Genomic DNA, 57,671 nt, shown 5'->3' on the forward strand with positions numbered 1-57,671 from the left:
CGCCATCCTGCTGGACCTGCACGGCGCCATGGTCGCCGAAGGCGTGGAAGATGCAGAAGGCGACCTCTTGCGCCGTCTGCGCGAAATCGATCCGAAAACGCCTGTCGCCGTCACGCTGGACATGCACGCCAACATCTACGACGACATCGTCAACAACGCCACCGTCATCAGCGGCTTTCACACGTATCCGCATGTGGACATCCGCGAAGCCGGCGTGCGTGCGGCGAACGTTATCGTCCGCACGCTCAAGGGCGAGATCAAGCCCGTGATGAGCTGGGCCAACAAGCCGATGCTGCCGCACATCATGTGCCAAGGCACGCATGCCGCGCCCAATAAGCCTTTGCAGGAACGCTGCAAGGAACTGGAAGCGAATGGCGTGCTGGCGGCGTCCGTCTTCGTGGGTTTTCCGCATGCGGACATTCGCGAAGCGGGCTTGAGCGCCGTCGTCTGTACGGACGGCAAGCTGGAAGACGCGCAGAAGTACCGCGACGAACTGCTGGAACGCGCCTGGGCCGGCCGCGCCGATTGGGTGTTTCACCCGGAGCCGCTCGCGCCCACCATCGCGCGCGCCAAGCAGATCGAGCAAGGCCCGGTTGTGTTGCTGGACCACTTCGACAACACCGGTTCCGGCGGCACCATGGACACCACCGCGGTGCTTGCCGAAGTGCTGCGCCAGGAACTGGACAACGTGGTGTTCTACGCCATCTGCGACCCGGAAGCCGCATTGCAAGCCGCGGCTGCGGGCGTGGGCAAGACCATTACCTTGAAGCTGGGCGGCAAGCTGCCCATGCCCGCCATCAAGGAACCCAGCGAACCGCTGGAAGTGACCGGCCGCGTCAAGCTGGTGTTTGACGGCGTGTATCTCAACCGCGGCCCGATGTACCGGGGCGTGCGTAACGACACGGGGCTTACCGTTGTCATCGACACGGGCCGCGTGGAAATCGTGGTGGTGTCGCGCCACCAGGAACCGTTCGATATCAATTGCCTGCTGTCGGCCGGCATCGACCCGCTGCAAAAGCGCTACGTGGTATTGAAGAGCCGGGTGCATTGGCGCGCGGGCTTCTCGGCGATGGCCACCGAGGTCATCGAATGCACGGGCGTGGGCGTCACCACCTCCGACTACAGCCAGCTGGATTTCAAGCACGTGCGCCGGCCCATCTACCCGCTGGACCCGCTCTGATCTTCGGCTGAAAAGCCGGATTGTCGACAAAAAGGCCGGCGCCCTGCGCCGGCCTTTCATTTTGAAATCTTCGGTAACTGCGCGCACGCTTCCCGGTAGGCGTGCCTCGGTATACTCCGGCGCGGGCCCTTACAGCCCGATGAATAACGTGTATACCGGCAGCCGCCCCTGGCGATCAGGACGCGACGGCGCAATGCGCCAGTCTGCCGGATATGACTCGATAATCAACGAAAAAAGCACAACGATGAAAAAGAGCGTAGCGATCACCCTCGGCGTGGTCATTGTGGGAGCGGGAAGCTGGATAGGCGCCACGTGGTACACCGGCAAACGGATCGAGGAAAGCTCGCAGCGCCATCTGGCCGAAGCGAACGAAAAACTGGCGAAGCTGACGCCGTTGTTCGGTTTGCGCATTGACCAGTTGAAGTACGAACGCAGCCTCTTCTCGACCCAGGCTCGCTACGGCCTGTCGCTGGTGAAGAACGACAAGAGCCTGGACGCCATGCCGGCCGGCATGATTGAGTTCGACGCCGTCATTGAACACGGCCCGTTCCCCAAGACCGCCTTGTCGCGCGGCGCCGTTGCGCCCAAGCTGGCGTACGTGCACGCCGAAATCGCCAAGACCGACAACCTGAAGGAAGTGTTCGCACTGACCAAAGACATCTCGCCGCTGATCAGCGACGCGATGGTCAGCTACAGCGGCACTACCTCGTCCACCTCCAAGATTGCGCCGGTGTCGACGACGGTGCAAAACAACACGATCGACTTCAGCGGCATGGTGATCACGGGCACGTTTGACCGCTCGCTGGAAGCCGTCACCGCGCACGGCGTGATGGACAAGCTGGCCATCGACGGCACGAAGAGCAACGACCCGGTCGTCATGGCCATCACCGGCATGACGATGGACGTCAACAGCCGCATGGGCAAGTTCGGCGTGTCGATGGGCGATTCCGACATCAAGATCAAGCGCATCGACGTCACGAAGAAGTCGGATGACATGAAGGTGTCGCTGGATAACTTCGGCTACGGCGTGAAGCTGTCCGAAGACGACAAGTCGATCAACGTGCAAGCCGCCTACCAAACGGGTGACATCACGGTAAACGACGTGCCGCTGGGTAACGGCCAGGCCGTGATCAAGCTGGCCAAGCTGGACGGCCAGGCCGTCAAGACCCTGTCCGACACGTACAACCAGCTGATGCGCCAGTACATGGCGCACACCGAAGACGAAGGTCTGAAGGACGAGCAGGTTGAAGCGATGCTGGACAGCGCCGGCAAGCTGCTGGCGGGCAACCCGTCGTTCAGCATCGATCCCTTGAGCTGGAAGACCGCCAAGGGCGAAAGCAAGCTGAACTTCACGCTGGACCTGGCCAACCCGCCTGACGTCAAGAACCTGACGCCGCAGGAAATTGCGGTCAAGGCCATCAAGCGCATCGACGCCACGCTGATCATTTCCAAGCCGATGGTGCAGGACCTGGTCACGCAGTACGCCATCAAGAAGGAAGGCATTGCCGCCGATCAGGCCGCCAAGGACGCCGACGAAACCGTGCGCCAGATGTCGGGCATGGCCGAAATGTTCAACGTGGGCAAGAACGACGGCGACAACATCGTCGGCAAGTTCACGTTCGCGGACGGCATGGGCAACCTGAACGGCAAGGAAATTCCGGCGGACGAGTTGTTCAGCGGCCTGCTGGGCGCAGCCGGCATGGGCTCGATGGACCACGACGACGAAGACGAATCCATGCCCGGCATGGGCCAGGACGAGCCGGCCGACGGCGCCACGCCTGCCCTGCCCGGCGTGATGCAGGACTTCAACCTGGACACCGTCAGCAGCCTGCTGGACGACATGGGCTACACGGTCAACAAGACCGACGGCGACCAAGGCCCCGTGCTGGTGCTGGACGCGGGCACCACCGGCGCCAGCGATCTGCGCCTGGAATTCCTGTGCAACGACTTCACCGAGAAGTGCCTGGACCTGGTGATGACCGCCACGTACAAGACCAAGAAGCCGGTGACGCTGAAGGCCATCAACAGCTGGAATCAGGAATACCGCTGGACGCGCGCCTACCTGGACGACAAGAACCAGGCCGTGCTGCAGATGGACATGAACGCGGAAGGCGGGATCGGCAAGGACAACCTGCAAATCCTGTTGAACACCTTCATCAGCATCGCTGAAGACTTCAACGACGTCGCCAAGGGCGCATCGGCCAAGTAAGCCTGCCGCGCCAGGGTCACCACCTGGCGCATCGCTCGGCCCCAAAGAAAAACCCCCATCAATTGCTGATGGGGGTTTTTTATTGCCTGAAAGCTAAAGCTAAAGCTGAAGCTGAAGCGCGTGCGCTTATGCGTAGGCTTCGATCGGCAGGCAGGCGCAGACCAGGTTGCGGTCGCCGTAGGCGTTGTCCACACGGCCCACCGGCGGCCAGTACTTGGCCTCGCGCAGCGACGCCACCGGGTAGGCGGCCTGCTGGCGCGGGTAGTCGTGCAGCCATTCTTCGGCCAGCAGCATCTGGGCGGTGTGCGGCGCGTTCTTCAGGACGTTGTCTTCGCGATCGCGTTCGCCACGTTCGACCTGGGCGATTTCCTCGCGGATCGAAATCATCGCGTCGATGAAGCGGTCCAGTTCGGCGACGCCTTCGGATTCCGTCGGCTCGACCATCAAGGTGCCCGCCACCGGGAAGCTCATCGTCGGCGCGTGGAAACCGTAGTCCATCAGACGCTTGGCGATGTCTTCGGCGCTGATGCCGCTGGTTTCCTTCAGCGGACGCACGTCCAGGATGCACTCGTGCGCCACACGGCCGTTACGGCCCGCGTACAGCACCGGGTAGTGGTCACGCAGGCGGGTCGCGATGTAGTTGGCGTTCAGGATGGCGACTTCGGTGGCGCGGCGCAGGCCGTCGGCGCCCATCAGCGCGATGTACACGTACGGAATCGGCAGGATGCCGGCCGAACCGAACGGCGCGGCCGATACCGGGCCAACCTTCGCGTCGCCGGGCAGCTTGCCTTGCTCATTCACCACGCCCGGCAGGTACGGCGCCAGGTGGGCGCGCACCGCCACGGGACCCACGCCGGGGCCGCCGCCGCCGTGCGGGATGCAGAAGGTCTTGTGCAGGTTCAGGTGCGACACGTCCGAGCCGAACTTGCCGGGCTGGGCCACGCCGACCATCGCGTTCATGTTGGCGCCGTCCAGGTAGACTTGGCCGCCCGCCTGGTGAACCAGATCGCAGATCTCGGTGACGGCTTCTTCGAACACGCCGTGCGTGGACGGGTACGTGATCATCAGCGCGGCCAGCTTGTCGCCAACCTGTTCGATCTTGGCGCGCAGGTCAGCCAGATCCACGTTGCCGTTGGAATCCGACGCCACCACCACGACGTCCATGCCGGCCAGTTGCGCCGACGCGGGGTTGGTGCCGTGGGCCGACGACGGGATCAGGCAGACGTTGCGCTGATGCTGGCCGTTGGCTTGGTGATAGCCGCGAATTGCCAGCAGGCCGGCGTATTCGCCTTGCGCGCCCGAGTTGGGTTGCAGGCTGATGTTGTCGTAGCCAGTGATTTCGCACAGCGCGGCGGACAGGCGGTCGATCAGCTCGTTGTAGCCCTGGCTTTGCGACGCGGGCGCAAACGGGTGGATCAACGCGAACTCGGGCCACGTGATCGGGATCATCTCGGCCGTGGCGTTCAGCTTCATCGTGCACGAACCCAGCGGGATCATCGTGCGGTCCAGCGCCAGGTCCTTGTCGGCCAGCTTGCGCAGGTAGCGCAGCATGTCGGTTTCGGATTGCACGCTGGAGAACACCGGGTGCTTCAGGATGGCGCTTTCGCGGGCAACCGATGCGGGGATACCGCTGGCGGCGGCGGCGTCCAGGGCGTCAATGTCGAGTTCGACATCATCACGCTCCAGGCCGGCGGCGAACACGTTGACCAGCGCTTGCAGGTCGGCGACGGTCACGGTTTCGTCCAGCGACACGGCCAGGCGCGCGCCGTCAACACGGCGCAGGTTGATGTGTTCGCACTCGGCGGCGGTCAGGATGGCCGGGGTGGCGGGGCCGGTTTCCAGCAGCAGCGTGTCGAAGAACGTGTTGTTCACGACCTTCACGCCCAGCTTCACCAGTTCGGCGCGCAGGATGGCGGTGCTGCGCTGCACGCGCTCGGCAATGCGGCGGATGCCGGCCGGGCCGTGCCACACGGCGTACATGCCCGCCATCACGGCCAGCAGCACTTGCGCCGTGCAGATGTTGGACGTGGCCTTCTCGCGGCGGATGTGCTGTTCGCGCGTTTGCAGCGCCAGACGCATCGCCGGGTTGCCTTGCGCGTCTTTCGACACGCCGACCAGACGGCCGGCCATGTTGCGCTTGAAGGCGTCCTTGCAGGCCATGAAGCCCGCGTGCGGGCCGCCAAAACCGAACGGCACGCCAAAGCGCTGGGCCGAACCGATGGCGATGTCGGCGCCCCACTCGCCCGGGGCGGCCAACAGGGCCAGCGCCAGCAGGTCGGTGGCGCACGCGACGACCGCGCCTTGCGCGTGGGCGGCTTCCGCCAGCTTGCGGTAGTCGGACACGGAACCGGTGCTGTGCGGGTATTGCAGCAGCACGCCAAAGCACTCGGGCAGGCCTTCGGCTTCGTCGCCGACGGTGATCTCGATGTCCAGGCCTTCGGCGCGCGTACGCACGACTTCGATGGTCTGCGGATGCACATGGCGCGAGATGAAGAACACCGGGCTTTGCGACTTGGCGCCACGGCGGGCCAGCGTCATGGCTTCGGCGGCGGCAGTGCTTTCGTCCAGCAGCGAGGCGTTGGAGATGTCCAGCCCGGTCAGGTCGGCGACCATGGTCTGGTAGTTCAGCAGGGCTTCAAGACGGCCCTGCGAGATTTCCGGCTGATACGGCGTGTAGGCCGTGTACCAGGCGGGATTCTCAAGAATGTTGCGCAGCACGACGTTGGGCGTCTGCGTGCCGTAGTAACCCTGGCCGATGTAATTGCGGAAGACCTTGTTGCGGCCCGCGATCTGCTTCAGCTCGGCCAGCACGTCGGTTTCGCTGCGCGAGGGCGGCAGCGCCAGCGGGGCCTGGCTGCGGATCTTCGGGGGCACGACTTCTTCGATCAGGGCGTCCAGGCTGGAGCTGCCAATGACCTTGAGCATGGCGGCCTGGTCGGCGTCAGAAGGGCCGATGTGGCGGGGAATGAAGTCGGTATGGGTGTCTAGGGCGCGCGACATGGGGGAATCTCGGGGTGGTGATGCAGGTTGCGAGGCTGGCGCGCCATACGGGCGGCGGGCCAGCCTCGAAACGGCTTAGCCGTTGGCGACAGCTTCGTAGCCGGCAGCGTCCAACAGCTTGTCGGCATCCGCGGCGTTGACCGGCTTGATCTTGAAGATCCAGGCGGTGAAGGCCGATTCGTTGATCAGGTTGGGGTTGTTTTCCAGCTCTTCGTTGAAGGCGACGATTTCGCCAGCGACGGGTGCGTAGATGTCGGATGCGGCCTTGACGGACTCGACCACGCCGGCGGTTTCGCCCGCGTTCAACTTGGCGCCAACCTTCACGTCGCCAACGAAGACCAGATCGCCCAATTGATCCTGGGCGGTGTCGGTGATGCCGACGACGAACACGTCGCCTTCAGCTTTGACCCATTCGTGGGACGAGGTGTACTTGCGATCGGTGGGCAGACTCATGGGAACTCCTGAGGGAATGCGGGTAGATGAATGGTGTTGCGCGCCTCGCGCGGGCGGCGCGTGCCCGGAACGGGCAGGCGGCTCGCGCGAAGCTTCGAGTTTACGAGTGTTCGACGGCTTTGCCGTTACGGACGAAAGGCAGCTTGCAGACCAGGGCGGGCACCCATTTGCCACGGATGTCGACCTCGACGGTATCGCCCGGACGCACGCCTTGCGGCAGGCGGGCAAAGCCGATCGACACGCCCAGCGTGGGCGACATGGTGCCGCTGGTGAGTTCGCCCGTGCCGGCCGGCGTGCGCACGGCCATGTGGGCGCGCATCACGCCGCGCTCTTGCAGCTTCAGGCCGATGAAGGTGGCGGGGGTGGCGAATTGTTCAAGGGCGTCGCGGCCGATGAAACGGCGCTCGGCGTTCTTCAGCGACACGGTCCAGGTCAGGCCGGCTTGATCGGGCTGGGTCAGCTCGTCCATGTCTTGGCCGTACAGGTTCATGCCGGCTTCCAGGCGCAGCGTATCGCGCGCGCCCAGGCCCGCCGGACGCACGCCTTGCGCAACCAGGTCGCGCCACAGCTGCACGACTTCGGCTGCGGGCAAAACGATTTCAAAGCCGTCTTCGCCGGTGTAGCCGGTGCGGGCCACGAGCGTGTCGCCGTCGACGCGGGCTGCGACGAACGGCGTCAGCGCTTCGGTGGCGGCTTGCCATGCCGGGCGCGCGGCCCAGACCTTGGCGCGGGCGTTGGGGCCTTGCACGGCCACCATGGCCAGATCGCGGCGCGCGGCGATGGTGACGTCAAATTGACCGGCCTGCTTCACACGCTGCATCCAGGCGATGTCTTTGTCGGCCGTGCCGGCGTTGACCACCACGCGCCATTCGTCGGCGGCGAAGAAATAGATGATCAGGTCGTCGATGACGCCGCCTTGCGGGTTCAGCATGCAGCTGTACAAGGCCTTGCCGGGCACGGTCAGCTTGGACACGTCATTGGCGACCAGGCGTTGCAGGAAGGCGAAGGCGTCGGGGCCGGTTACGTCAACGTTCAGCATGTGCGACACATCGAACATGCCGGCGTCCTGGCGCACCGCGTGGTGCTCCTCGAGCTGCGAGCCGTAGGCCAAGGGCATATCCCAGCCGCCGAAATCGACCATTCGGGCGCCGGAGGCGATATGTTCTTCGGCCAGCGGGGTGCGTTTGAGGGTTGCGGACATGCGCGGAAACTCCGGGACGGCAATCTTTGCCAGGGTTACGGAATGCCGGTCGTGACAAGCGGACTGCGCCCGCACGGCTACGGCTGAATCTTCCGCCCCTCTGTCCTTTTGCCTGAGAGTTGCCCCGCGTGGCGGGTTTGCACCTTCGGCGCCTGGGCTGCGCGATATGTCCCTTGTTCGAGGGTCGGCGCCAGGTCTCTCCAGAGTACTGTTTTGCCGCATCCACACGGTGAAAAACCGGGACGGGGCAAGCATGTGCGGTATCGGTTACCTGAGCGATTCTGGGCGAATTGCGCCTTCGGCGGCGGCTGATTCGTGGAAACAGCCGCTCTCTCCCGCAAACATGCATGACAGCGGCGAAAGCATACAACGAAAGCCTTGCGCCGAAAACCGAAAAATCAAGCGGGCTACCCCAGCGCGGTATCCAGCAGCATCATCAAAACAAAGCCCAACATCAGCCCGCAAGTGGCGTAGACCTCGTGCCCCTTGCGATGGGATTCGGGAATGATTTCGTGGCTGATGACAAACAACATGGCCCCCGCGGCAAAGCCCAGGCCCCATGGCAGCATGGTCGCCGAAAACCCCACGATGGCCGCCCCCAGCACGGCGCCCAGCGGTTCAACCAGCCCCGACAACATGCCCAGCGCCACGGCGAACGCGCGTTTGTAGCCGGCCGCCAGCAGCGCCACCGCCACCACCAGCCCTTCGGGAATGTCCTGAATGGCGATACCCGTGGCCAATGCGGTGCCGCGCACGGGGTCGCTGCCCGCATACCCCACGCCAATCGCCAAGCCTTCGGGCAGGTTGTGCAAGGTGATCGCAAACACGAACAGCCAGGTGCGGCGCAGCCGGTGCGCCTCGATGCCTTCCCGGCCCTTGATGAAGTGTTCGTGCGGCAGGGTGCGGTCCATGATCAGCAGCACGCCCGCGCCCAGCAAGATGGCGGCGCCCACCGTAAGCCCCGCGCCCCACGGCCCCATACCTTGCGTTTCGGCGGCGGCAATACCGGGGGCCACCAGCGAAAACGCGCTGGCCGCCAGCATCACGCCCGCCCCGAAGCCGAACATGCTGTCCTGGACTTTCTGCGGAATGGTGCGGGCGAAAAGAATGGGCAAGGTGCCCAGCGCGGTCGCGCCAGCGGCGACCAGCCCCCCTAACAGCGCGTCAGCCACGTGCGGCGCATGCTCGTCCAGATACACCCAGAGCTGATGCAGCGCCAGGCAGGACACCATGACGGCAAGCGTCCACACGCTGATGCTCGTGGCCGCAGGCCGCACGCGATGACGGCTGAAAGTGTTCATAGGGCCGCTACCCTCCTTCAGAGAGATAGGCTTAGCCCTTCGCGGCCGCGTAGCGGCGAGCCACTTCGGGCCAGTTCACGACATTGTAGAAAGCGCCGATGTATTCAGGACGGCGGTTCTGGTATTTCAGATAGTAGGCGTGTTCCCAGACATCCAGGCCCAAAATCGGCGTATTGCCGTGCATCAGCGGGCTGTCCTGGTTGGCGCTGCTTTCCACCACCAGCTTGCCGGCGGGCGTTACCGAGAGCCAGGCCCAGCCGCTGCCAAAGCGGGTCAGCGCCGCCTTGGTGAAGGCGTCGCGAAAGGCAGCCAGGCCGCCCAGTTCCGATTCAATGGCCGCGGCCAGCGCGCCGTCGGGCTCGCCGCCGCCTTCGGGCGACATCACCGACCAGAACAGGCTGTGGTTCGCATGGCCGCCGCCGTGGTTGCGGACCGCGCCGCGTATGGCATCGGGCAATTGGTCCAGGCGGGCCACCAGGGCTTCGACGGGTTCGTCAGTGCTGAGGCCGGCGCCATCCAGCGCGGCGTTCAGGCTGGTCACATAGGTTTGATGATGCTTGCTGTAGTGGATCTCCATCGTCATCGCGTCGATGTGAGGTTCCAGGGCGTCATAAGCGTACGGCAGGGTCGGAAGGGTATAGGCCATGCATGTCTCCGTGGGACTCGCCCTCCCGATGGAGAGGCACCAGTCGATATCGAAAACATAAATGATATGTATTTTTATTTGATATCACAATGGGATTGTTTCAATTCGAGCCAACGGAATGCGCGATGCGCCCGGGCGCCGGGTCCATCCCGCCCGCCCCTCGCCCCCTGCTTACACCGCTTTCCCGCAGGCCACGCCCGAGGCCCAGGCCCACTGGAAGTTGTAGCCGCCCAGCCAGCCGGTCACRTCGACCGCTTCGCCGATGAAATACAGGCCGGGGGTGGTCTTGGCCTGCATGGATTTCTGGTCCAGCCCGCGCGTATCCACGCCGCCGCGCATCACTTCGGCCTTCTTGTAGCCAGCGGTGCCGCTGGGCACGAGCGACCATTGATGGATGTCTTGCGCCAGTGCGCGCAGCGTTTTGTCGGGCGCATCCGCCAGACGTAATGCCGCCAGGCCGGGCTTGCCGCCCTGCTCTGCCAGATGCAGCCAGCGGTCGGCCAGCCGTTTGGGCCACAGGCCCGCCAGCACGGTATGCACCTGCTGGCGGTTTCCGGATTTTGACGCCAGCAGCTCTTCGGCCAGATCGCGGCCGGGCGCCAGGTCGATCACGATGGGTTCGCCGGGTTTCCAGTAGCTGGAAATCTGCAAGATCGCCGGGCCTGACAAGCCCCGATGCGTGAACAGCAGGTCTTCCAGGAATTCACCGCGCGTCTTGCCCTGCCCCGTGTGCAGGCCCACCTCCAGCGCCACGCCCGATAGTTCGGACATGGGCTGCCATTGCACGGGGTCAAACGTCAGGGGCACCAGCGCCGGCCGGGGTTCGACCACCTTCAGGCCGAACTGGCGCGCAATCTTCAGGCCGAAGTCGGTGGCGCCCAACTGCGGAATCGCCATGCCGCCTGTCGCCACCACCAGCTTGGCCGCGCGGATCACGCCCTGGCCGGTGCGCAGTTCAAAGCCCTGCTCGCCGTGGCCGATCTCGGCCACTGAGCAGCCCATGCGCCATTGCACATTGCCCGCGTCGCACTCGGCGCGCAGCATGTCGATGATGGATTCGCTGGAATCGTTGCAGAACAGCTGGCCGCGATGCTTCTCGTGCCAGGCGATATGGTGGCGCTTCATCAACGCCAGAAAGTCCTGCGGCGTGTAGGCCGACAGGGCCGAGCGGCAGAAATGCGGATTGTCGGACAGGAAGTTGGCGGGTCCGGCCCCGATGTTGGTGAAGTTGCAGCGGCCACCGCCGGAAATGCGGATCTTCTCCGCCAGGCGCTCGGCGTGGTCGACCAGCACCACGCGCAAGCCGCGCTGACCGGCGACCGCTGCACACATCATGCCAGCGGCGCCGGCGCCGAGTACGGCTACATCAAACATCGAAACTCCAGACCCGCCGGGCCTTATTCTTCAATCAGGCAATCAACGTAGTAGCGCTTCTCGCCATCGGGACCCGGTTCGTCGGCCAGGCCGTGAATGTAGGTTTCGAAGCCCGGGAAGCGCTCGTTGAATTCGCGCGCGAATTGCAGGTACTGCACGATGGTGCGGTTAAAGCGTTCGCCCGGAATCAGCAGCGGAATGCCCGGGGGGTACGGCGTCAACAGCACGCCCGTCACGCGGCCTTCAAGCTTGTCGATGTCCACGCGTTCGACTTCGCGGTGCGCCATGCGGGCAAAGGCGTCCGACGGCTTCAGCGCCGGCACCATGTCGCTCAGGTACATCTCGGTGGTCAGGCGGGCGACGTCGCGCGCACGGTAGGCTTCGTGGATTTCCTGGCACAGATCGCGCAGGCCCATGCGCTCGTAGCGGCGATGCACGCGGCAGAAGTCCGGCAGGATGCGCCACAGCGGCTGGTTGCGGTCGTAGTCGTCCTTGAACTGCTGCAAGGCGGTCAACAGCGTGTTCCAGCGGCCCTTGGTGATGCCGATGGTGAACAGGATGAAGAACGAATACAGGCCGGTCTTTTCCACCACCACGCCGTGCTCGGTCAGGTACTTGGACACCAGCGCCGCCGGAATGCCGGTTTCGCCGAAGCTACCCGACATGTCCAGCCCCGGGGTGATGACCGTGGCCTTGATCGGGTCCAGCATGTTGAAGCCTTCGGCCATTTCGCCGAAGCCGTGCCAGTGGTCGTTGGCTTCCAGAATCCACTCGTCGCGGTTGCCGATGCCTTCGGACACCAGACGGTTCGGGCCCCAGACCTTGAACCACCAGTCGTTCTTGCCGAATTCCGATTCCACCTTGCGCATGGCGCGGCGGAAGTCCAGCGCTTCGCGGATGCTTTCCTCGACCAGCGCGGTGCCTCCGGGCGGCTCCATCATGGCGGCGGCCACGTCGCACGACGCGATGATCGCGTACTGCGGCGAGGTCGACGTGTGCATCAGGTACGCCTCGTTGAAGACGTTGCGGTCCAGTTTGCGGGTCTCGGATTCCTGCACGATGATCTGCGAGGCCTGCGAAATACCGGCCAGCAGTTTGTGCGTGGAGTGCGTGGCGAACACCATCGCGTCCTGGCTGCGCGGGCGGTCCTGACCAATCGCGTGCATGTCCGTGTAGAACTCGTGGAACGACGCGTGCGGCAGCCACGCTTCGTCAAAGTGCAGCGTGTCGATGTAGCTGCCGAGCTGTTCCTTGATCATTTCCACGTTGTAGATGACGCCGTCGTACGTGCTTTGCGTCAGCGTCAGGATGCGCGGATTCTTGTTCACCGCTTCGCGTGCGAAGGGGTTGGCTTCGATCTTCTTGCGGATGTTGTCCGGGTGGAATTCTTCCAGCGGGATCGGGCCGATGATGCCCAGGTGGTTGCGCGTGGGGCGCAGGAACACCGGGATCGCGCCCGTCATCGTAATGGCGTGCAGGATCGACTTGTGGCAGTTGCGGTCCACCACCACGACGTCGCCGGCCGCAACGTTGGCGTGCCACACCACCTTGTTCGACGTCGACGTGCCGTTGGTCACGAAGAAGCAGTGGTCGGCATGGAAGATGCGCGCGGCGTTCAGTTCGGACTCGGCGATGGGGCCGGTGTGGTCCAGCAACTGGCCTAGTTCGTCCACGGCGTTGCAGACGTCGGCGCGCAGCATGTTCTCGCCGAAGAATTGGTGGAACATGCGGCCCACCGGGCTCTTCAGGAACGCCACGCCGCCCGAGTGCCCGGGGCAGTGCCAGGAATACGAACCGTCTTGCGCGTACTTGACCAGCTCCCGGAAGAACGGCGGCGGCAGCGAATCCACGTAGCTGCGGGCTTCGCGGATGATGTGGCGCGCCACGAATTCGGGGGTGTCCTCGAACATGTGGATGAAGCCGTGCAGTTCGCGCAGGATGTCGTTCGGAATGTGTTCCGACGTGCGCGTCTCACCGTACAGATAGATGGGGATATCGGCGTTGCGAAAGCGCAGCTCGCCGATGAACATGCGCAGGTTCTTGATTGCGCTGGCCACGTCCTCGGGCGAATCCACGTCGAACTCTTCATCGTCGATCGACAGGATGAAGGCGCTGGCGCGGCTTTGCTGTTGCGCGAACGAACTCAGGTCGCCATAGCTGGTCACCCCGATCACCTCGACGCCCTCGGCCTCGATTGCAGCTGACAAGGCACGAATACCCAAACCGGACGCGTTCTCCGAACGGTAGTCCTCGTCGATGATGAAAATGGGGAAGCGGAATTTCATGCAGGCGCTCCTGGGGGCAAGGCGGGATCGGACGCGGTTCGCAGCCCGAATGTACTTCTAGTAAAAATCCGCCTGATGACAGACGGCGCGAGCACCCGCCGGGAAGCGGGAATGGCGGAATTGTAGGGCTGTTTTTCTTACAGTCCTACGGGAAATCCCCAGAAGGCATGCACAGCCGTTGTCATCGCGCCAAAAGCGGGCGCTTTCAGCACAGAGACAACGGCGCCGGGGGGAGCAAACCTAGCGAATGGTGCGGGCTTCGCCGGTCTGCAAGGCGGTGGTGAACTGCTCGAAGTAGGCGGGGATGGACTCGGTGGCCCCGTCCCGGATGCGCCGCTCGATCTTGGCGATGGCGCCAAAACAGACTTCGGAGCCGGGGTCGCCACATACCAGCACAACCGGGTCTTCGTCGTCGCACACCTCGTACAAGCCGCCATGCGCGCGGCGTCCGACCTCGTACAGGTAGGCGGCGGCGCCAACGGTTTGCATGGGGGTCAGAGGCAAGGTCCCAAGGTGGGCGGCCTCTAGCGCGTCGTCCAGCGCATGGACACTGGACAGGGAGTAGTCCAGCACGGCGCCGGTTGTCCCGGCGGCATCGACAAAGTCTTGCGCAGCGTCTGCCACTCTGGCGACGAAGGCTTCCTGCACTTCGTCGAGATTGGCGTCCTGGTTTATCTTGAGGAAACCGAACATCGTTGGCTCCTTTGTGAAAACCGCAAGCGGCAATAGGCCCATTATAGGCAAGCGCCCCCCGCCTATACTGCCCAAACCGCCCAACCGTTCCGTATTCCCAACACTCTCAGACCATGCCCATACCGCTTGTCAGACGTCTGACCGCCCCGGATGCCGCGCCCCTGCGTCAATTGCGCCTGGACGCGCTGGTGGAAACACCCGAATCGTTCGGATCAAGTTACGAAGAGGAACACACGCTGACACTGGAGGACATCCGGGGGTGGATCACGCCGCTGGATGATGGCGCGATGTTTGGCGTGTTCGTCGATGACGCCCTGGCTGGCATGGTCGGCGTGGGCCGTCAGCGCAAGCTGAAGATGCGCCACAAGGCGCACGTCTGGAGCATGTATGTGGCGCCCACCCATCGCGGACGCGGGCTGGGCCGGCTGCTGATGCATGCGGCCATCGCCCATGCTCAGACCATGCGCGGCATCCGCCAGGTGCAGCTAAGCGTCACCGCCAACAACACTGCGGCGACGGCGCTGTACGCCAGCCTGGGCTTTGTCGAATATGGCCGCGAACGCGAAGCGCTGTGCGTGAATGACGCGCTCTACGACGAAACACTGATGGCGCTGGCGCTGGCCGGCAAGTAGGCGGCGCCGCGTTGATGGCGGCTGGGGAAACTCAGGCCGCTGAAGACCGGCTGCGAAGACTCAGGCCGCTGCCGCCCGGCTGCGAAGACTCACGCCGTTGCCGCCCGGCTGCGGCGCGCGCCATACGCGCACACCTGGTTGCGGCCGCCGTCCTTGGCTTTGTAAAGCGCCTGGTCGGCCGCCTTGATTACCGCGTCCGGCGCGCGCAAGGCGTCACCGCGTTCGGCCACGCCAATGCTGACCGTGACCCGCAACGGCCGCGAATTGCGTCCGCCGCGTCCGCCCCGGCGGCGCAGGCCGACCTGGTCCGCCTTGGGCCGCGCGGGTTTGTCGCGCAAGCGCATCTGATAGGCCTCGATGGCGCGCCGCACCGTTTCCAGATGCGGCATGCTTTCGGCGGCGGTCTTGCCCGGGAACACCAGCGTGAACTCTTCGCCGCCATAACGGTACGCCTGCCCGCCGCCCGGCACACGGCGCAGTTGCGACGCCACCATGCGCAACACCTGATCGCCCACGTCGTGTCCGTGCGTGTCGTTGAACGCCTTGAAGTGATCCACGTCGGCCATCGCCAACGTGTAGACGCGGCCCATGCGTTGCAGGCGTTCGTTCAGCGCGCGCCGGCCCGGCAGGCCGGTCAGCTCGTCGCGGAACGCCATGTGGAAACCTTCGTGCGCCAGCGAGATGCACAGCGCCGTCAGCGCTGCGGCCGACATCAACGCCAGTTCAATGGGATGTTCCGCCCCACGCGGCAAGGCCCAGGCCATGCAGACAAAGCCCAGCCATTGGCCCGCCTGCTGCGGGCGCCCATAGCGCAACAGCAACAAGGTCAATGTGAGGCCCGTCACCAGCAACGCCGCAAGCGCTTCGACGGGCACGCCCAGGCGCGCAAGCTTGCCCTGCAACGCCATGGTGCCAAACACATCGGTCAGGCCATCCTTGCCAATAAGCGCAATCGCCGCCACGCCCACCGCCATCAGCGCGATGCGCAGCACCATGTCGAGCCACATACTGGACCGCTCGGACCAGAGCGCATTGATTGTGTACGCCAACGACCACCAGGCCAGCGCGGGCCCCAAGGCCCACGGCGCTTGCCGCGCGAGCGTTGGCCAGATGGCGGTGGCGGCCAGCACGCATAGCATCAGCGCCATCGTCTGCGAGCGTTGGTACATCAGGCAGATCGCCGCGCCGATCAGCGCCATCACCCACGGCACGAACGGCACGATCAGCGTCAACGCGGGCGGCCATTCACGCCACAGCATGAGGCCGACCGCGGCGGCCACTGGCAGCGCGGGATAAAACAACAGGGGCAGCCAGGGAATATGGGGGTAACGCACGGGTCGGGGCCTTGCTCAGCTTGCAGAGATGACGTCGCCAAATCGGCAAACACATATATTCTTTTTACGGTTGCGCGTAGCGGTTTCTTTAGCCGCCTTGTTTATCCGCTTTGTTTAGCCGCTTTGTTTAGCCCACTTATTTGGCCGCAAGCCGCACACCCCCTGGCGTGGCGCCCGTGATATGTTTTTGTCCCGCCCAAAGGAATGATTCCGAAGGAAAGACCCCATGCAGCTCCTGATCAATATCGATGTGCCCGATCTTGAACACGCCGTCGACTTTTACGCCCGCGCATTCGGCTTGACGCTGCATCGGCGGCTGGGTCCGAAGGCTGCGGAAATGCTTGGGGCAAGCGCTCCCATCTACCTGCTGGAAAAAGCCGCAGGCACGCCAGCCGCCAGCGCAACGGGCCAGACGCGCGACTACGCGCGCCACTGGACGCCCGTGCATCTGGACGTGGTGGTGGAAGACGTGGACCTTGCGGTCAGCCAGGCCGTGGCGGCGGGCGCCCGCTTGGAAGACCCGGCGTCCACACACGCCTGGGGCCGCATCGCGCACCTGAGCGACCCCTACGGCCACGGCATCTGCATCCTGCAATTCCTGGGCCAGGGCTATGACGAGCTGGCGGATAACGGCTTGCGGTTCCAAGCGGTATCCGATGCCGATTTCGATGCGCTGGCGGACTTGCGCATCGATGCCATGCGCGACAGCCTGCAACGGCTGGGCCGCTTTGATCCTGAACGCGCCCGCTCGCGGCTACGCAGCACCTTCCGGCCCGAACACACCTGGTGGATCGAACACAGCGGACAACGGGTGGGGTTTTATGCCCTGCGGCCAGACGGCGAGGGCTTGCGGCTGGACCATCTGTACATCACGCCCGCGGCGCAAAGCGCAGGCCTGGGCAGCCAGGTCATGCAAAGGATTCTGCAAGACGCCGACAGCCAGGGGCTGCCGGTGTCCGTCGGCGCGTTGCGGGACAGCGATTCGAACCGCTTCTACCGCCGGCACGGATTCATCCAGACCGGCGAAAGCGAATGGGACATCGACTACCTGCGCCCCGCCCCCGCGCCACAACGCTAAGGAATCAGGTACGCGGCAGCGTGACGCCGCGCTGGCCCTGATACTTGCCGCCACGATCGGCGTAAGACGTCTCGCACACTTCATCGCTTTCCAGGAACAGCATCTGCGCGCAGCCTTCGCCAGCGTAAATCTTGGCGGGCAGCGGCGTGGTGTTCGAGAATTCCAGCGTGACGTGGCCTTCCCATTCGGGTTCCAGCGGCGTCACGTTGACGATGATGCCGCAGCGCGCGTAGGTGCTTTTGCCCAGGCAGATCGTCAGGACGCTGCGCGGAATGCGGAAGTATTCAACCGTACGGGCCAGCGCAAACGAGTTCGGCGGGATGATGCAAACATCACCCTTGAAGTCCACGAACGAGCCTTCGTCGAAATTCTTGGGGTCGACGATGGTGGAATTGATGTTCGTGAAAATCTTGAATTCGTCGGCGCAGCGCACGTCGTAGCCGTAGCTGCTGGTGCCGTAGCTGACGATCCGCCCGCCATTGGCCGTGCGGACCTGCCCTGGTTCAAAGGGTTCGATCATGCCGGCTTCGGACTGGCGGCGGATCCAGCGGTCGCTTTTGATGCTCATGGTGGGAATGGTGCTAAAGGGGATGGAATGGGGCCCATTTTACTCAGTTCCCCCAGAAGGTCCGGTAGACCAGCGCAATCCCGTTGACCGAACCGCCCTTCAGGTCGATCGACAACCCGCGCGCCAGCCGGTAACTGGCGCGGCCCACGGTGTCGCTGCCCGCCAGCGCCTGCTCGACGCTTAGCGTGATGCCGTTGGCGAACGACTTGCTGGCCACCAGGAATTGCGTCGCCAGCTGGCTGTCACTGTCCCGGTTTACGTCGCCCGCCACGGTGCGGTCAGGCAGGATGCTGCCCGAACTGCCCAAGGCGCCCGTGCGCACGCTGACGTCGTCCAGCCCGAACTGCTTGTAGAACGGCTGGCCGCCGCCCAGCAGCGCGGTGCCCACGGACACCAGCAGGGCGGCATCGCTGCCGCTTTCATCCGGCCCCCGTCCCAGCAGCAGCCACGACAGCTTTTCCACGTCGCTGACATCCGGATAGGACACCAGATCAATGCGCGGGCGCTGCGCCGTGCCAACCACCTTGACGCCGGCTTCAACCTGCTCACCGGTGCGCAGGGCCTCGATATCCAGAATCGGATTGTCCAGCCGGCCCTGGAAAGTCAGCGTGCCGCGGCTTAAGCGCAGCTTCTGGCCATAGGCCTCGATGCCGCCGCCACGGGTCCGCAACTGGCCCACGCCCGTCAGGCGGCCATCATTCAGCAGGATCTGGATGGAGCCAAGCAGCCCCGCATCCAGGCCCATGCCGGTGATGTAGAAGCGCGGCCCCATGTCGAACTTCAGGTTCATGCTGGTTTGCAGGGGCGTGGAGACGGCGGTGGGGTCCTGGCCGGCATGCACGACCTTCACGTCATCGTCCAGCGACGGCACGCCTTGCAGGATTTCCAGGCTGAACCAGCCTGCGTCGGCCTTCAGGTCCCCCACGATTTCGATGCGCGGCATGGCGGCCTTCAGGTCGATCGTGCCGGACACCATGGCGTAGCGGTCCGAGCGCTGCAACGCCGGGAAGCGGTACAGCGTCAGCTTGATATCGCCGCCGCCATCGATGAAGTTCCACTGGCCCTTGGCTTCGGCGTACCCGCCCTTGGCCTCGGGGTTGGTGGTGATCCATTCCTTGGTGCGCCATTCGGCCGGCATCACCCGCAACGACGACGGAAAGCGCAGGCTGTCCAGCACCAGGCGGTCGCCATCCAGACGCGCCGACAAGGTGCCGTCAATCAGGCGCACGCCGTCGTCAATGCGCACCACGCGCAGCTTGTCGCCGCGGATGGTGCCGGTGGCCGACCACTTGCCGGCCAGCGTGCCTTGGGCTTGCAGGTTGGCCTTGACGGCGCCGCCCACTTCCATCGAATCGCCTACGAACAGGCTGACCCAGGCCAGGTCGGCGATGTCGGCATCCAGATTCGCGCGCAGCGGCTGGCGTTCGTCCAGCGCCATGGCGCCGTTGGCGTCCACCCGCAGCACGGCGGTGCCCGTGCCGTTGATGGTGCCCATCTTGTCGGTCGCCACGTTGAGCTTGGCGTCCAGACGGCTGGCGTTGGCGGACGTGGGCGTGGCGGTCACGTCCAGCACCAGCGCCTTTAAGCCCAGCGGAATCGGCGGGTCGCCAGGAATCCGCAGATCGCCTTCCCGGCGCGAGATGCGGGCCTTGCCGCCCAGCCGGCCGTCGAACTTCAGGTCCCACAGCAGATCCAGCGCGATCCGGCGCTGGCCGTCAGGGATGACGGCGTTCACGCGGCTCTGGCCCTTGCCCAACTTGGCGGCGGCCTCGGGGTCGACCGCGCCGATCACTTGCCGCGCCATGGCGGCGGTGATGACGAGGTTGTCGGCCTGCCCTGCGGTTTCCCAGCGCTTGCCGCCGCCACGCGACCCCTGATGCGCGAGCGTCAGGCGTTCCTTGCCGGGCAGCGTCAGGCTCAATGTGGTCGGGCCGACCTGCCATTGCCATTGGGGTGCGACGGCCGATGGCAGAAAGGCCAACGTCACCGGCCGGTCAACCGACACGGCGAACCCGGCGGTATCTGCCATCAGCTTGGAAAAGGTGCCGCGCCAGCCCAGCAAGGCGGCATCGGGCTGGCCCGCCGGGCCTTTGCCCCACGCGCCGGTGAACGCGATATTGGCCTTGGCGGGCGCTTGCCCCAGCACGCCAGCGCGCGAGTTGGCAGGGGTGTAACCGGCGGCCAGTTCGCCCCGATGCGCGGCCACGGTGCCGGTGAATTTGCCCTTCAATTCGGCGCCGCCGGGAATACCGGGCCAGAAGGCATCCAACTGCGGCGCCTGGGCGTCCACGCTCAACGCGCCATCGCGGGCGTCAATTTCGCCCTGCACCTGAACCCGGTTGCGGCCTAGCTTCAGGTCCACATCCAGACCATGAATGCGCAACCCGGCGAGCGGGTCGATGGCGGCGTCGGTGGTGGGTGCGGTGGCGGTTGCGGTTGCGGTGGCGGTTGCGGTTGCGGTGGCGGTTGCGGTTGCGGTGGCGGTGGCGGGGCTGGGTGAGGTGCCGGATGCTGTGCCGGTTGCTGTGCCGGTTGCTGTGCCGGTTGCGGTGCTAGTTGGGGCCGCAGTCCCGGTTGCGGCCGCCACAGCCGCGGCGATATCCACCTGGGCTTTAAGTCCGCCCGTCAGCGGTTGCTTGTTCCAGCGAGTGCCTTCCTCGAAACGCAGGTCGATAGCGGCGTGCCGCAGCTGGCTCAGGTTTTCGATATCGGCCTGCACATCACCACGCACGGTCAGGACCGCGGGCGGGATGGCATCCCCGAGCCATGGCGCCAGATCCAGACGCTGGGCGCTGATGGTGCCGGCGATGCGATCACGTCCAGCGCCTTGCGCGGCGTCGGATTGCAGATCGAATTGCGCGGTCAGGGTCGACTTGTCGGGCAGTTGCGCGTTCGCCCTGGCGCTGCGCAGGACCAGCGCCGTGCGGGGCGCCAGATCCGCCACCACGTCGAGCAGCAGGCCGGAGCCCGCGCCATCCAGCTTGGCCTGAATGCCATCCATCGACCCCGCCGCGTCGGCACGCAACACAACCTGGCAAGCGGGCGCGGGGGGACCCGCCAGCTCGGACGGCGAGGCGGGCTTGGCTTGAGAAGACGGCTTGGCCTTGGGGTCGACCTTGGGGTCGGCCTTGGGGTCGGCCTTGGGGTCGGCCTTGGGGTCGGCCTTGGTCTTGGGATCGATTTTGCCCTTGGCGTCGGCCCTGGGATCGGCTTTGGCCTTGGGCTCAGACTTGGCTTTGGGGTCGACTTTGGGATCGGCCTTGGCCTTGGGATCAGCCTTGGCGTCAGCGCTCTTGCCCGCCGTCGGACGCGCATCGAACACGCCGCTGAGCTTGTCAGCCTGGCACAGCGGGGAATCCGGACCCGACCCGCGCGCCGTCACATCCAGGCGCGCCGCAAACGGCCAGGGGTCGGCCAGCCCTTGCAGTTCGGCCTGGCCCGACACGTCCGCCTGCCCCACTTCGTGTCCCACGCGCAGGTTGGCGATGCGCAATTGCGCGCCCTGCTTGCCCGCCGCGAACGTGGCGCTCAGGGCGCCCAGGGTGACGGGCAAAGGCTGCCCGTCCTGATCCAGCTGGAAGTCTCCCAGCGCGATGCGGTCAACTGCGATGTCCACCGGCAGCGACGGCAGCGAGAACGGCTCGCCATCATCCTGGGCGGGAGCGGTTTCGGGCGATGAGGTCAACGCCACATGAACCGACCCTGCCGACACGTCGCGCACGTGCAGCAGGCGGTCGCCCAAGGCGCGCCAATGCACGTCCAGATGCAGGTCGGTGATGTCGATATACGTGCCGCTGACATCCAGGTTCAGCTTGCCGACGGTCACGCCGCGCAGCAACGACCCCTTCACGTCCAGCGCCTGCCCGTTCAGTTGCTGGGCGGCGGTGGTCAACAGCAGCCGCGTGCCGTTCTGCGAGCCCACCAGCCAGAAGACGAATCCGCTGGCCAGCAGCGCCAGCATCGCCAAACCGGGCAACCACCACACCAGTATCTGGCGCAGGATTTTGCGCAACACGGTCAAAACGCGATCCCCAACGAAAAGTGCAGCCGCAGGTCACGTTCGCGCTGGCCATAGGCCAGGTCCAGGAACAGCGGGCCGGCCGGCGTGCGCACGCGCGCGCCCACGCCGTAGCCCACGGCCATCGACATATCGCCGAACGATTCGGCGGCATCGCCCGCGTCCACGAAGACGCCCATGCCCCAGCGCTCATTGAAATAGTGGTCGTACTCAATACTGCCGACGACAAGCGTGGGCGCGCCCACCACCGCGTTGTCGCGTTGCACGCCGATGCTTTGATACTTGTAGCCGCGAATCGACCGCGCGCCCCCGGTGCGGAACCCGAAATCGTCAGGCACCTGCACCTTGCTGTTGGACCACACGCGGCCGACTTCGCCGCGCACGGTCAGGACATCGAGCTTGCCAATCGGCCACCACTTCTGCGCGCGCACCCGGGCGCGGGTGTAGGGTTCGCCGGTGTCCAGCGTCACGCCTACGCCGCCGCCCACCGCAATCAGGTTGCCTTCGCGCGGGTCGTACTTGTTATCCACATCGCGGCGCAGCCATTCGGCCGTTGCCGTCAACGTGGGCAACGTGTATTCGTCGCCGCCATCAATCTTCACGTGATCCTGCGCCAGCAGCAGGCCCCAGCGGGTTTCGTATTCGACCCGGCTGTCGCCCGCGCCCTTGCGCTCTTGCAGGCGCGTCGCCCCCAAGGCGTAACGCGTGACTTCCAGCCCCTGGATATCGGAATGGTCGGCCAAGACGCCGAAGGAATCCTTGTAGCCGCGCTCGGTGGGCGGCAGCAGGAAGTCGGCATAGGCGCGCTGGCGCAGCCGGTCGACGCTGAAGCCGGTTTCCATGGTGACGGGCTGGCCGAACACGACGTTCTGGCGGTATAGCGATTCCACGCGCACGCCCGCTTCGTCGTCCACGCCCAGCGACGCCGTAAAGCGCTTGGGCGGCGCTTCGACCACTCGCACCTGCACGGGCAAGGTCACTTCGCCATCGGAATCATAGGCGGCGGCCGGCGGCGGTACCGCACCGGATACCGACGGGTCGCCGGCCGGTGTAGCCGCTGCAAGGTCTTTCGAACCCGGCGCGCGGGCACGGTCGGAGTTCGGTTCAGCGGGCTTCTGAGGCGTCGCGCCAGGTTGCTCCAGCGACACAAAAGCGCCGCGGAAAAAGGCCGTGGATTGCAGATCCTGCTGCCAGGTGTCGAGCCGGTTCTGATCGTAGGCCGCGCCCACCGAGTAGCGCACATAGCGCTGCACCAGTTTGTCGGGCACGCGCTTCAAGCCTTCCGTATTCAGCTCGCCCATACGGACCTGCGGGCCGCTGTCGATGGTGACGCGCAAGGCGGCTGTCGCCGTGTCGGCCATCACCTCGGCTTGCGAGGACGTCATGCGCGCCAGCATGAAATCCCGCGTGGACACCTCGTCCAGCAGGTTCGCCTTGGCCTTGTTCCAGTCACTATTGATGAACGGCTGGCCCGCCTTGAGCTGCCAGTCGTCGCGCAGCTTCTGTACGCGCTGGGCGTATTCGGGCCGCGTGATGCGCCCCGTGAAAGTCAGGTCGACGGACGAGACGGTCGTGCGCTTGCCGGCCACGATGCCGATATCCCAGGTTTCCCCGCCGATATCGGTGCCGGCTTCCAGCGTTACCTTGGGCGCGAAATAGCCCTGCGTGGCCAGCGCAGCCAGCGTCGCATCGCGCGCGCGCCGGCGCAGCCGGCTGATTTCACCGCCGTCTTGGTCTTCGGCAAGGCGCGCAATGGCATTCACCGCCTCGGTGATCGCCTGCAACGCGGCCGGCGGCACGCCACCGGGGTCCACGATGATTTCCGGGCGCTTGGCTAACGCCTCGCCCGACACTACGCAAAGTCCTGCCAAAAAGGCGCGGGCTGCCCACCGCATGCGTCAGGTCGGCTGCTGCACGACGATGGACGGGAATTTCCCGGCCATATCGCGCGGTAGCGCCGCGACGCCCGCTGCCAGCTTTCTTGCGATGCCGCGGTAAAGCGCGGCGGCTTCGCTGCCCGCATCCGACACCACCGTCGGCGTGCCGGCGTCCGTTTGCTCGCGAATCGCCAGCGTCAGGGGCAGGCTGCCCAGCCACGGCGTCTGATATTGCTCGGCCATGCGCTGGCCGCCGCCCTCGCCAAAGATGTGTTCGGCGTGCCCGCACTGCGAGCAGATATGGATGGCCATGTTTTCGACCACGCCCAGGATCGGCACTTCCACCTTCTGGAACATGCGCAAGCCCTTGCGGGCGTCCAGCAACGCCACGTCTTGCGGCGTGGTGACGATGACCGCACCCACCACCGGCACTTTCTGCGCCAGCGTCAGCGCCACGTCGCCCGTGCCAGGCGGCATGTCGACGATCAGGTAATCCAGATCGCGCCAGTTGGTCTGGCGCAGCAATTGTTCCAGCGCCTGCGTGACCATCGGGCCACGCCAGATTGCGGGAGAGTCGGCATCGATCAGGAAGCCGATGGAATTCGCCTGCAGGCCATGGCCCGTCAGCGGCTCCATGCTTTTGTTGTCCAGGCTTTCCGGACGGCCGGAAATGCCCAGCATCGTCGGCACGCTGGGGCCATAGATATCGGCGTCCAGCACCCCGACCTTGGCGCCTTCGGCCGCCAGGGCCAGCGCCAGGTTGACGGCGGTGGTGCTCTTGCCCACGCCGCCCTTGCCGGATGYCACCGCAATAATGTTGCGCACGTTGGGCAGCGGCTTCAGCCCCTTCTGCACGGCGTGCGAGGCCACTTTCCAGGTAACGGTGACTTGCGCATCGGCCACGCCGGCTTGGGCCAGCACGGCGGCGGCAATGCCTTGAATCTGCTCGCGGACGCTGTCCGCGGGATAACCGAGTTCCAGCGTCAGGGCCACGCGAGCGCCCGCCAGCTGAATGTCACGATCTTTTACAGAAACGCCCAGGTCCAATCCCGTGTTCGGGTCTTGCGCGGCGCGCAGCGCAGCGCGGATGTGTTCTATCGTTATACTCATGTCACTATGGTTCCGTAGGCAGCGCGGCTTCTGCGGGCCGCCATCCCCTAAAGGATAGCGGATACGCGGGAACCTTTCGCTGCGTTTTGCATCCGACCTTCATGACCAACACACTTATCCGCTTCTTCCGTGCCGTCCTATTCGCCGCCCTGGCCTTGATCGGTATGGCGATGGCGCTGGTCTTCATGCTGTCCACGGCTCTCGCCGTGGCGATCCTGTACGTGGTCGCCAAGGTGCGCGGCAAACCTTTCGGCGTTCGCGCCTATTGGAGCCAGCGCCAAGGCGCCCGCCCGGGTCCGTTCCAGACCGCCACCGCCCCCTTCGCCACGCAACCGCGTGGCGATGTGATCGACGTCGAAGCCCGCGAAATCCGCTAAGCGCGGCATTTCCGTAGCGCTTGCGCCGCCTGCGGCGCAAGCCGGCCATTGCCTGGTAAGCCGCCAGGGCTCATTGCCCCAGCCGCCCGCCGTCTTCGCCTTGGCCGTGTCCCCTTCAACCCGCCTGATTCGCAGCCCTGCGATCGGCGGGTTGTGTCGTTAGCGCAAAGCCTTCCCGGACACCCGCCCGGGCACGTCTTCGCCGTTGTCCTAAAATGGCCGGCTAATCCCTTTTCCCCTCAACCTCTGTCGACAACCATGTCTCGCACCCTTTTTGTCACCACAGCGCTGCCCTACGCCAACGGATCTTTCCACATCGGCCACATCATGGAGTACATCCAGGCTGATATCTGGGTTCGTTCGATGCGAATGGCGGGCCACACGGTGCACTTTGTGGGCGCGGACGACGCGCACGGCGCGCCGATCATGTTGAAGGCCGAAAAGGAAGGCATCACGCCGCAGGCGCTGGTCGCCCGCTACGCGGCCGAACGGCCGCAGTACCTGAACGGCTTCCATATCCGTTTTGATCACTGGCATTCCACGGATTCCGCCGAGAACGTGGCGCTGTCGCACGACATCTACCGCGCGCTGAAGGCCCAGAACCTGATCGAAACCCGCTCCATCGAGCAGTTCTACGATCCGGTCAAGGGCATGTTCCTGGCCGACCGCTACATCAAGGGCGAATGCCCGAAGTGCCACGCGAAAGATCAATACGGCGATTCCTGCGAAGTCTGCGGCGCGGTCTACGCGCCCACCGAGCTCATCAACCCGTACTCGGCGCTGACCGGCGCCACCCCGGTGCTGAAGTCGTCCGACCACTTTTTCTTCAAGCTGTCCGACCCGCGCTGCGTGGAATTCCTGCAGCAATGGACGACGGGTTCCAACGCCAACGGCGGCAAGCACTTGCAGCCCGAAATGCTGGCCAAGACCCGCGAATGGCTGGGCGCCGAAGACGGCGAAGCCAAACTCGGCGACTGGGACATCTCGCGCGACGCGCCCTACTTCGGCATCGAAATTCCCGATGCGCCGGGCAAGTACTTCTACGTGTGGCTGGACGCGCCGGTGGGCTACCTGGCGTCGCTGAAGTCGTACTGCGAGGTCAAGGGCCTGGATTTCGACGCCCTGCTTGACCCCAACGGCACCACCGAACAAGTGCACTTCATCGGCAAGGACATCGTGTACTTCCACGCGCTGTTCTGGCCCGCCATGCTGAAGTTCGCCGGCCGCAAGACGCCGGACGCCGTAAACGTGCACGGTTTCATCACTGTCAGCGGTGAAAAGATGTCCAAGAGCCGCGGCACCGGCATTTCGCCGCTGCGCTACCTGGAAATCGGCATGAACGCCGAATGGATGCGCTATTACATCGCCGCCAAGCTGAACGCCCGGGTTGAAGACATGGACTTCAACCCTGAAGACTTCATCGCCCGCGTCAACAGCGACCTGGTCGGCAAGTACGTCAACATCGCCAGCCGCGCCGCCAGCTTCATCACGAAGCACTTCGACGGCGTGCTGGGCTATTCCGGCGACACCGCCGCGCTGTCGGCGGAATATGCCGAGCAGGCCGAATCCATCCGCGCCGCCTTCGAGGCCCGCGAATACAACCGCGCCATCCGCGAAATCATGGCCTACGCCGACCGCATCAACCAGGCGTTCGACACGGCCCAACCGTGGGTGCTGGCCAAGGGCATCGCCACCGCAGACGACGCGCAAAAGGCCGCGCTGCAAGACATCTGCTCGCGTTCGCTGGCGGGCTTCAAGGCGCTGTCCGTGATGCTGGCCCCCGTGCTGCCGTCGCTGGCCGAGCGCGTCGCGCTGGAACTCTTCGGCGCGCAAGCCCCGTTCACCTGGGCCGACGCCGCCGTGCTGCCGCAGCGCGTGGCGCCGTTCAAGCACCTGATGCAACGCGTCGAACCGCAAATGCTGGAAGACCTGTTCGAACCGCCCGCCGCCCCCGTGGTGGTGCCTGGTGGCGAACCGGTGGCCGAGACGATCTCTATCGACGACTTCGCCCGCGTCGACCTGCGCATTGCGCAGATCGTCAACTGCGAACACGTCGAAGGCTCGACCAAGCTGCTGCGCTTGACGCTGGATGTGGGCGAAGGCCGCCATCGCAACGTGTTCTCGGGCATCAAGTCGGCCTACCAGCCGGAAGACCTGATCGGCAAGCTGACCGTCATGGTCGCCAACCTGGCCCCGCGCAAGATGAAGTTCGGCGTGTCCGAAGGCATGGTGCTGGCCGCCAGCCACGCGGATGAAGCCATCGACGCCGGCATCTACGTGCTGGAACCGTTCCCCGGCGCCAAGCCCGGCATGCGCGTGCGCTAATCGCGTACGCCATTCACGGCCAAAAAGGCCAGCTCGCGCAGGATCAGCGAGCTGGCCTTTTTTTATGGGCTGACGGACGCAAGGCTATCGCCTTGCCATGGGTTGAGGACGTTGACGCCACAAGGCAGAAAATCGGCGGCGTCTCGTGTGACAACGGTCATGCCGTGAACCAAGGCGGTCGCGGCGATGAGACCGTCGGACAAGGGCTGGACTGTTGGAACGTGAAGCTGCGCGCCGCGCAGTGCAACCGCACCATCGACCGGCAGCACCCGGCCATCAAAGGCCGGCAGGACATGGCGATCAAACCATTTTCTAAGCACGGCCCCTTGAAGCGGGTCGCGGCGCTCCAGGCGGAGCACGCCAACTTCAAGTTCGTGGACAGTAATCACCGACACATAGAGATCGGAAATATCCACGCTGTCAGCCCACCGCGCGACCGGTGCATAGGCTTTACCCAGGGGCACCTTGCGCAGTTCTGACACCACGTTCGTATCCAAGATGAAGGTCACACACGACCCGCAACGTTGGCAGGCCTGCGGCGAAACGGAAGCTCGATTTCAATGCCGGCAGCGCTTGGCATAGCGAGCAGATCCACGATTGATCTGCGCCGTGTAGTCGTGGGATGCGCCGCGGCGGCGAGCACCATCCGTCGCACACACCTACTGCGACGTGCTTTCACCGCAGCGGTGCGGCATGAAATTCGGGGCGTGGTCATGGTTCCCTCCTGATTGGTCATCACCAGATGGGAAAGGTACTGCGCCAGCTTGCATTAAAGGGCGAGACGGCACGGCAAATCAGACGAACTCACGTCCGTATCGACCGCAGCAAGCATTACTTGCTAGGCGCCAACCCCGGATCCAGCGAGTGGCGTTCGTCGAAGACGAAGCACTTGCCTTCGTAGCCCGGGCCGCCCGTTTCCTCGAAGTACTTGAGGATGCCGCCATCCAGTTGGTACACGTTCGGGATGCCGGCTTCGTTCATGTAGATGGCGGCTTTCTCGCAGCGGATGCCGCCGGTGCAGAAGCTGACAATGGTTTTGCCTTCGAGTTCGGCGCGGTGCGCCTGCACGGCGGCGGGGAATTGCGTGAAGCGGTCAATACGCCAATCGATGGCGTTCTTGAAGGTGCCTTCGTCCACTTCGAACGCGTTGCGGGTGTCCAGCATGACGACGGGGCGTCCGGCGTCGTCCACGCCCTGCTCCAGCCAGCGCGCGACCGTCCGGGCGTCTACGCCCGGCGCGCGGCCCGCTTCGGGGCGGATGGTGGGGTGGTCCATGCGGATGATTTCGCGCTTGATCTTGACGAGCAATTTGCGAAACGGCACGCCTTCGCTATGGCTGAATTTGACTTCCAGATCGGCGAAACGCGGATCGGCGCGCAGCGCCTGCAAGAAGGTGTCGATGCTCGCGGCCGAGCCGGCCAGGAACAGATTGATGCCTTCTTCGGCCAGCAGGATGGTGCCCTTGAGCGCGCCGTCGCCGGCAAGCGCCAGCAGGCGGGCGCGCAGCTCGGGCAGGGAGTCCAGCGAAACGAATTTGTAGGCGGCGATATTGACGACGGAAGTCATGGCAAAGCAAGAAAATGCGGACGGCGAAGCCCGTAATAGTAATCGCTGGGCGGGCCGCCCCGCCCAGCGCCCGCCTTGATCCTGCTCAACGCGAGACGATTTCCTGCTCGATCACGGCGTCCAGCACCCAGCGCACGGTCGAGGCGCCGGCGGGCGGGTACGGGTCGGCGGCTTCGACCACGCGCAGCCGGTAGCGGATGCCCGGCTGGAAATTGAAGCCGGTGATGTCGCCGTACCAGAGCTGCCACGGTTGCGAGGCGCTGTCGCGCACCTGGTAGCACATGGCGCGGCCGGCGCCAGCGTTGCACGGCACGCGCTCGGCGTTCACGTAGACCAGCTTCGTCGGGCCGGCGCTGCCGCCTGCCACGGGGTCGGCGCGGCGGCCGAAGTCCAGCGTGTCGCCCGAGCTCAGCACCCACGTCATGCGCTGCGGGTTGTTGGTGTTGTCCACCGACGTGGCGGTGATGCGGGTCAGGCCGGCCAGGAAGTCCTGTTCCAGCTGCATGTTCTGTGGGGCGCAGGCCATCATCGTGGCAACCGGATTCGCCCGCACGATCAGCTGGCCATTGGCGACCGTGTACGGCGCGTTGTACTGGTTGCAGCCGGCAAAGCCGGACATGCGGGGCGCGCCCTGGTCATGGACAAAGCTGGCCGTCAGTGGACGGGAATCTGTGGACGGATGCGGGATGGTGCGCAGGCCGCCGCCCGGCAGGGTCCAGCGGGCCAGATCCCAGCTGGTCTGCGCCAGGATGTCGGACGCCGAGGCCGGCTGGAAGCGGGGGTCCTGCCCATCCGCCGCGCGCGGCGGTGACGAGGCGCAGGCGGCCAGGCCAACCGACAACACGCAAGGCGCCAGCCAGCGCAGCAAGGCGGAATGGGACGTCCTGGAATCTCCAGGGGCGTATAGGGAGTATTTACGAGGCATACGGGGCGGGGCTGACAGGGCTTAGGGCTGATGGGCCTGGGCCTTATGGGGCTCACAGGCCTTAGCGCATTTGGGCTTATAGGGCTTACGGCGTTCGACCGGCTTTACGGGGTCGGAGGGTCCTGACGGCGCTCAAACTCCAGCACATCGCCACCGCGCAGATTGAAGGTCAGATGCCGCGGGGCGCCGCCACTATCCAACGTGAACGTGTCGATGGTGGTCAGGCCGCGCAGGTAGTCGGCTTCCAGCTTGGCGCGTTCCGGCGAGGGGCAGGCCATGCGGGTCGTGGCTGGAGCATCGATGAACAACTTGCCGCTTTGCAGCTTGTACGTGCCCATGTAACGGTTGCAGCCCGAAAAGCCGTTGGCGCGGTACTCCTTGCCTTGCGCCAGAAAGGTCAGGCGCACCGGTTCACCGTTGTCGCCATGCGGAATATCGCGCAGCGCACCGCCTTTTTGCGTCCAGCGCACCAGCTCCCAGCTGGTCTGCGCCAATGAGTCCTTGCTGCTTGCGGCATTGGCCGCCGCGGCGCCTTCCGGGCGCGCGCCCCCGGTGGACCCCGCGCAGCCCGCCAGCGCGACGGTCAGAAGGCTCAGGCAAAGCAGCCGGCAACGCGAAGACATATGGGTAAGCATGGTTGAGACTCCTTTGAATTTCACACCCCCGACTGTAACCGGGGCCGGGCCAGAACGTCCCGCGTTCTCCCCCCTACAGCCGTATCCAAAAGCAGCAATTCCCATTCCGGCGCTAACGCAGATGATGCAGGGTGCTGAATCGAATGCCGCATAGCGGCCCCCGGCACCCGCGCGCAGAATCAGTGCAGACCACGCATCCGGCCGGCCCTGGCAGCACAGGGATAGAAGCTGATCACAGCAACATTGCAGGCGCAGGTGTCCGGCCCAAGAGGCCAAAACGATAAGACTACCGGGAGACACGGCGATGGGCTTTTTGAGAACCTTACTTGCGCTATCAGTGGTGCTGGACCACCTGGGCGGCGGCTATGCCGACCACCTGGTCGGCGGCCGGCTGGCGGTACAACTGTTTTATGTGATTTCCGGATTTTTGATTTCCTATGTGCTGACGGCAACAGACACGTATCAGGCCGCCACCGGCAAGTTCTACGCCAATCGCTTCCTGCGCCTGTTCCCCATCTATCTGGCGGTAGCCGCCATGACGCTCGTCGCCCATGTCGTCTCCGGCGGCGCGTTCTTCCGCTTCTACGACGCCCTGCCCTTTTCCGCTGACCTGTTCCTGGTGCTGTCGAACTTGTTCATCTTCGGCCAGGACTGGCTGATGTTCTTCGGCATCGAGCATTCGGCCCTGTCCTTTACCGGCAGCTTCGCGCACAGCGAGGTGCCGCTGTATCAAGGGCTGCTGGTGCCACAGGCATGGACGCTGGGCGTTGAGATGAGCTTCTATCTGGTCGCGCCCTTTGTGCTGGGCTCGCCGCGCCGCCTGCTAGCGTTGCTGGCCGCATCACTGGCGCTACGCGCCGTGCTGATCGTGACCGGCATCGGCCTCTCCGACCCCTGGACCTACCGCTTTTTCCCAACAGAACTGGCGCTGTTCCTGATTGGCTCGCTGTCCCACCAGGTGCTGCTGCCCCGCTGCAAAGCGTGGATGCGCCGCTTCAACCGGCTGCCGGAAGTGGGCACCGCCGTGCTCGTCGTCTACTGCATGGTTCATTTTTCGATTGGCCTGAACCACACCGTGCGCGACGCCATGGCCGTTCTGCTGTTCGCGGCGCTGCTGCCGCTGGCGTTCCTGTTTCAGTCGCGCCATCGGCTGGACAAGGCGATCGGTGAATTGAGCTATCCGATTTATATCTGCCATTCGCTGGTGATCATGTTCTTCAGCTGGCTGCTCAACGACGTTGAAATGCACCAGCCCATGTTGTTCTCGGCGCTGGTGATTGCGGGCTGTATCGGATTCTCGGCATTGCTGAATGGCTTGATTGCGGACCCGGTGGAACGCTTGCGCAGCCGTTTGCGCAATCGCGGAAAACAGGCCGCCGACGTGCTGGCCCCGGTGCCGGACGCACAGCGGCGTCCGCCAAGCGCGGCCCAACCTATCGGGACTATTCGCCGCGCGCCCTGAGACTATTCGCCGCGCGCCTTGATATAGGCCGCCAACACCAGCTCGATCTGCCGCTTTTCCTGCGAGCTCAAGCGCGCATAGGTCGCGTACGACACGGACTCGAAAGGCCAGGCGGGCTGGGGCGCACATTCGCCGGCGTGAGCGGGCGGCGGCTCGGCATAACCGGAATTCAGCATCGGCCCCTCACCGGTGCTCAACCACATCGGGCTGACGCGCAGCGCGCGGGTCAGCTTGATGAGAGCATCGCTTGAGGGTTGCAGGCGTTGCCCGCTTTCGTAGTTGCCGATGGCGCTTTGCGACAGATTGCTTGCGACTGCCAAGTCCTTTTGAGTCCATCCCTGAAGCATTCTTGCGTTGCGCAGACGATGGCTAAACGTGTCCAATCGATCAACCTGAGACATTAATATGAATTTATTTATTTGATTAAAACATCTCAATACTGGCGGCAAATAAACGGATTACACCCCAATTTCCGGGCTAATCCATCCATCGCAATATTTGCCTGCTTGTCCGCTGGCTTGCGCGCCGCGAGCACGTGCATCGCCATCGGCAGCATCCCGAAAAAATCCAAGCCTGACATTGACTTACCTCAGCACACCTGCAAAAGCCCCGGCACTGCGGGCATGCATATGCCTGCGCATCATCGGCGCAAAGCCGCACGGAGTTTATGGGTATTTCGAGATAGAAAATAGAAAATAATGTATCGGTAATACATAATAATTTTCCGTCGCAAAGGCAAAAACAAACACTGTTTCATGCGCTTTCCCAGCGCGCTGGCTGGATGCGAAGTTACCATCAGAAACTACAGAAACGTATCTTCACAAAAAAACACGCCCGTGTTTAAATGAAACACGGGCGTGACTTCCAGGCAGGATCGGGTCACCAGCGGCCAACGGCCCATGCATCGGAACGGCAATCGTCCGGACCTCTCGCCTCCATACCAACAACACCGCCAGACGGTCTCGTCATGGCGCGGCGCGATAAAGAGGGGCATGCCGGGACTGCTGACGCCGCGCGCTTCCCTCTCAGGCGCCGCCCTATGCCGCGCCACCTCATTGGAAGCATCAATGAATAACACGCTGGATGTCATTTTCCTCGGAGCCGACGACGCCAGGCATGCCCGGCTCGTGGACGCCCTGTCTCACCTGGGCTTCTGCGTCCGCCGCTGCCTGGATCTGGTAGACGTGTACGACCGTTACTCCCGCCGCCCCAGCCCGCTGGTCGTGCTGGAGGCTCCCCTTTCAGACATACACAACGCCGCCGTACGCCTGCGCGCCGTGGACCGCGGGCTGGGCATCGTCGCAATCGCTGCATTCGCCGACGCCGAAAGCCGAATCCGCACGCTGCTGTGCGGGGCGGATGCCTGCCTGCCGCCAGACGTCACGGGCCTGGAGTTGGCCGCGGTGCTTCAAGCGCTGGTGCGCCGCGCGGTGGGCATGGATGGGATGGACGCGGCCGCCGACGCGCACGCCGAAGAGCCCGCTCAGGAAACCTGGCGGTTGGCCAACAAGGGCTGGACGCTGATCAGCCCCACGGGCCGCACGCTGGGCCTGACGACAGGCGAACGCGATTTCATTTCCCGCTTGGTGACGGCGCCAGACCGCAAGGTCAGCCGCGACGCCTTCTATGCCGACGGCGCAGACGACGCCGACAGCGGCATCACGCGGCGCCGCTTCGTGGATGTGATGATCAGCCGCTTGCGCCGCAAAGCCGCCGCCAATCAGATGACGTTGCCGATCCGCGCGGTGCATGGCTGGGGCTATATGTTCGCCGCAGACATCACGCTGGATCTGGACTATCGGGAGATGGGGGAAGACAGCCGGCTGGACGCGCTGGAAGATTGGCGCCGCGAAACCGCGGATGCCGGCGCGGCGGACTGAAGCGGCCGCGCCACGATGCGGACATGCGCATCGTATAGGCGAAAAAAACGCGGCGCTGCCCCCGAGAGGTAAGACGCCGCGCTAAAACAACACGTGAACCCGGAGTCATCAGCCGGCACTGATGCCTTCTACCTGGATCACGCGATTCCAACATTCGTGCCTCATACTGCTCACGCACGGTCCAACCGTGAACTTGTGCAGGGTCTCTAGTTCCCATACAAGCTGCAACGTGATCAACGCCCGGGCGTCACACCATCCAATGAAGACTGGTTGGCTTACCGCCCGTATCAGCGGTTTTCCGTTTGGATAGCCGCGTGATGAAGGAAGTTTAGGACTTGCCGCGCGATTCCAGTAATTCTTTGTTGATAGCCTTCTATACCTATTTGGCATAGCAGAGCCCGTCGCGCAACGTCCTAAAATACGGACAAAAGGACACGCTCCCACACCGATGCCGACCACAACCCACACCCTCAAACAGCGCCTGCGCAAAGCGCTATCGCTGTTTCCGCCGAACTGGTGCCTGGCGATTCTTGTTGCGCTGGATGGCTATGCGTTCATGCACCCGGTGCTGCGCGAAGTGCGCGCGCGCGAATACTCATTTTGGCTGGCGCTGGATAACTGGCATGAAGTGATGCGCGTGGTGGGCCTGCTGGAAATTCCGCGCCTGGTGCTCGGCGTCGGCCTGCAAGTCATTGCCATCGGCCTGATCCTGAAGGCGCGCATCGCATGGGCGTTCTCGCTGGTGCTGCTGATCGGCATCGGCACGTTCGCGATTATGGGTGACGCCGGGCGCGCGGGGCTGGGCATCTACACGCTGGTGCTGGTGATTGCGCTGATCGCGTATTGGCGCCGCTTTGACCGCGCAAGCGTTACCGCAGGCTCGCTGTTCGCGCTGGTCAGTGTGTTGTCGCTGCTGATCTACGCCATCTTCGGCACGCTCTACCTGGGCAACGAATTCAATCCGCCCGTGCTGGACGCAGGCACTGCGCTCTACTTTTCCATCGTGTCGATGTCCACCGTGGGGTATGGCGACATCACGCCGCACAGCACCACCGCCAGGCTGTTCACCGCGTCGATTATCATCCTTGGCATTACGGTGTTCGCTACCTCCATCAGCGCCATCGCCGGGCCGGTGATCGGCGGCAATCTGAAACGGCTGGTCAAAGGCAGGCTCTCTACCGCCATGAGAAAAAACCACATCATCATCGCAGGCGCCACGCCGCTGGCGCTCAGCGTCTACAACGGGCTGCGCCAACGCAGCGAGGAAGTGACCGTCATCGTGCCTGTCGGCACGCCCCACGAATACCCCGCCGCCACCGACCTGATCGAAGGCGACCCCTCCAGCGTGGAAATCCTGCGCAATGCGGGAGTGACGCGCGCGCGCTATGTGCTGGCGCTGCGCGATGACGACGCCGAAAATGCGTTCATCGTGCTGGCGGCCAAAGAAGCCACAGGCGAAGGCGGCGCGAAGACGGTGGCGCTGGTCAACACCAGCAAGCATCTGGAGAAGATCCGGCGCGTGCATCCGGACATGGTGTTCTCGGTGCAGTTGCTGGGCGCTGAACTGCTGACGCGCGCCATCAATGGCGAACCGATGGACAGCCAGGCCATCACGGATCTGTTCTTCGCCAAGTCGGCGACGCCGCCCGTGACGCCGTCTTGAGCCGCAGCCAGGCGGCTCGTCACGCCGCGTTAGGGGCGTCCGTGACCGGGCGCTGCGCCGCGGCGGCGACAGCCCCTGGCGGCGAATGCCCGACATACCACCGCACGAAATCCGCGGACGGCATGGGCCGCGCAAACAGATACCCCTGAATGAACGCCACGCCGCGCGCCGTCAGGTAATCAAACTGCACTTGCGTTTCGACGCCTTCCGCCACCACCGCCAGATTCAACCGATGCGACAACGTGATGATCACGTCCAGCACCGGCGCGTCTTCGCCCGACGGCAAGATGGCCTGCACGAAGCCCTTGTCGATCTTCAGGTAATCCACCGGAAACTTCTGCAAATACGATAGCGAGCAATGGCCCGTGCCGAAATCGTCGATCGCCACGCGCACGCCGTCGGCGCGCAGCGCGTCAATATTGCGGCGCGCCTGGCCGTTATCCGCAATCAGGCTGCGTTCGGTGATTTCCAGCACGACCAGCGGTTGGCGCGCAGCGATATTCGCGCGAAACGCCTGAATGTCGGACACGAGCGTCGTGCCCGACAGATGCTCGGGTGCGATGTTCACGCCAATGTGAAAGTCGGGTGGCGTAGCCCACGTTTGCATATCGCGTTCGATCAGCCGCAACAGATGCTGGGTCAGCGGAATGATCATGCCCTCGGCTTCGGCCGCCGCGATGAAGATGTCGGGCCGCACGAAACCCACGCCGGGCCGATTCCAGCGCATCAGCGCTTCAGCCCCTTCGCACTGCCCGGTCAGTTGCCCGTACACCGGCTGGTAGTAGACCTGGAACTCGTTGGCGCGCATGGCGCTGCGCAGCTGCTCTTTGAATGACAGGCGATTGACCTGCAAACGGTAAGCGGCAAACGCCAGCCCGGCGCCGATCAGCAGCGCAACGGGCAGATAGCTCAGCAACAGCTGCTGCCACGCATGCACCAAGCCTTCGGCCGGGGCGCGGACATTGATGGTCAACGCCACACGCCCGTTGTTCCGCGTGACTTCGTCGTAGATGAGCTCGGCGCCTTTGCTTGACGCCTTCCAGGACTCACTGCGGATGGGCGCCCCCTTGCCTACGATCAGCTCCAGCCCGTAGTCGCCCAGCGAGGCAACGGCATTGAGCAGGTCCAGGATGTACCGGCCGTCCAGCGCCACGGCGCCGCTATAGCCCGGGGCGCCCGGCTTGCCCAGCAGGATCGCGGGGCGCTCAGGCGCCAGCGGCGTTCCCGCCACCGAGAACAACCAGCGGTCGGGCGTGGCGTCGATGGGCCAATTGCGGAAATCACCCACGGAGAAATCCACGGTCCCGAGCACCGACGAACAATAGATGTGATCACTGTTGGCGAGAATCAGGGCGCGGAAATACGGGTTCAGCGCGCTCCAGCGTTGCAGCAAAGGCAGCACTTCCGCGCAAGGCTTCGGCGTCAGCTCGGCCACCCGGTCCAGCACAGACCACGCTTGCGAAAGAATGGTCTCAACCTGAACACGAACGATTTGCGCGGCCGCTTCGGCTTCGTTGCGCCGTTCGTTCTTGGCATGCACCCAAGACCAGGCCACGCACAACACAATCGGGAGCAGCAAGGCAAATGCCACTGGCAAATACCGCCAGGACGGCACACGAACCGTCATTCCTGATGTCGTCAAAGCCGCCTCGCTGGAAATTCAGTCTATGTGCAAAACCATCCTGAAAGGGATAGGACACCAAGCGCGGCGCAGCGTCAAGAAGCGATTACACAGCGCCCTGCCTGCCGTGTCGCGGGTTCACGTCGCGGGTTCATGCCGCAGATTCAAGTCGCGGATTCCAGCAAGCGCTGGATCAACGCAATATGCGCCCGTCTGCGGGCCGGCAGGTTGATCTGTTCTTCGGGACCCATCAGCGCCGACATGACCAGCGTATGCACGATGGGCGACAGCAGCAGCCAGGGATGTTCCACCGCCAGGCACCTGCCGCACAGGCCACGCTTGCGCGCCCGCGCCAGCACCTGCGCAATATCAGACTGATACGCATCAGCGGTTTCACGCCGCCAACGAGAGGCCAGGTGCGGCACTCGCCCGCTTTCCGCCAGCAACAGGCGCATCGTGCCGGCCATGGCGGGGTCGCTCAAAGACGCGTACAGGTGGTTCACGATGCGCTCGGCCAGATGGCGCGGGGACGACGCCCCATCCACCACCGCGTCCACGTCCAGCCGGGCCGGATTCAGATGGCGCGTGAGCAGCGCCTCGAAGACGTCTTCCTTACTGGCGAAATGCGCGTATAGCCCCCCTTTGGACAGGCCGGCGCGCACGGCGATGTCTTCCATCCTGGCGCCGGCATAGCCCGCTCGTGAAAATTCCTGCAATGCCGCGTCAAGGATCTGCCCGACGCGCACGGCAGGAGGCAGACGACGGCGTTGCACGCTCATAGCGAATTCCCCTGCAAGTCCCGGACATTAAAAACCGACCGGTCAGTCGTTAACTTGACCCGCATCAAGGAACGCTGCGCGCACCCTGGGCACAATGAATGCATGACCCTGGCATCGGGTCCGTCCGAAAGCCTGGCCACAAGCCGCGCCGCCCCGGACGCACCCGGCGCCCTCGCGCTGGAGACCCTTGCATGACTCGCCGTCCGTATCCGGCCAAGACCCTGAGCGCCCTGCGCGCCGCCCCCGCCGCCTTGTGCGTGCTGCTGGCGGGCTGCGTGTCCATGGCGCCAACCTACACCCGCCCTGCTCTGCCCGTGCCCGCCGCTTACACACCGGCCACGGCGCCCGACGCTGCACCGCAAGCCACGCAGGATGCGGCGTCCCAAGCCATCCCTAATGCGCCTTCCAACGCGGCACCAGATGCCAACGCCGAAGCCGCCGCCCACATCGCCTGGCAGACCTATTTTTCCGACCCCGTCCTGCACGGCCTGATCGACAGCGCACTGGCGAACAACCGCGACCTGCGCACCGCCTTGCTGCGTGTTGAAGAAGCCCGCGCGCTGTACGGCATTCAACGCGCAGATCAATTCCCCACCATCGGCGTGCAGGCCGAGGGCACGCGCAGCCGCGTGCCGGGGGACCTGAACCTGACCGGCCAACCGCAGATCAGCAGCCAGTATCAAGCCGGCGTGGGCATGGCCACCTGGGAGCTGGATTTCTGGGGCCGCGTGCGCAGTCTGAAAGACGCCGCATTGCAAAACTACCTGGCGTCCGACGCCGCGGCGCAAGCCGCCACGCTCAGCCTCATCACGCAAGTGGCCGACAGCTACCTGACGCTGCGCGAACTGGATGAACGGCTCGCGCTCACGCGCGAAACCATCGCCTCGCGCGCGGAGTCGCTGCGCATCTTCCGCCGCCGTTTTGAAGTGGGCGCGATATCAAAACTTGACCTGACCCAAGTCGAGACCTTGTGGCAGCAAGCGCGCGCATTGGGCGCCGACCTGGAACAGACCCGCGCCGCGCAGGCGCACGCGCTGGAATTGCTGGTGGGCGCACCGTTGAATCTGCCCGCGCACATCACGCAGCTGGACGACAACGCCGTCATGCGCGACCTGCCCGCCGGGCTGCCGTCGGACCTGCTGGTCAGCCGCCCCGACATCGTCGCCGCCGAGCATCAATTGCAAGCCGCCAACGCCAACATCGGCGCCGCGCGCGCCGCCTTCTTGCCCAGCATCACGCTGACCGGCGCATTCGGCACCGCCAGCGCCGAGCTGGATGGCTTGTTTTCGGGCGGTAGCCGCGCCTGGAACTTCGCGCCCAGCATCAGCCTGCCGATCTTCGACGCCGGCCGCCGCCAGTCCACACTGGATCTGACCGAGGTGCGGCGCGACCAAGCCATCGCCACCTACGAGAAGAGCATCCAGAGCGCGTTTCGCGACGTGTCCGACGCCTTGACGGCGCGCCACTGGCTGGCCGAACAAGTGGAGGTGCTGCGCGCCACCGTCGCCGCGCAAAGCGAACGCGCGCGGCTGGCGCAGCTGCGCTATGAGCACGGCGCGTCACCGTATCTGGAAGTGCTGGACGCGCAGCGCGACCTGCTCGCCGCGCAGCAGACGCTGGTGCAGCGGCGCCGCGCGCTGTTGTCCAGCCGGGTCGGCCTGTACGCCGCGCTGGGCGGCGGCACCCACGCCGCGGGATTCACCGCCGCCGCCCCTTCCACCGAATAATCCAGGAACCCGTCATGCCTCTGCCCACCCGAAAGCTGATTCCCGTGTTGATAGTTCTGGCGGTCGCGGCCGCGGGGTACGCCGGCTGGCGGCTGCTGGCCGACACCGGGCCGGGAGAAGGCTTCATCAGCGGTAACGGCCGCATCGAAGCCACCGAAATCGACGTCGCCACCAAATTGGCCGGCCGCGTGAGCGATGTGCTGGTGATCGAAGGCGACTTCGTCAAAGCCGGCCAACCGCTTGCGCGCATGCAGATCGACACGCTGAATGCACAGCGCGAAGAAGCGCGCGCCCAGCATCAGCAAGCGATCAACAGCGCGGCCAGCGCCGCAGCGCAAGTCGCGCAGCGTGAAAGTGACAAGCTGGCCGCCGAAGCCGTCGTTGTGCAACGCGACAGCGAAGCTGACGCCGCGCGCCGCCGTCTGGCGCGCTCGGAAACGCTATCCAAGGAAGGCGCGTCGTCTATCCAGGAGCTGGACGATGACCGCGCCCGCGTGCGCAGCGCGCAGGCCGCCGCCCAAGCCGCCCGCGCCCAAGTGCGGGCAGCTGCGGCCGCAATCGACGCCGCGCGCGCCGCGCAGGTGGGCGCGCAATCGGCCATCGCCGCTGCGCAAGCCACCATCGCCCGCATCGACGCCGACATCACCGACAGCGAGCTGCGCGCCCCGCGCGACGGCCGCGTGCAGTACCGCGTTGCACAACCCGGTGAAGTGCTGGGGGCTGGCGGCAAAGTGCTGAACATGGTCGACCTGTCCGATGTCTACATGACGTTCTTCCTGCCCGAGCAAGCCGCCGGCCGCGTGGCGCTGGGCCAAGACGTGCGCATCATTCTGGACGCCGCGCCGCAATATGTGATTCCGGCCAAGGTGTCGTTCGTGGCCAGCACGGCGCAGTTCACGCCCAAGACGGTGGAAACCGCCAGCGAACGGCAAAAGCTGATGTTCCGCGTCAAGGCGCAGATCAGCCCCGCGCTGCTGCAACAACATTTGACGCAGGTGAAGACGGGCCTGCCGGGCGTCGCGTGGCTGAAGCTGGATGCCGACGCCGCCTGGCCCGGCAATCTTGAAGTCCGGGTGCCCTGATGGATGCCCCTGGCGCCGCCCCTGTCGTTCGGCTATCCGATGTGCGCCTGCGCTACGGCAGCACCGTGGCGCTGGACGGCATCACGCTGGATATTCCACCCGGCCGCATGGTGGGCCTGATCGGCCCCGACGGTGTGGGCAAGTCCAGCTTGCTGGCGTTGGTGGCGGGCGCACGCGCGGTGCAGGAAGGCCGCGTCGAAGCCCTGGGCGGCGACATGGCCACCCCCCGGCACCGCGACGACGTCTGCCCGCGCATCGCCTACATGCCGCAAGGCCTGGGCAAAAACCTATACCCCACGCTGTCGGTGGAAGAGAACCTGCAATTTTTCGGCCGCCTGTTCGGCCACGACGAGGCCGAGCGCCGCCGCCGCATCGACAGCCTGACGCGCAGCACCGGCATGTCTGCCTTTCTGTCGCGCCCCGCCGGCAAGTTATCGGGTGGCATGAAGCAGAAGCTGGGCCTGTGCTGCGCGCTGATCCACGACCCTGACCTGCTGATCCTGGATGAACCGACCACCGGCGTCGACCCGCTGGCGCGCGCGCAATTCTGGGACTTGATCAACGAGATCCGCCGCGAACGTCCGGGCATGAGCGTGATTGTCGCCACCGCCTATATGGACGAAGCGCAGCGCTTTGATTGGCTCATCGCCATGGACGACGGCCGCGTGCTGGCCACCGGCACGCCCGCTGACCTTACGCAGCGCACCGGCGCGGATTCTCTGGAAGCGGCCTTCATCGCACTGCTGCCCGAAGCGAAACGCCGGGGCCACAAGCCGGTGGAAATTGTGCCGCTGGCGTTGGACGACAACGCCGAAATCGCCATCGAGGCGCGCGATCTGACCATGCGCTTTGGCGACTTCGTGGCGGTAGACCACGTGAACTTCCGCATCCGCCGTGGCGAGATCTTCGGCTTTCTGGGATCGAACGGCTGCGGCAAATCCACCACCATGAAAATGCTGACGGGCCTGCTGCCCGCCAGCGAAGGCCAGGCCTGGCTGTTCGGCCAGGAGGTTGATCCGCGCAACATCGATACCCGCCGCCGTGTGGGTTATATGTCGCAAGCGTTTTCGCTGTATGGCGAGCTGACCGTGCGCCAGAACCTGGTGCTGCATGCCCGGCTGTTCCACGTGCCCGAAGCCGATATCCCGGCGCGCGTGGACGATATGGTCGCGCGATTCGAATTGGGCGACGTGCTGGACACCTTGCCGGAAAGCCTGCCCATGGGCGTGCGTCAGCGCTTATCGCTGGCTGTGGCCATGGTGCATAAACCCGAGCTGCTGATCCTGGACGAGCCGACCTCTGGCGTGGACCCCGTTGCGCGCGATGCGTTCTGGCGCTTGCTGATTGCGCTGGCCCGACAAGACAAGGTCACGATTTTCATCTCGACGCACTTCATGAACGAAGCGCAGCGCTGCGACCGGATGTCGTTGATGCATGCGGGCAAGGTGCTGGTCAGCGCATCGCCTGCCGAGATCACGCGCATGCGCGGCGCGAAGACCCTGGAAGAAGCATTCATTGCGTATCTGATCGATGCGGGGGCCGGCACGGCGGCAAGCGCCGCACCAGAAGACGCCGCCCCTGCCCCGCAGCCAGAACCGCCGCCCGCTCCCCGCCACGGTTTCAGCCTGCAACGCGCACTCAGCTACATGTGGCGCGAAACGCTGGAACTGCGCCGCGACCCGGTGCGCGCCACCTTGGCGCTGGCGGGGTCGCTGCTGCTGATGTTCGTGATGGGTTACGGCATCAGCCTGGATGTGGAAGACTTGCGCTACGCCGTCATGGACCGCGACCAGACGAGCCTTAGCCACAACTACAGCCTGAATCTTTCCGGCTCGCGGTACTTCATCGAACAGCCGCCTATCTCGAACTACAACGAGATGGACGCGCGCATGCGCAGCGGCGAGCTATCGCTGGCGATCGAGATTCCGCAGGGCTTTGCGCGCGACGTGCAGCGCGGCAAGGCCGTACAGATCGGCGTGTGGATCGACGGCGCCATGCCGCAGCGCGCGGAAACCATACGCGGCTATGTGCAGGGCATGCATCAAGGCTGGCTGATGCAGCAGGCGCGCGAACGGCTGGGCGCCAGCGCGCAACAAGCCGTCAGCATCGAAACGCGCTTTCGCTATAACCCCGACGTGCGCAGCCTGCCCGCCATGGTGCCGGCCGTGATTCCGCTGTTGCTGCTGATGATGCCCGCCATGCTGACCGCACTTGCCGTCGTGCGCGAAAAGGAACTGGGGTCCATCATCAACCTGTACGTCACGCCGGTGACGCGGCTGGAATTCCTGTTGGGCAAACAGGCGCCGTATGTTGCGCTGGCCATGTTGAATTTTCTGTTGATGACCTTGCTGGCCGTGACGCTATTCGGCGTGCCCATCACCGGAAGCTTTATGACGCTGCTGGCGGCCGCGCTGATCTATAACGTGGTGGCCACCGCCATCGGCCTGCTGGCGTCCACCTTCACACGCAGCCAGATCGCAGCGCTGTTCTTCACGATGATCGGCACGCTGGTGCCCGCGGTGCAATTCGCGGGGCTGTTGAACCCGGTGTCGTCACTGGAAGGCGGCGGGCGGCTGATCGGGCAGATCTATCCCGCCACGCACATGCTGACGATCAGCCGTGGCGTATTCAGCAAGGCGCTGGGGTTTACGGATCTGCAGGCCTCGTTCTGGCCGCTGCTGGCCGCAATACCGATCATTCTGGGCGCGTCGGTGCTGCTGCTGAAAAAGCAGGAGACCTGAATGCGACATCTGGCCAACATCTACCGCCTGGGCGTCAAAGAACTATGGAGTCTGGCGCGCGACCCGATGATGCTGATCCTGATCGGCGTGTCGTTCACGCTGATGATCTACACCGCGGCCACCGCTGTACCGGAAACGCTGCACAACGCCCCCATCGCGGTGGTGGACGAAGATGCTTCGCCTTTATCGGCGCGCATCACGTCGGCGTTTTATCCGCCGCATTTCACGCCGCCGGAAACCATCACATCGGCGCAGGCGGACGCCGGCATGGACGCGGGCCGCTATACGTTTTCGGTCAACATTCCACCTAACTTCCAACGCGACGTGTTGGCTGGCCGGCCCGCCGAAATCCAGCTGAACGTGGACGCCACCCGCATGAGCCAGGCGTTCACCGGCAGCAGCTATATCCAGCAGATCGTCACCGACGAGATCAATGAATTCGTCAGTCGCTACCGCGCGCCCACGACGCTGCCCGTAGAGCTGGCCGTGCGTATGCGGTTTAACCCCAACCTGACGCAGGCCTGGTTTGGCGCGATGATGGAGATCATCAACAACGTCACGATGTTGTCCATCATATTGACCGGCGCCGCGCTGATCCGCGAGCGGGAACACGGCACCATCGAACACCTTTTGGTCATGCCCGTGACGCCCACAGAAATCATGGTGGCGAAGGTGTGGTCCATGGGGCTGGTGGTTTTGGTGTCGGCTGGGCTATCGTTGACGTTCGTCGTGCGTGGCTTGTTGCAGGTGCCAATCGAAGGGTCGGTGGCGCTGTTCCTGGTGGGCGCTGCGTTGCACTTGTTCGCGACCACGTCCATGGGCATCTTCATGGCCACGCTTGCACGCAGCATGCCGCAGTTTGGAATGCTGCTCGTGCTGGTGCTGCTACCACTGCAAATGCTGTCGGGCGGCACCACCCCGCGCGAGAGCATGCCGGACTTCGTGCAGAACATCATGTTGGCCGCACCCACGACCCACTTCGTGGAACTGGGCCAGGCCATTCTCTATCGCGGCGCGGGATTCAGCGTCGTATGGCAACCCTTCCTGGCGCTGACGCTGATTGGCGCCGTTCTATTCGCGTTCTCTCTGGCGCGTTTTCGCAAGACCCTGAGCCAGATGGCTTGAGGGACTGATTCGTTTCCCCTTACCACTTCTTAAAAGGACGGATGATGAATAAGACTACTGCCCCCGCACCCCAAGGCATCGCCGGCGCCAACGCCGCCTATTGCCAACGGCTGGCCAAACTTGCGCAAGAGAGCCAGCAACGCTGGATGGAACTGGGCCGACGCCTGGCCGACGACCACACCACGCAATACCTGTCAACACTGGGCCCGCTGGCTCATGGCGGTGACTGGCAACAGATTGCGCCCGCGCTGGGCGAAGTGACGCGCAAGCGATGGCAAAGCCAGCTGGAAGCCAGCCAGGCGATCACGCACGCCGCGCTTGAGGAACAAGCCGCATTGGCGGCCGGCTTCGGCGAAGCCATGAGCAGCTGGTTCAAAACCGCCACGGGCGCCGGCATGGCCGTTGGCGCGTCGCCACTGACACAGATGTGGTCGACGATGTCCAACCAGATGGCCGCGGCATGCTCGGCCATGCGCGACGCCAGCCAGCCGGGAGGCCATCATGACGGCTAAGCGCACGGCGCTCGTGACCGGCGGCGTTGGCTTGGGGCGGGCCATCGCCCTGGCACTGCACGATGCCGGCCACGACGTGATCGTGACCTACCACGCCAGCGAGGCCAATACCCGCGCGTGGGTGGAACAAGAAGCGGCCAAGGGGCGCCGCTTCGCCATCTATCAGGTGGATGTGGGCGACTACGCGTCGTGCCAGGCATTGATGGGCCGCCTGGAACGCGACGGCCGCCAGATCGATATCCTGATCAACAACGCGGGCATCACGCGCGATGTCCGGCTGCGCAAAATGAGCTTCGAAAACTGGACCGAAGTCATGCACAGCAATCTGGATTCGATGTTCAACATGACGCAGCCGTTGTGCGGCGGCATGGCCGACCGTGGCTGGGGCCGCATCGTGAACATCTCGTCCGTGAATGGCAGCAAGGGCGCGTTCGGGCAAACCAACTACGCCGCATCGAAAGCCGGCATACACGGCTTCACAAAGTCGCTGGCGCTGGAGCTGGCCAGCAGAGGCGTCACCGTCAACACCGTGTCGCCCGGTTATTTGGACACGCGCATGGTGCAGGCGGTACCCGAGGAGGTATTGAAGGAAAAGATTCTGCCGCAGATTCCCGTGGGCCGGCTGGGCCAGCCCGAGGAAGTTGCGGCGCTGGTCGCATTCATTTGCAGCGACGCCGCCGGCTTCATGACCGGCAGCAATGTGGCCATGAACGGCGGCCAGCATATGTACTGATCTCTACTCCCCGGGGCCCTTGCCCCCTGCAAGATCTTGCCCACCGCGCCTGCCCACGAACCCGTCGGCAGGCGCGGCTGTTTCAGCGGCGGCAAAAAGGTGCAACTCGGCAGGAAAGGTGCAACCCGCCCCATCAAAACGACGTTTGAAACAGCAAGTAACGGGTTAACCCCATATTGTTGTGACGCGAGCCGCCTCGGCGGCAATGCGATGGACAAGGCGCAGTGCGACGCGCGCGTGCGCACCTTGTGCCAGCACTACCCCGTTCTGCAACGCAAACTGAATGCGCCGGCAGCGTCCTTGTCCGGCGGTGAACGTCAGATTCTGGCGCTGGCGCGTGCGCTGATGCCATCGCCCGGCTTGTTGCTGCTGGATGAACCCTCGGCCGGGCTGTCGCCCAAGACGCTGGGCGAAGTGTTCGAAGCCATTCAACGCATCCGCGCCAAGGAAAACGTGACGATTCTGATGGTGGAGCAAAACGCCATGGAAGCGCTGCGGATTTCGGATCGCGCGTACGTGCTGTCGATGGGCACGGTCGCCATCACGGGTGACGCGCACGCGCTGATGCATGACGAGCAGGTGCGCGAGCTGTATCTGGGCGGCCGCGCGGCGTAGGCGCTTGCCTGCTGGCGATGTGTGCTTGCCTGCCGGCGATGTGTGCTTGCCTGCCGGGCGTATCGGCCCGGCAGGCGTTCAGCCGTCTTGGCGCATGCGGTGCATGGCGACCAGGTTTTTCTTCGTTTCAAGGATGTGTTCTTCCACCAAGCGCGCAGCCAACGCGCCGTCCTGCTGTCTACAGGCTTCCAGGATGCGGTAGTGGTCCGATTGCGGGCCTTCCTTGCCGGTCGCCTGCGACATCATCTCGTGCGTGTAGCGGTCGGTGTTCAGGCCGTATTCCTCGATCAGCCGGCGCAAGCGCGTGTTGTTCGCGGGCGCGCACAAGGCCAGGTGAAAACGGCGGTTCAGCTCGGCCCATTGCGATACCGAATCGGCCTCGTCGTAGGCTTTCAGAATGGCTTCCAGCGTGTCGAGATCGGCCCGCGCCATGTTCGGCACGGCTGCGCGCACCGCGTAACCTTCAAGCGCGATGCGGATGTCGAGCAGCTCGCAGATCTGGTCCACGTCCATGCGGATGACCACCGCGCCCCGGTTCAGGTGATACGCCACCAAGCCTTCCGTTTCCAGCTGCCGCAGCGCTTCGCGCACAGGAATGCGGCTGGCCTGAAAGCGCGTGGCCAAGGCGTCTTGCTTGAGCGGCGTGCCAGCGGGCAAGGCGCCGGTCAGGATTTCGTAGCGCAACTGGTCGCGGATGCGGTGCGGCAAGGCCTGGGCTTTACTGGACGTGCCCTTCGTTTTGGTAATGCTCATGACTATCGGGGTATCTCTGCGGCGAAGGACAGCGGCCTGCGGCAAACGTCGGGGGTTCCAACGGCGGGCTCCCATCGTAGCCGAATGGCCCGTCCTCGGGAACCGGGCGCAGGCGTATCCCCGCTGATGGCCCCTTTTCCTCTGTCTGCGCCTATCTGTGCTGTTTTTTCAGATCAAATGCGGCGCGGGGCAAAATCAGATAGCACAGCGTCCTGCCCTGTCACTGCCAGGAATTCAGGGTCGTTCCCCATCAACTGATCCGCTTTTTTAACGGCTTTCTGAATCTGTACTACATCGCGCGCCGGAACTACTGTCGCAGGGGTAGGACACTTGTTCATCAGGAAGACCGTTATGCATGGCGACGCGCTATTGCTTGCCCGAATTCAATTCGGTTTCACCATTTCTTTTCACATCATTTTTCCCGCGATCACCATTGGGCTGGCCAGCTATCTGGCCGTGCTGGAAGGCCTGTGGCTGCGCACGCGCAAAACCGTGTATCGCGACCTCTATCACTTCTGGACGAAGATCTTCGCCGTCAACTTCGGCATGGGCGTCGTGTCCGGCCTGGTGATGGCGTACCAGTTCGGCACCAACTGGAGCTTCTTTTCCGATTTCGCGGGCAGCGTGACCGGGCCGTTATTGGCCTATGAAGTGCTGACCGCCTTCTTTCTGGAAGCCGGCTTTCTGGGCGTGATGCTGTTTGGCTGGTCGCGCGTGGGGCCGGGCCTGCACTTCTTTTCCACCATCATGGTGGCGCTGGGCACGCTGGTGTCAGCCACCTGGATTCTGGCGTCCAACAGCTGGATGCAGACGCCAGCCGGCTACGAAATCCTGGACGGCCGCGTCGTGCCCACCGACTGGCTGGCCGTGATCTTCAACCCGTCGTTCCCGTACCGGCTGGCGCACATGGGCATCGCTGCTTTTCTGGCCACCGCGCTGCTGGTGGGCGCGTCCGGCGCGTGGCATCTGCTGCGCGGTGACCGCAGCCCCGCCGTGAAGAAGATGTTTGCGATGGCCATGGGCATGCTGCTGCTGGTGGCGCCGCTGCAAGCCGTGGTGGGCGATTTCCACGGTTTGAACACGCTGAAGCACCAGCCCGCGAAGATCGCCGCCATCGAAGGCCATTGGGAAAACGAGCCGGGTGCGGGGGTGCCGCTGACGCTCTTTGGCATCCCCGACATGGAACGCGAAGCAACGCGCTTTGCGCTGAACGTGCCGCGCTTGGGCAGCCTGATCCTGACGCACAGCTGGGATGGGCAGTTCCCCGGGCTGAAGTCGTATCCGCCCGAAGACCGCCCCAACGCGACCGTCGTGTTCTGGTCGTTCCGCATCATGGCGGGGCTGGGCATGCTGATGATTCTGCTGGCGGGCTGGGCGCTGTGGGCGCGGTGGCGCGGGCGGCTGTATGACTCGCGCGCGCTGCAACGCTTTGCGCTGTGGATGGGGCCGTCGGGCGTCATCGCGATGCTGGCCGGCTGGTACGTGACGGAGATTGGCCGCCAGCCCTGGATCGTCTACGGGGTGATGCGCACGGCCGATGCCGCCACGCCGCATGGCGTGGGTGAACTGACGCTGACGCTCGCGCTCTTCGTGGTGGTGTACCTGCTGGTGTTTGGCGCCGGCGTGTCGTACATGCTGCGCCTGATCCGCATGGGGCCGGCTCCCGCGCCGGGGCATGCGCCCTTGTCCGGCGGCCCCGGCGAGCCGCGCCAGCCGTCGCGTCCGCTGTCCGCGGCGTCCACCCTGGCCGGCATCGAGCCGGCGCCCCGCACGCATACCGGAGTCTGACGCCATGGGCATCGACCTTGCATTGATATGGGCCGTCATCATCCTGTTCGGCGTGATGATGTACGTGATCATGGATGGCTTTGATCTAGGCATTGGCATCCTGTTTCCGCTGATCCGCGACCGCGACGAACGCGACGTCATGGTCAACACCGTCGCCCCCGTGTGGGACGGCAACGAGACCTGGCTGGTGCTGGGCGGCGCGGGCCTGATGGCGGCGTTCCCCTTGGCGTACTCCGTCATCCTTAGCGCGCTGCACCTGCCGCTGGTCTTCATGCTGCTGGGGCTGATCTTTCGCGGCGTGGCGTTCGAATTCCGCTTCAAGGCAGACGAACACCACCGCCCGCTGTGGGACCGCGCGTTTGTGTTCGGCTCCGTCTGCGCAACCTTCTTCCAGGGCGTGACCTTGGGCGCGTACATCGAAGGCATTCCCGTTGTTGGCCGCGCCTACGCGGGCGGGGCCTGGGATTGGATCAGCCCGTTCTCGATGTTCACGGGCCTGGGGCTGGTCGCGGGCTATGCGCTGCTGGGCTGCACGTGGCTGATCATGAAGACCGAAGGCCGGCTGCACCGCCACATGTGCCGCATCGCGCAGCCGTTGACGCTGGCGCTGCTTGCCGTCATCGCGGTGCTTAGCGCCTGGACGCCGCTTGCGCAGCCGCACATCGCGCAGCGCTGGTTCAGCTTGCCGAACATGTTCTGGTTCATCCCGGTGCCGGTGCTGGTGGCAGCGGCCGGTTTCGATTTGATCCGCCGCGTGCGCGGCATGCCGTCCGCCGGCCCGTTCCTGTTGTCGCTGGCGCTGGTGTTCCTGGCGTACAGCGGCCTGGGTATCAGCATCTGGCCCGCCATCATTCCGCCAGACATCTCTATCTGGACGGCAGCTGCGCCAACGCAAAGCCTGGGCTTCGCATTGGTGGGAGCCTTGCTGATCATTCCGATTATCCTGATGTACACCGCCTGGTCGTACTACGTGTTCCGCGGCAAGGTCCGCGTTGGCGAGGAGTTCCACTGATGGCCCGCATGTCTGCTTCCGCATCCCCCAACCCCACCGCGCTGCCCTCGTGGCGCAGCCGCCTGCTGTGGCTGGCCATGATCTGGGCGGCCAGCGTCGCCGCGTTGGGGGCAGCCGCCTATGCGCTGCGCCTGGTCATGCGCGCCATCGGCATGTCGGCCTGAGCGCCCTTGTCTTCACCACACGGAACCGCCATGAAGCGCTATGAACGCTTGACCGAAGACATTACCGCATCGATCCGATCGGGCCTGCTGCAAGTGGGCGACCGCCTGCCCTCGGTGCGGCAAACCAGCACCAGCCGCGGGGTCAGCCCGTCCACGGTGTTCAAGGCCTATTACCTGCTGGAAGCGCGCGGCCTGATCCGCGCGCGGGACCGCTCCGGCTACTACGTGCTGCGCGCGCCGCACACGGCGCTGCCCGAGCTGGATGCCGTGTCCAGCGCCAGCGCGGGCCGCCATCCGGTGGACGTCAGCGACAACGTGCTGCAAGTGCTCAACGCCACCTTGCGGCGCGACATGACGCCGTTTGGCTCCGCCTTTCCCAGCCCGTCGCTGCTGCCCTACGGGCGGCTGGCCAAGTTCATGGCGTCCACCGTGCAACGGCTGGACCCGTGGGGCTCCATCGACGACTTGAGCCCCGGCGACGCCGCCCTGCGCCGCGCCATCGCGTTGCGCTATCTGGCCGACGGCCTGTCGGTGCCGGTGGACGACATCATCATCACCAACGGCGCGCTGGATGCGCTGAACCTGTGCCTGACCGCCGTCACGCAACCGGGCGACGCCGTGATCGTGGAATCCCCCACGTTCTACGCCGCGCTGCAATCGTTGGAACGCAACCAGCTGCACGCCATCGAAGTGGCGACGCATCCGCGCGAAGGCATCGACCTGCAAGCGCTGGAACAGGCCATCCTGCAACACCGCCCGCGCGCCTGCTGGCTGATGACCACGTTCCAGAATCCGCTGGGCAGTTTGATGCCCGACGCCAAGAAAGAAGCGTTGGTCAAGCTGCTGACGCGGCACGGCGTGGCGCTGATTGAAGACGACGTGTACGGCGAGCTCTATTTCGGCGACACGCGCCCGCGCCCGGCCAAGGCGTTCGACAAGGAAGGCATCGTGATGCACTGCTCGTCGTTCTCGAAGACGCTTGCGCCGGGTTACCGGGTGGGCTGGGTGGCGGCGGGGCGCTACACGCGGCAGATCATGCGCAACAAGCTCACCACCAGCCTTGCGACTGCCGCGCCCACACAAGCCGCCATCGCGGCATATCTGGAAAAAGGCGGCTTTGACCGCCACCTGCGCCAGTTCCGGCAAGCGTTGGCGGTACAGCAAGGCGAGCTGCTGCAAGCGGTGGCACGCCACTTTCCCAAAGGAACACGCGCCACGCGGCCGGCGGGCGGCTACTTCGTGTGGGTGGAATTGCCGGCGCACATCGACACCCTGAAGCTGCACCGCGCCGCGCTCGACCACGGCATCAGCATTGCGCCGGGGCCACTGTTTTCGTCGTCAGGCGCATTCGCGAATTACCTGCGCCTGAACCACGGGCATCCGTGGAACGACGACATGGAACAAGGGATGGCGACGCTGGGAAAGCTGATGGCGAACGGGTAGCGCCAATTGTCTTGGGCGGCGATCCACGTTATAAATGAGTGTTATTCCCATTAACACTCACGCCGCCCGTCCATGGATTCCCCCGCGTACAAGAATGTCCACCGGCTCTACGCGGAACATCATCTCTGGCTGTTCGGCTGGCTGAACCGGCGCGTCAACAACCACGCCGATGCCGCCGACCTGACGCAGGATACGTTCTGCCGTGTTCTCACCGCGCACAGCCCAACGCCCATCGCAGAACCCCGCGCCTATCTGCTGACGCTGGCCCGCCGCCTGACGATTGATCTGTGGCGCGCCCGAGATGTCGAAGCGCGCTACCTCGAAGCGCTGGCGCACGAGCAGGAACCCGTGGCCGCCTCGCCTGAAACTCTGGCCATGCTGAAGCAGGCGGTCATGGAGATCGACGCCGTGCTCGATGGCCTGCCTGTGCCAGTCAAACACGCGTTTCTACTGAACCGGCTGGACGGCATGACCCACCCGGCGATTGCGGTGGCGCTGGGCCTGTCACTGGCCACAGTCGAGCGGCACGTGAAGCGCGCCTTTCTGCATTGCCTTGCCGCGCGGCGCGCAGCGGATGCGGCATGAAAGCCACCCGCACCAACGCCGCTCACCTGAATGCCGCTCAAACCAACACCGCTCAGCTCAACGAGCCGCTGACGGAACGCGCGGTGGACTGGATCGTGCTGCTCACTTCCGGCCAGGCCTCGGAGCGCGACCGGCTGCGCTTTGAACACTGGCTCGGCAGCCATCCCGACCACGCCCGCGCCTGGGCGGAAGTCGACGGCCTGATGCAGCAGCCGCTGTCCCGCTTACGCGGCGCGTCAAGCGACGCTCCCGGCCCCGCACGTGCCGCCCGCGCGGCCTTGTTGCAACCCAGCGGACTGGACCGCCGCCGCCTCCTCAAGCTGGCCATGTTGCTTTCCGGCGTGGGAATCGGCGCGCTGGTCACCGATCGCTATGTCCCGCTTGCTGGCCTGTCGTCTGCGTATTCCACGCACACAGGCGAACGCCACACCTACACGCTGGAAGACGGCACGCTGCTGACGCTGAATGCCCGCTCCGCCGCCGACGTCCGGTTCGACGACAGGCAACGCACTATCCTGTTGCGCCAAGGCGGCCTGTATGCCGAGACTCGTGCAGACAGCCGGCCCTTCGTGGTGCGGACACGTTTTGGCGACGTCACCACGGATGCATCGCGTCTGAGCGTTGATCAGTTCAACGCGTATGCCGTCGCGTGCGCCATCGAAAATTCGTTGAACTTGCAGCCGGAACACGGCCAGGGCTTGGCCTTGCCCCAGAACGGGTCCGCGGCGTTCGACCGGGAACACGCGTGGACGCGCGGCGACGCGGCGCTTGCCAGTTGGCGTACCGGCATCCTGAGCGTGCGCGACACGCGGCTGGACGAAGTCGTGGAACGCCTGCGCGCCTACCAGCCCGGCCTGATTCGCGTATCGCCCCAAGCGGCAGCGCTCCGCGTGTTTGGCGTCTTTCCCTTGGACGACCCCGGCCGCACGCTGATCGCCTTGAGCGAAACGCTGCCAATCCGCGTGCGCCGCTACAGCCCCTGGCTGACGATCGTGGACACGGCATAGAAAACAATTCGCCGGCAATGAGGGGATTTGAGCGCCGTGGCCGTCATGACTAATGACGCAACCAAAAATCCTCACCTTCGCCGGACCTTTGCCACCATGAATTTCCCGCTGACCCGCGGCGCCGCGCTTGTCGCCGCCGCATTGCTATCGCAGACCGCCTACGCCCAGGACGCCCCCGCCGCTCCCACCGCAGCGCAAAGCGTCCTGTCCTACGACCTGCCCGCCGCCTCGCTGGCGGACACGCTGAGCCGGATCTCGCTGCAAAGCGGCCGCACCATTTCAGCCAGCGCCGAGCTGGTCTCAGGCAAGCAAGCCGCGCCGGTACGCGGCGCGCTGAGCCCCGAAGCGGCGGCGCGGCAGGCCCTGGCAGGAACGGGGCTGGAATTGCTCATCACGCGCAACGGCGTCATGACCGTGCGCCCCATACCGGCGGCCAGCGGCGTAACGTCGCTTGAACCCGTGCTCGTGACGGGCGCCAGCATAATCACGCCCAGCGAAGGCACGGGTTCCTACACCGTGCCGGAATCCTCATCGGCCACGCGCATGCGGCTGTCGATGCGGGAAACGCCGCAGTCTGTCAGCGTCATCACGCGCCAGCAAATGGATGACCAGGGCATCGTGAGCGTGGCGGGCGCGCTGGAACAAACCCCCGGCATCGTCGTCAACCAGGACAACTCCGAGGGCTACAGCTTCTTCTCACGCGGCTTCCAGCTTGAGAACTTCCAGTTCGACGGCCTGCCCAGCCTGTCGAGCGATGGCGGCAATGTCCGCGACAACTTCAGCATCACCAACTCGGTGATCTATGACCGCATCGAAGTGCTCAAGGGCGCGACTGGCCTGGTCAATGGCGCCGGCTATCCATCGGGGGTCGTCAACTTCATCCGCAAGCGGCCCACCCAGGAATTTCAGGGCAGCCTGAGCGCGGGCGCCGGGTCCTGGGACCGCTACCGCAGCGAAGTGGATCTGGGCGGCCCCTTGACGCAAGACGGCAAGATTCGCGGCCGCGTCGTCGGCGCCACCGAGACTCACGGCAGCTTCATGGACTATGCACGCGGCAAGGAGAACATTGCCTACGGCATCATCGAAGCCGACCTGTCGCCCCGCACGACCGCATCCTTTGGCGTCGACACCCAGCAGAACCGCAACAAAGCCACCACCAACACGCATTTGCCTTCGCTGTATTCGGACGGCTCGCAGGTCACGTTTTCGCGGTCGACCAACCCCGCCGACAAATGGGCCTGGCGCAACCAGGACACGACACGCCTGTTCGCCGACATCCAGCACACGCTGGACAACGGCTGGAACTTCAAACTGGCCGCCGCGCACCGCAACTACCAATCGCGCGAGCTGATCTCAGGCATGGGCAGCAGCACCGTGGATGTGGTGGACCACCGCATCAGCCACGGGTTCTATCCGGGCGGCGCCAGCCGGTTCAACACCGACTCGCGCGAGAACAGCATCGACATTCAGGCCTCTGGCCCGTACACGCTGTTCGGCCGCCAGCACGACTTGGTGGTCGGTTACAACGCCGCGCGCACGCACGCGCAGTCCAACCGCAAAGACGGCGACACCGACTTGTGGATCGATGACGCTTTCCATTGGAACAACGACGCCACCGAGCCATCATCCTACGAGTGGTGGCTGACGCAAGACATGCTGGTCAACCAGAAGATCCTGTACGCCGCGACCGTGCTGCATCCCACGGATCGGCTGTCATTCATCCTGGGCGGCCGGATGACGAACTACTCGTGGAGCCAGGACATCAACTACGCCAACGGCCGCCATCGTGCCTATTCCACGGACGTGCGCAACAAGCTCATCCCCTACGCCGGCGTGACCTACGACGTCGACACGCACCACACCGTGTACGCAAGCTACACGGACGTGTTCAAACCACAGGCCTATAACTTCGACGCCAACAACCGCCAACTGGACCCGCTGACCGGCAAGAGCTTCGAATTCGGCGCCAAGGGCGAATACCTGGATGGCCGCCTGAACGCCAGCATTGCGCTGTTCCAGCTCAAGCAGGACAACGTCGCCGAGCTGGACGCAAGCGGCGCGACAACGCCAGACGGCGGCACCGCTTACGTGGCGATTCCTGGCGTGACCACGCGCGGCGTCGAACTGGAAATGTCGGGCGAAGTGCTCCCGGGCTGGCAATTGCATGCCGGCTACACCTACAGCCGTTCACGCGATCGCGAAGGCCGCCGCGTCAGCAGCACGCAGCCGCAACAGCTGTTCAAGCTGGCCACCACCTACCGCTTGCCGGGCGACTGGAACCGGCTGACCGTAGGCGGCAACCTGCACTGGCAAGGCAATATCTTCTTCACACAAGAAGTCGATGCGCGCAACTATCGATTCACGCAGGACAGTTACGCGGTGTTTGGCTTGATGGCGGGATACGACTTCAACAAGGATTTGCGCCTGACGGTCAACCTGAATAACGTGTTCGACAAACACTATTACTCGGGCATGGGCAACTACAACTCGGTCTACTACGGCGCGCCGCGTAACGTGTTCGCACAGCTGCGGTACAAGTTCTAAACCCAGGTCAGCGTGGACCGGAGGGGGCCGCGGCACGCGCCGCCTCGACTTCGCGCATCAAGCTGGCCGCATCCGGCCGCAGCGGCAACACCAGCTTGCCTGCGCGGTCGATGGCGCCCCACTCGCCGCCCATCATAAAGCTGTGTTCGCCGTCGGGCGTGAACGCCTTGCGGCAGCCTTCGCACACCACGGCCAGACCGGCGCTGTAACGGTCGACCCATTCGTAAGGGGTGGCCAACACGCGGTTGAGCTGCGTGTCGTAATAGGCCATGCCGCCGGACCACGGGCCGCGCGTCAAGCCGTCTTCGAAGTCGTCGGCCATGTTGTCGTAGGTGACGACGGCGGCCGACTTGCCGTCGGGCCGCACCCAATACCAGGACCGGTTCGTAAAGACCGGCGACAAGCCATCGGCGTTGAAATCCATCTGGCCCAACAGGCCGGGGCGGAACACCAGCGTGTCGCCATCCACGCGCGCGCAGTGTTCGGCGGCATTCAACATTCCGCCTTCGTCTTTTTCCGCAATCATGCAGTTCAGGTCGAAGGCGGCGGCGGCATCCGCCGACGTCACAGTCAGCAGGGAAAACAGCAGGGTCGTCAACATGGCGGGCATCCTAGCATGCGCATGCGCACGGCCGGGCTACGCGCCATGTTGACGGAACCGGCTGTCGAACCCCGCATCAGTTCGCCGTCGCGCCCGAGTCCTTCACGGCTTTCGCCCAGGCCGCGATCTCGGCCTGGATGAACGTGCCGAACGCGGCCGTGTTCAGGTTGGAAGCGGCTGCGCCCTCTTCCATCAGGCGCTGTTTCACCGCGGGCGCCGCCAGCGCACCGCTCAATGCCGCGTTCAATTTGTTGACCACTTCAGGCGGCGTGCCGGCCGGCGCCACGACGCCATGCCATGACACAGCCTGAAAGCCTGGCAGCCCGGATTCGGCCATCGTCGGCACATCGGGCATGGCGGGGGAACGCTCGGGGGACGTCACCGCCAGCGCGCGCAAGGTGCCCGCCTTCACGTGCGGCAACACGCCAGGAATGGTCGTGAATATGAAGTCGATCTGGCCGCCGATCAAGTCGGTAATGGCGGGGCTGCCGCCCTTGTACGGCACGTGCGTGAATTCCAGCTTGGCCGCGCTCGTGAACATCTCGCCGGCCAGATGGCCCGGCGTGCCGGCGCCCGCCGAACCCATGTTCGTCTTGTCGCCTTGACCGCGTATGTACGTGATGAGTTCCTGCACGTTCGCGGCCTTGACGTTGGGGCCGATCACCAACACATTCGGCACCGTCGCCAGCAACGTGACCGGCGTGAAGTCTTTCACCGCGTCATACGAAATGCGCGAGTACAGCGACGGGTTGATGCCGTGCGTGCTGGCCGTGGCCAGCAGCAGCGTGTAGCCGTCCGGCGCGGACGAGGCCACTTGCTTGGCGGCAATGGTGCCGTTGGCGCCGCCCTTGTTGTCGATGACGATGGTCTGGCCCAGCGTCTTGGCGGCTTCCGCTGCCACCGTGCGCGCCAGGATGTCAGACGTGCCGCCGGCGGAGTGCGGCACCACCAGCGTGATGGGCTTGGAAGGAAAGGATTGCGCGTGCGCCACCGGCAGGGCCGGCAGCAGACAGGCGGCCAGCGCAACGCGCGCGGGCAGTCGGGTAA

At 64.6% G+C, this 57,671-nt stretch carries 45 protein-coding genes, 1 pseudogene and 2 riboswitches (2 of these 48 only partly in view); of the genes and pseudogenes, 23 read left to right on the top strand and 23 right to left on the bottom strand.

The genetic code is table 11. The features are described 5' to 3' along the window. Both AC1DSJ_RS16055 and AC1DSJ_RS16060 read left to right on the top strand, forming a co-directional pair. Positions 1-1,180, top strand: partial view of a M81 family metallopeptidase gene (locus AC1DSJ_RS16055; RefSeq protein WP_175170930.1) — the 3' portion only. The gene continues 296 nt to the left of window position 1, outside the view; the window shows 1,180 of its 1,476 coding nt (coding positions 297-1,476); its start codon lies beyond the left edge, outside the window; it ends in the stop codon at positions 1,178-1,180. Positions 1,181-1,424: 244 nt separating this feature from the next. Beyond that, positions 1,425-3,389 carry a DUF945 family protein gene (locus AC1DSJ_RS16060; RefSeq protein ID WP_054423190.1) on the top strand — a complete coding sequence of 655 codons (1,965 nt, stop codon included), beginning with the start codon at positions 1,425-1,427 and terminating at the stop codon, positions 3,387-3,389. A 126-nt stretch (positions 3,390-3,515) separates the two neighbouring features. Here the strand turns inward: AC1DSJ_RS16060 and gcvP are convergent, their stop codons facing one another. The 8 genes from gcvP to AC1DSJ_RS16100 all read right to left on the bottom strand — a co-directional run bounded on the left by gcvP (position 3,516) and on the right by AC1DSJ_RS16100 (position 14,342). Next, a complete protein-coding gene (gene gcvP / locus AC1DSJ_RS16065; RefSeq protein WP_175170931.1) occupies positions 3,516-6,389 on the bottom strand; it encodes an aminomethyl-transferring glycine dehydrogenase in 2,874 nt (957 codons plus the stop codon). A gap of 75 nt (positions 6,390-6,464) precedes the next feature. Further along, positions 6,465-6,842 carry a glycine cleavage system protein GcvH gene (gene gcvH / locus AC1DSJ_RS16070; protein ID WP_054423192.1) on the bottom strand — a complete coding sequence of 126 codons (378 nt, stop codon included), beginning with the start codon at positions 6,840-6,842 and terminating at the stop codon, positions 6,465-6,467. Between the two features lie 100 nt (positions 6,843-6,942). Next, complete coding sequence (gene gcvT, locus AC1DSJ_RS16075) at positions 6,943-8,043, bottom strand: glycine cleavage system aminomethyltransferase GcvT (protein WP_054423193.1); 1,101 nt, start codon at positions 8,041-8,043, stop codon at positions 6,943-6,945. Positions 8,044-8,133: 90 nt separating this feature from the next. Next, a riboswitch (glycine riboswitch) is annotated at positions 8,134-8,257 on the bottom strand. A 34-nt stretch (positions 8,258-8,291) separates the two neighbouring features. Continuing rightward, positions 8,292-8,391: riboswitch (glycine riboswitch) on the bottom strand. Positions 8,392-8,450: 59 nt separating this feature from the next. Next, complete coding sequence (locus AC1DSJ_RS16080; RefSeq protein WP_342066222.1) at positions 8,451-9,344, bottom strand: ZIP family metal transporter; 894 nt, start codon at positions 9,342-9,344, stop codon at positions 8,451-8,453. A gap of 31 nt (positions 9,345-9,375) precedes the next feature. After that, positions 9,376-9,990: a superoxide dismutase gene (locus AC1DSJ_RS16085; protein WP_441371613.1), complete on the bottom strand. Its 615-nt coding sequence runs from the start codon at positions 9,988-9,990 to the stop codon at positions 9,376-9,378. Between the two features lie 171 nt (positions 9,991-10,161). Then, positions 10,162-11,364 (bottom strand): BaiN/RdsA family NAD(P)/FAD-dependent oxidoreductase, encoded by a 1,203-nt coding sequence (locus AC1DSJ_RS16090; protein ID WP_054423196.1) that lies wholly within the window; start codon positions 11,362-11,364, stop codon positions 10,162-10,164. A 23-nt stretch (positions 11,365-11,387) separates the two neighbouring features. Beyond that, on the bottom strand, positions 11,388-13,649 hold the full coding sequence (locus AC1DSJ_RS16095; RefSeq protein ID WP_054423197.1) for an arginine/lysine/ornithine decarboxylase: 2,262 nt from the start codon (positions 13,647-13,649) through the stop codon (positions 11,388-11,390). 240 nt (positions 13,650-13,889) lie between these two features. Continuing rightward, positions 13,890-14,342, bottom strand: a complete 453-nt coding sequence (locus AC1DSJ_RS16100; RefSeq protein ID WP_054423198.1) for a hypothetical protein — start codon at positions 14,340-14,342, stop codon at positions 13,890-13,892. Positions 14,343-14,455: 113 nt separating this feature from the next. Between AC1DSJ_RS16100 and AC1DSJ_RS16105 the strand changes: the two genes are divergently transcribed. Then, complete coding sequence (locus tag AC1DSJ_RS16105; protein WP_346551554.1) at positions 14,456-14,974, top strand: GNAT family N-acetyltransferase; 519 nt, start codon at positions 14,456-14,458, stop codon at positions 14,972-14,974. A gap of 89 nt (positions 14,975-15,063) precedes the next feature. Here the strand turns inward: AC1DSJ_RS16105 and AC1DSJ_RS16110 are convergent, their stop codons facing one another. Beyond that, positions 15,064-16,308: a GGDEF domain-containing protein gene (locus tag AC1DSJ_RS16110; RefSeq protein WP_441371614.1), complete on the bottom strand. Its 1,245-nt coding sequence runs from the start codon at positions 16,306-16,308 to the stop codon at positions 15,064-15,066. A 226-nt stretch (positions 16,309-16,534) separates the two neighbouring features. Here AC1DSJ_RS16110 and AC1DSJ_RS16115 point away from each other — a divergent pair, with 226 nt between their 5' ends. Beyond that, a complete protein-coding gene (locus AC1DSJ_RS16115; RefSeq protein WP_441371615.1) occupies positions 16,535-17,386 on the top strand; it encodes a GNAT family N-acetyltransferase in 852 nt (283 codons plus the stop codon). 4 nt (positions 17,387-17,390) lie between these two features. Here AC1DSJ_RS16115 and dcd read toward each other — a convergent pair whose 3' ends face one another. Genes dcd through apbC form a run of 4 tightly spaced genes read right to left on the bottom strand, consistent with a single transcriptional unit; the run spans position 17,391 to position 24,959 of the window. Continuing rightward, positions 17,391-17,954, bottom strand: a complete 564-nt coding sequence (dcd, locus tag AC1DSJ_RS16120; protein WP_054423202.1) for a dCTP deaminase — start codon at positions 17,952-17,954, stop codon at positions 17,391-17,393. 43 nt (positions 17,955-17,997) lie between these two features. Next, positions 17,998-21,975, bottom strand: a complete 3,978-nt coding sequence (locus tag AC1DSJ_RS16125; RefSeq protein ID WP_441371616.1) for a translocation/assembly module TamB domain-containing protein — start codon at positions 21,973-21,975, stop codon at positions 17,998-18,000. Beyond that, positions 21,972-23,867, bottom strand: a complete 1,896-nt coding sequence (locus tag AC1DSJ_RS16130) for an autotransporter assembly complex protein TamA (RefSeq protein ID WP_441371617.1) — start codon at positions 23,865-23,867, stop codon at positions 21,972-21,974. The genes AC1DSJ_RS16125 and AC1DSJ_RS16130 overlap by 4 nt, the downstream gene beginning before the upstream one ends. A gap of 3 nt (positions 23,868-23,870) precedes the next feature. After that, positions 23,871-24,959, bottom strand: a complete 1,089-nt coding sequence (gene apbC / locus AC1DSJ_RS16135) for an iron-sulfur cluster carrier protein ApbC (protein ID WP_476760343.1) — start codon at positions 24,957-24,959, stop codon at positions 23,871-23,873. Between the two features lie 101 nt (positions 24,960-25,060). Here apbC and AC1DSJ_RS16140 point away from each other — a divergent pair, with 101 nt between their 5' ends. Together AC1DSJ_RS16140 and metG are read left to right on the top strand one after the other, a co-directional pair. Then, the gene (locus tag AC1DSJ_RS16140) at positions 25,061-25,336 is read left to right on the top strand and encodes a hypothetical protein (RefSeq protein ID WP_054423363.1); all 276 of its coding nucleotides are present in this window, start codon (positions 25,061-25,063) and stop codon (positions 25,334-25,336) included. A gap of 258 nt (positions 25,337-25,594) precedes the next feature. Then, the gene (metG, locus tag AC1DSJ_RS16145) at positions 25,595-27,661 is read left to right on the top strand and encodes a methionine--tRNA ligase (protein WP_054423206.1); all 2,067 of its coding nucleotides are present in this window, start codon (positions 25,595-25,597) and stop codon (positions 27,659-27,661) included. Positions 27,662-27,723: 62 nt separating this feature from the next. Here metG and AC1DSJ_RS16150 read toward each other — a convergent pair whose 3' ends face one another. The 4 genes from AC1DSJ_RS16150 to AC1DSJ_RS16165 all read right to left on the bottom strand — a co-directional run bounded on the left by AC1DSJ_RS16150 (position 27,724) and on the right by AC1DSJ_RS16165 (position 30,787). Then, positions 27,724-28,170 carry a type II toxin-antitoxin system VapC family toxin gene (locus AC1DSJ_RS16150; RefSeq protein ID WP_082387061.1) on the bottom strand — a complete coding sequence of 149 codons (447 nt, stop codon included), beginning with the start codon at positions 28,168-28,170 and terminating at the stop codon, positions 27,724-27,726. Between the two features lie 322 nt (positions 28,171-28,492). Then, positions 28,493-29,227, bottom strand: coding sequence for a sulfurtransferase (locus AC1DSJ_RS16155; RefSeq protein ID WP_054423208.1), 735 nt, complete (start codon positions 29,225-29,227; stop codon positions 28,493-28,495). Between the two features lie 85 nt (positions 29,228-29,312). Further along, a complete protein-coding gene (locus tag AC1DSJ_RS16160) occupies positions 29,313-30,152 on the bottom strand; it encodes a DUF4377 domain-containing protein (protein ID WP_441371618.1) in 840 nt (279 codons plus the stop codon). A 104-nt stretch (positions 30,153-30,256) separates the two neighbouring features. Further along, positions 30,257-30,787, bottom strand: a complete 531-nt coding sequence (locus AC1DSJ_RS16165) for an META domain-containing protein (RefSeq protein ID WP_156336546.1) — start codon at positions 30,785-30,787, stop codon at positions 30,257-30,259. A gap of 304 nt (positions 30,788-31,091) precedes the next feature. Between AC1DSJ_RS16165 and AC1DSJ_RS16170 the strand changes: the two genes are divergently transcribed. Continuing rightward, positions 31,092-32,249 carry an acyltransferase family protein gene (locus AC1DSJ_RS16170; RefSeq protein ID WP_441371619.1) on the top strand — a complete coding sequence of 386 codons (1,158 nt, stop codon included), beginning with the start codon at positions 31,092-31,094 and terminating at the stop codon, positions 32,247-32,249. Between the two features lie 2 nt (positions 32,250-32,251). Here the strand turns inward: AC1DSJ_RS16170 and AC1DSJ_RS16175 are convergent, their stop codons facing one another. Further along, complete coding sequence (locus tag AC1DSJ_RS16175; protein WP_175170942.1) at positions 32,252-32,650, bottom strand: helix-turn-helix domain-containing protein; 399 nt, start codon at positions 32,648-32,650, stop codon at positions 32,252-32,254. A 666-nt stretch (positions 32,651-33,316) separates the two neighbouring features. On the opposite strand from AC1DSJ_RS16175, the gene AC1DSJ_RS16180 reads away from it, so the two are divergent. Both AC1DSJ_RS16180 and kch read left to right on the top strand, forming a co-directional pair. Continuing rightward, entirely contained in the window at positions 33,317-34,129 is an 813-nt protein-coding gene (locus tag AC1DSJ_RS16180; RefSeq protein ID WP_175170944.1) for a response regulator transcription factor, read from the top strand. A 448-nt stretch (positions 34,130-34,577) separates the two neighbouring features. Continuing rightward, positions 34,578-35,792 (top strand): voltage-gated potassium channel protein, encoded by a 1,215-nt coding sequence (gene kch, locus AC1DSJ_RS16185; RefSeq protein WP_054423212.1) that lies wholly within the window; start codon positions 34,578-34,580, stop codon positions 35,790-35,792. A gap of 19 nt (positions 35,793-35,811) precedes the next feature. Here the strand turns inward: kch and AC1DSJ_RS16190 are convergent, their stop codons facing one another. Continuing rightward, positions 35,812-37,371: an EAL domain-containing protein gene (locus tag AC1DSJ_RS16190; RefSeq protein WP_346551568.1), complete on the bottom strand. Its 1,560-nt coding sequence runs from the start codon at positions 37,369-37,371 to the stop codon at positions 35,812-35,814. A 206-nt stretch (positions 37,372-37,577) separates the two neighbouring features. Then, on the bottom strand, positions 37,578-38,192 hold the full coding sequence (locus AC1DSJ_RS16195) for a TetR/AcrR family transcriptional regulator (RefSeq protein ID WP_441371620.1): 615 nt from the start codon (positions 38,190-38,192) through the stop codon (positions 37,578-37,580). Between the two features lie 191 nt (positions 38,193-38,383). Between AC1DSJ_RS16195 and AC1DSJ_RS16200 the strand changes: the two genes are divergently transcribed. The 7 genes and pseudogenes from AC1DSJ_RS16200 to AC1DSJ_RS16230 all read left to right on the top strand — a co-directional run. Further along, positions 38,384-39,919 (top strand): efflux transporter outer membrane subunit, encoded by a 1,536-nt coding sequence (locus AC1DSJ_RS16200; protein WP_441371621.1) that lies wholly within the window; start codon positions 38,384-38,386, stop codon positions 39,917-39,919. A gap of 14 nt (positions 39,920-39,933) precedes the next feature. Continuing rightward, positions 39,934-41,001: an HlyD family secretion protein gene (locus AC1DSJ_RS16205; RefSeq protein WP_441371622.1), complete on the top strand. Its 1,068-nt coding sequence runs from the start codon at positions 39,934-39,936 to the stop codon at positions 40,999-41,001. Then, on the top strand, positions 41,001-43,742 hold the full coding sequence (gene rbbA, locus AC1DSJ_RS16210) for a ribosome-associated ATPase/putative transporter RbbA (protein WP_441371623.1): 2,742 nt from the start codon (positions 41,001-41,003) through the stop codon (positions 43,740-43,742). Before AC1DSJ_RS16205 ends, rbbA begins: the two co-directional genes overlap by 1 nt. Further along, positions 43,743-44,867, top strand: a complete 1,125-nt coding sequence (locus AC1DSJ_RS16215; RefSeq protein WP_441371624.1) for an ABC transporter permease — start codon at positions 43,743-43,745, stop codon at positions 44,865-44,867. A 44-nt stretch (positions 44,868-44,911) separates the two neighbouring features. Next, the gene (locus AC1DSJ_RS16220) at positions 44,912-45,379 is read left to right on the top strand and encodes a hypothetical protein (protein ID WP_338060059.1); all 468 of its coding nucleotides are present in this window, start codon (positions 44,912-44,914) and stop codon (positions 45,377-45,379) included. Next, positions 45,369-46,112 carry an acetoacetyl-CoA reductase gene (gene phbB / locus AC1DSJ_RS16225; RefSeq protein ID WP_441371625.1) on the top strand — a complete coding sequence of 248 codons (744 nt, stop codon included), beginning with the start codon at positions 45,369-45,371 and terminating at the stop codon, positions 46,110-46,112. The genes AC1DSJ_RS16220 and phbB overlap by 11 nt, the downstream gene beginning before the upstream one ends. Before the next feature lie 195 nt (positions 46,113-46,307). Beyond that, a pseudogene (locus tag AC1DSJ_RS16230) lies at positions 46,308-46,727 on the top strand (ATP-binding cassette domain-containing protein); the annotation flags it as partial. A 78-nt stretch (positions 46,728-46,805) separates the two neighbouring features. Here AC1DSJ_RS16230 and AC1DSJ_RS16235 read toward each other — a convergent pair. After that, positions 46,806-47,480 carry a GntR family transcriptional regulator gene (locus AC1DSJ_RS16235; RefSeq protein ID WP_391565586.1) on the bottom strand — a complete coding sequence of 225 codons (675 nt, stop codon included), beginning with the start codon at positions 47,478-47,480 and terminating at the stop codon, positions 46,806-46,808. Between the two features lie 351 nt (positions 47,481-47,831). On the opposite strand from AC1DSJ_RS16235, the gene AC1DSJ_RS16240 reads away from it, so the two are divergent. From AC1DSJ_RS16240 to AC1DSJ_RS16270, 7 genes are all read left to right on the top strand, one after another. Further along, positions 47,832-49,268: a cytochrome ubiquinol oxidase subunit I gene (locus tag AC1DSJ_RS16240; protein ID WP_441371699.1), complete on the top strand. Its 1,437-nt coding sequence runs from the start codon at positions 47,832-47,834 to the stop codon at positions 49,266-49,268. A gap of 4 nt (positions 49,269-49,272) precedes the next feature. Next, the gene (cydB, locus tag AC1DSJ_RS16245; RefSeq protein WP_175170951.1) at positions 49,273-50,280 is read left to right on the top strand and encodes a cytochrome d ubiquinol oxidase subunit II; all 1,008 of its coding nucleotides are present in this window, start codon (positions 49,273-49,275) and stop codon (positions 50,278-50,280) included. Positions 50,281-50,288: 8 nt separating this feature from the next. Continuing rightward, positions 50,289-50,444, top strand: coding sequence for a DUF2474 family protein (locus tag AC1DSJ_RS16250; protein WP_082387086.1), 156 nt, complete (start codon positions 50,289-50,291; stop codon positions 50,442-50,444). A 30-nt stretch (positions 50,445-50,474) separates the two neighbouring features. After that, positions 50,475-51,887 (top strand): aminotransferase-like domain-containing protein, encoded by a 1,413-nt coding sequence (locus tag AC1DSJ_RS16255; protein ID WP_054423224.1) that lies wholly within the window; start codon positions 50,475-50,477, stop codon positions 51,885-51,887. A gap of 72 nt (positions 51,888-51,959) precedes the next feature. Next, on the top strand, positions 51,960-52,472 hold the full coding sequence (locus AC1DSJ_RS16260) for a sigma-70 family RNA polymerase sigma factor (RefSeq protein WP_441371626.1): 513 nt from the start codon (positions 51,960-51,962) through the stop codon (positions 52,470-52,472). Further along, positions 52,469-53,479 (top strand): DUF4880 domain-containing protein, encoded by a 1,011-nt coding sequence (locus AC1DSJ_RS16265; RefSeq protein WP_441371627.1) that lies wholly within the window; start codon positions 52,469-52,471, stop codon positions 53,477-53,479. The genes AC1DSJ_RS16260 and AC1DSJ_RS16265 overlap by 4 nt, the downstream gene beginning before the upstream one ends. A gap of 96 nt (positions 53,480-53,575) precedes the next feature. Then, positions 53,576-56,023 (top strand): TonB-dependent siderophore receptor, encoded by a 2,448-nt coding sequence (locus AC1DSJ_RS16270; protein WP_441371628.1) that lies wholly within the window; start codon positions 53,576-53,578, stop codon positions 56,021-56,023. Between the two features lie 7 nt (positions 56,024-56,030). On the opposite strand, the gene AC1DSJ_RS16275 is transcribed toward AC1DSJ_RS16270, so the two are convergent. Then, positions 56,031-56,624 carry a hypothetical protein gene (locus AC1DSJ_RS16275; RefSeq protein WP_346551591.1) on the bottom strand — a complete coding sequence of 198 codons (594 nt, stop codon included), beginning with the start codon at positions 56,622-56,624 and terminating at the stop codon, positions 56,031-56,033. Between the two features lie 76 nt (positions 56,625-56,700). Then, positions 56,701-57,671: the 3' portion of a Bug family tripartite tricarboxylate transporter substrate binding protein gene (locus AC1DSJ_RS16280; protein WP_441371629.1), read on the bottom strand. Its footprint extends 7 nt past the window's final position; the window shows 971 of its 978 coding nt (coding positions 8-978); the start codon falls outside the window, past its right edge; its stop codon occupies positions 56,701-56,703.

The sequence above is a fragment of the Achromobacter sp. 01N37 genome, assembly GCF_056399725.1.

Bases quoted from the DNA above. Each gene is read 5' to 3' on its own strand.
- AC1DSJ_RS16095 (WP_054423197.1), bottom strand. From the start codon at position 13,649: ATGAAATTCCGCTTCCCCATTTTCATCATCGACGAGGACTACCGTTCG.
- AC1DSJ_RS16170 (WP_441371619.1), top strand. From the start codon at position 31,092: ATGGGCTTTTTGAGAACCTTACTTGCGCTATCAGTGGTGCTGGACCAC.
- rbbA (WP_441371623.1), top strand. From the start codon at position 41,001: ATGGATGCCCCTGGCGCCGCCCCTGTCGTTCGGCTATCCGATGTGCGC.
- AC1DSJ_RS16270 (WP_441371628.1), top strand. From the start codon at position 53,576: ATGAATTTCCCGCTGACCCGCGGCGCCGCGCTTGTCGCCGCCGCATTG.
- AC1DSJ_RS16060 (WP_054423190.1), top strand. From the start codon at position 1,425: ATGAAAAAGAGCGTAGCGATCACCCTCGGCGTGGTCATTGTGGGAGCG.
- AC1DSJ_RS16275 (WP_346551591.1), bottom strand. From the start codon at position 56,624: ATGTTGACGACCCTGCTGTTTTCCCTGCTGACTGTGACGTCGGCGGAT.
- AC1DSJ_RS16195 (WP_441371620.1), bottom strand. From the start codon at position 38,192: ATGAGCGTGCAACGCCGTCGTCTGCCTCCTGCCGTGCGCGTCGGGCAG.
- phbB (WP_441371625.1), top strand. From the start codon at position 45,369: ATGACGGCTAAGCGCACGGCGCTCGTGACCGGCGGCGTTGGCTTGGGG.
- AC1DSJ_RS16115 (WP_441371615.1), top strand. From the start codon at position 16,535: ATGCAGCTCCTGATCAATATCGATGTGCCCGATCTTGAACACGCCGTC.
- cydB (WP_175170951.1), top strand. From the start codon at position 49,273: ATGGGCATCGACCTTGCATTGATATGGGCCGTCATCATCCTGTTCGGC.
- AC1DSJ_RS16165 (WP_156336546.1), bottom strand. From the start codon at position 30,787: ATGCTTACCCATATGTCTTCGCGTTGCCGGCTGCTTTGCCTGAGCCTT.
- AC1DSJ_RS16205 (WP_441371622.1), top strand. From the start codon at position 39,934: ATGCCTCTGCCCACCCGAAAGCTGATTCCCGTGTTGATAGTTCTGGCG.
- AC1DSJ_RS16200 (WP_441371621.1), top strand. From the start codon at position 38,384: ATGACTCGCCGTCCGTATCCGGCCAAGACCCTGAGCGCCCTGCGCGCC.
- AC1DSJ_RS16105 (WP_346551554.1), top strand. From the start codon at position 14,456: ATGCCCATACCGCTTGTCAGACGTCTGACCGCCCCGGATGCCGCGCCC.
- AC1DSJ_RS16250 (WP_082387086.1), top strand. From the start codon at position 50,289: ATGTCTGCTTCCGCATCCCCCAACCCCACCGCGCTGCCCTCGTGGCGC.
- AC1DSJ_RS16100 (WP_054423198.1), bottom strand. From the start codon at position 14,342: ATGTTCGGTTTCCTCAAGATAAACCAGGACGCCAATCTCGACGAAGTG.
- AC1DSJ_RS16265 (WP_441371627.1), top strand. From the start codon at position 52,469: ATGAAAGCCACCCGCACCAACGCCGCTCACCTGAATGCCGCTCAAACC.
- gcvT (WP_054423193.1), bottom strand. From the start codon at position 8,043: ATGTCCGCAACCCTCAAACGCACCCCGCTGGCCGAAGAACATATCGCC.
- metG (WP_054423206.1), top strand. From the start codon at position 25,595: ATGTCTCGCACCCTTTTTGTCACCACAGCGCTGCCCTACGCCAACGGA.
- AC1DSJ_RS16235 (WP_391565586.1), bottom strand. From the start codon at position 47,480: ATGAGCATTACCAAAACGAAGGGCACGTCCAGTAAAGCCCAGGCCTTG.
- gcvH (WP_054423192.1), bottom strand. From the start codon at position 6,842: ATGAGTCTGCCCACCGATCGCAAGTACACCTCGTCCCACGAATGGGTC.
- AC1DSJ_RS16080 (WP_342066222.1), bottom strand. From the start codon at position 9,344: ATGAACACTTTCAGCCGTCATCGCGTGCGGCCTGCGGCCACGAGCATC.
- AC1DSJ_RS16220 (WP_338060059.1), top strand. From the start codon at position 44,912: ATGAATAAGACTACTGCCCCCGCACCCCAAGGCATCGCCGGCGCCAAC.
- kch (WP_054423212.1), top strand. From the start codon at position 34,578: ATGCCGACCACAACCCACACCCTCAAACAGCGCCTGCGCAAAGCGCTA.
- AC1DSJ_RS16175 (WP_175170942.1), bottom strand. From the start codon at position 32,650: ATGTCTCAGGTTGATCGATTGGACACGTTTAGCCATCGTCTGCGCAAC.
- dcd (WP_054423202.1), bottom strand. From the start codon at position 17,954: ATGAGCATCAAAAGCGACCGCTGGATCCGCCGCCAGTCCGAAGCCGGC.
- AC1DSJ_RS16215 (WP_441371624.1), top strand. From the start codon at position 43,743: ATGCGACATCTGGCCAACATCTACCGCCTGGGCGTCAAAGAACTATGG.
- AC1DSJ_RS16160 (WP_441371618.1), bottom strand. From the start codon at position 30,152: ATGCCTCGTAAATACTCCCTATACGCCCCTGGAGATTCCAGGACGTCC.
- AC1DSJ_RS16140 (WP_054423363.1), top strand. From the start codon at position 25,061: ATGACCAACACACTTATCCGCTTCTTCCGTGCCGTCCTATTCGCCGCC.
- AC1DSJ_RS16240 (WP_441371699.1), top strand. From the start codon at position 47,832: ATGCATGGCGACGCGCTATTGCTTGCCCGAATTCAATTCGGTTTCACC.
- AC1DSJ_RS16130 (WP_441371617.1), bottom strand. From the start codon at position 23,867: ATGCGGTGGGCAGCCCGCGCCTTTTTGGCAGGACTTTGCGTAGTGTCG.
- AC1DSJ_RS16085 (WP_441371613.1), bottom strand. From the start codon at position 9,990: ATGGCCTATACCCTTCCGACCCTGCCGTACGCTTATGACGCCCTGGAA.
- AC1DSJ_RS16260 (WP_441371626.1), top strand. From the start codon at position 51,960: ATGGATTCCCCCGCGTACAAGAATGTCCACCGGCTCTACGCGGAACAT.
- AC1DSJ_RS16255 (WP_054423224.1), top strand. From the start codon at position 50,475: ATGAAGCGCTATGAACGCTTGACCGAAGACATTACCGCATCGATCCGA.
- gcvP (WP_175170931.1), bottom strand. From the start codon at position 6,389: ATGTCGCGCGCCCTAGACACCCATACCGACTTCATTCCCCGCCACATC.
- AC1DSJ_RS16180 (WP_175170944.1), top strand. From the start codon at position 33,317: ATGAATAACACGCTGGATGTCATTTTCCTCGGAGCCGACGACGCCAGG.
- AC1DSJ_RS16155 (WP_054423208.1), bottom strand. From the start codon at position 29,227: ATGACTTCCGTCGTCAATATCGCCGCCTACAAATTCGTTTCGCTGGAC.